The sequence below is a fragment of the Rhodanobacteraceae bacterium genome (assembly GCA_016713135.1).
Classification (GTDB): domain Bacteria; phylum Pseudomonadota; class Gammaproteobacteria; order Xanthomonadales; family SZUA-5; genus JADKFD01.
The window spans coordinates 57672-115342 of the sequence record JADJPR010000007.1 but is presented as its reverse complement, the minus strand read 5'-3'; the positions used below and the strand labels follow the sequence as shown (position 1 = coordinate 115342).

Annotated in this window: 42 protein-coding genes and 2 pseudogenes (2 of these 44 cut by a window edge); 26 read left to right on the top strand and 18 right to left on the bottom strand. The window is 68.4% G+C overall.

Features of this window, described 5'->3' with window-relative positions; all coding sequences use genetic code 11:
- A protein-coding gene (locus tag IPK27_08775) for a hypothetical protein (protein MBK8067712.1) crosses the window boundary here: on the top strand, nt 1-1429 show its 3' portion. It extends 833 nt beyond the left edge of the window; only the last 1429 of its 2262 coding nucleotides appear in the window; its start codon lies off the left edge, out of view; its stop codon occupies nt 1427-1429.
- Between the two features lie 150 nt (nt 1430-1579).
- Here the strand turns inward: IPK27_08775 and rimI are convergent, their stop codons facing one another.
- The 6 genes from rimI to IPK27_08745 all read right to left on the bottom strand — a co-directional run bounded on the left by rimI (nt 1580) and on the right by IPK27_08745 (nt 5941).
- A complete protein-coding gene (gene rimI, locus IPK27_08770) occupies nt 1580-2056 on the bottom strand; it encodes a ribosomal protein S18-alanine N-acetyltransferase (GenBank protein MBK8067711.1) in 477 nt (158 codons plus the stop codon).
- Nucleotides 2053-2313 (bottom strand): hypothetical protein, encoded by a 261-nt coding sequence (locus tag IPK27_08765; protein ID MBK8067710.1) that lies wholly within the window; start codon nt 2311-2313, stop codon nt 2053-2055. The genes rimI and IPK27_08765 overlap by 4 nt, the downstream gene beginning before the upstream one ends.
- Nucleotides 2314-2370: 57 nt before the next feature.
- Entirely contained in the window at nt 2371-2994 is a 624-nt protein-coding gene (locus tag IPK27_08760) for a membrane integrity-associated transporter subunit PqiC (GenBank protein MBK8067709.1), read from the bottom strand.
- Entirely contained in the window at nt 2994-3941 is a 948-nt protein-coding gene (locus tag IPK27_08755) for an MCE family protein (GenBank protein MBK8067708.1), read from the bottom strand. Before IPK27_08755 ends, IPK27_08760 begins: the two co-directional genes overlap by 1 nt.
- 223 nt (nt 3942-4164) lie before the next feature.
- The gene (locus IPK27_08750) at nt 4165-4986 is read right to left on the bottom strand and encodes an ATP-binding cassette domain-containing protein (GenBank protein MBK8067707.1); all 822 of its coding nucleotides are present in this window, start codon (nt 4984-4986) and stop codon (nt 4165-4167) included.
- Nucleotides 4987-5146: 160 nt separating this feature from the next.
- A complete protein-coding gene (locus IPK27_08745; protein MBK8067706.1) occupies nt 5147-5941 on the bottom strand; it encodes a response regulator in 795 nt (264 codons plus the stop codon).
- Between IPK27_08745 and IPK27_08740 the strand changes: the two genes are divergently transcribed.
- The 13 genes and pseudogenes from IPK27_08740 to IPK27_08680 all read left to right on the top strand — a co-directional run bounded on the left by IPK27_08740 (nt 5918) and on the right by IPK27_08680 (nt 22859).
- Nucleotides 5918-6526: a hypothetical protein gene (locus tag IPK27_08740; GenBank protein ID MBK8067705.1), complete on the top strand. Its 609-nt coding sequence runs from the start codon at nt 5918-5920 to the stop codon at nt 6524-6526. The two genes, IPK27_08745 and IPK27_08740, sit on opposite strands and share 24 nt — an antisense overlap.
- Nucleotides 6523-9279, top strand: coding sequence for a response regulator (locus IPK27_08735; GenBank protein ID MBK8067704.1), 2757 nt, complete (start codon nt 6523-6525; stop codon nt 9277-9279). Before IPK27_08740 ends, IPK27_08735 begins: the two co-directional genes overlap by 4 nt.
- Nucleotides 9245-9448 carry a hypothetical protein gene (locus IPK27_08730; GenBank protein ID MBK8067703.1) on the top strand — a complete coding sequence of 68 codons (204 nt, stop codon included), beginning with the start codon at nt 9245-9247 and terminating at the stop codon, nt 9446-9448. Before IPK27_08735 ends, IPK27_08730 begins: the two co-directional genes overlap by 35 nt.
- Nucleotides 9442-10407, top strand: coding sequence for a diguanylate cyclase (locus IPK27_08725; GenBank protein ID MBK8067702.1), 966 nt, complete (start codon nt 9442-9444; stop codon nt 10405-10407). Before IPK27_08730 ends, IPK27_08725 begins: the two co-directional genes overlap by 7 nt.
- Nucleotides 10404-12284, top strand: a complete 1881-nt coding sequence (locus tag IPK27_08720; GenBank protein ID MBK8067701.1) for a TonB-dependent receptor — start codon at nt 10404-10406, stop codon at nt 12282-12284. The genes IPK27_08725 and IPK27_08720 overlap by 4 nt, the downstream gene beginning before the upstream one ends.
- Before the next feature lie 365 nt (nt 12285-12649).
- Nucleotides 12650-13363: an ABC transporter ATP-binding protein gene (locus IPK27_08715; GenBank protein MBK8067700.1), complete on the top strand. Its 714-nt coding sequence runs from the start codon at nt 12650-12652 to the stop codon at nt 13361-13363.
- A 105-nt stretch (nt 13364-13468) separates the two neighbouring features.
- Complete coding sequence (locus IPK27_08710; protein ID MBK8067699.1) at nt 13469-15823, top strand: FtsX-like permease family protein; 2355 nt, start codon at nt 13469-13471, stop codon at nt 15821-15823.
- A 506-nt stretch (nt 15824-16329) separates the two neighbouring features.
- A pseudogene (locus IPK27_08705) lies at nt 16330-17941 on the top strand (FAD-dependent oxidoreductase).
- A gap of 6 nt (nt 17942-17947) precedes the next feature.
- Entirely contained in the window at nt 17948-19099 is a 1152-nt protein-coding gene (locus IPK27_08700; GenBank protein MBK8067698.1) for an L-lactate dehydrogenase, read from the top strand.
- A 183-nt stretch (nt 19100-19282) separates the two neighbouring features.
- Nucleotides 19283-20939, top strand: a pseudogene (locus tag IPK27_08695) (acetolactate synthase large subunit).
- Nucleotides 20940-21052: 113 nt separating this feature from the next.
- Nucleotides 21053-22180 (top strand): polyphosphate kinase 2, encoded by a 1128-nt coding sequence (gene ppk2 / locus IPK27_08690; protein MBK8067697.1) that lies wholly within the window; start codon nt 21053-21055, stop codon nt 22178-22180.
- Nucleotides 22181-22239: 59 nt separating this feature from the next.
- Nucleotides 22240-22464 carry an AbrB/MazE/SpoVT family DNA-binding domain-containing protein gene (locus tag IPK27_08685; protein ID MBK8067696.1) on the top strand — a complete coding sequence of 75 codons (225 nt, stop codon included), beginning with the start codon at nt 22240-22242 and terminating at the stop codon, nt 22462-22464.
- Nucleotides 22461-22859, top strand: coding sequence for a type II toxin-antitoxin system death-on-curing family toxin (locus IPK27_08680; GenBank protein ID MBK8067695.1), 399 nt, complete (start codon nt 22461-22463; stop codon nt 22857-22859). Before IPK27_08685 ends, IPK27_08680 begins: the two co-directional genes overlap by 4 nt.
- A 50-nt stretch (nt 22860-22909) precedes the next feature.
- On the opposite strand, the gene IPK27_08675 is transcribed toward IPK27_08680, so the two are convergent.
- Complete coding sequence (locus IPK27_08675; GenBank protein ID MBK8067694.1) at nt 22910-24655, bottom strand: ATP-binding protein; 1746 nt, start codon at nt 24653-24655, stop codon at nt 22910-22912.
- Nucleotides 24656-24857: 202 nt separating this feature from the next.
- Between IPK27_08675 and IPK27_08670 the strand changes: the two genes are divergently transcribed.
- Complete coding sequence (locus IPK27_08670; GenBank protein MBK8067693.1) at nt 24858-25709, top strand: TonB-dependent receptor plug domain-containing protein; 852 nt, start codon at nt 24858-24860, stop codon at nt 25707-25709.
- On the opposite strand, the gene IPK27_08665 is transcribed toward IPK27_08670, so the two are convergent.
- On the bottom strand, nt 25612-26463 hold the full coding sequence (locus IPK27_08665; GenBank protein MBK8067692.1) for a hypothetical protein: 852 nt from the start codon (nt 26461-26463) through the stop codon (nt 25612-25614). The genes IPK27_08670 and IPK27_08665 overlap by 98 nt on opposite strands.
- A gap of 97 nt (nt 26464-26560) precedes the next feature.
- Here IPK27_08665 and IPK27_08660 point away from each other — a divergent pair, with 97 nt between their 5' ends.
- Nucleotides 26561-27544: a TonB-dependent receptor gene (locus tag IPK27_08660; protein ID MBK8067691.1), complete on the top strand. Its 984-nt coding sequence runs from the start codon at nt 26561-26563 to the stop codon at nt 27542-27544.
- A 146-nt stretch (nt 27545-27690) separates the two neighbouring features.
- Here IPK27_08660 and IPK27_08655 read toward each other — a convergent pair whose 3' ends face one another.
- Complete coding sequence (locus IPK27_08655; GenBank protein ID MBK8067690.1) at nt 27691-29172, bottom strand: endonuclease; 1482 nt, start codon at nt 29170-29172, stop codon at nt 27691-27693.
- A gap of 1056 nt (nt 29173-30228) precedes the next feature.
- Nucleotides 30229-31980 (bottom strand): patatin-like phospholipase family protein, encoded by a 1752-nt coding sequence (locus IPK27_08650; GenBank protein MBK8067689.1) that lies wholly within the window; start codon nt 31978-31980, stop codon nt 30229-30231.
- A 754-nt stretch (nt 31981-32734) separates the two neighbouring features.
- Between IPK27_08650 and IPK27_08645 the strand changes: the two genes are divergently transcribed.
- Complete coding sequence (locus IPK27_08645; protein ID MBK8067688.1) at nt 32735-33175, top strand: hypothetical protein; 441 nt, start codon at nt 32735-32737, stop codon at nt 33173-33175.
- A 376-nt stretch (nt 33176-33551) separates the two neighbouring features.
- Nucleotides 33552-35588: a M3 family metallopeptidase gene (locus tag IPK27_08640; protein ID MBK8067687.1), complete on the top strand. Its 2037-nt coding sequence runs from the start codon at nt 33552-33554 to the stop codon at nt 35586-35588.
- 197 nt (nt 35589-35785) lie between these two features.
- Here the strand turns inward: IPK27_08640 and ubiA are convergent, their stop codons facing one another.
- Nucleotides 35786-36751 (bottom strand): 4-hydroxybenzoate octaprenyltransferase, encoded by a 966-nt coding sequence (ubiA, locus tag IPK27_08635; GenBank protein ID MBK8067686.1) that lies wholly within the window; start codon nt 36749-36751, stop codon nt 35786-35788.
- A 194-nt stretch (nt 36752-36945) separates the two neighbouring features.
- Here ubiA and IPK27_08630 point away from each other — a divergent pair, with 194 nt between their 5' ends.
- Complete coding sequence (locus IPK27_08630; protein ID MBK8067685.1) at nt 36946-37248, top strand: hypothetical protein; 303 nt, start codon at nt 36946-36948, stop codon at nt 37246-37248.
- Nucleotides 37249-37250: 2 nt separating this feature from the next.
- Nucleotides 37251-38090: a hypothetical protein gene (locus IPK27_08625; protein MBK8067684.1), complete on the top strand. Its 840-nt coding sequence runs from the start codon at nt 37251-37253 to the stop codon at nt 38088-38090.
- A gap of 50 nt (nt 38091-38140) precedes the next feature.
- On the opposite strand, the gene IPK27_08620 is transcribed toward IPK27_08625, so the two are convergent.
- A complete protein-coding gene (locus IPK27_08620; GenBank protein ID MBK8067683.1) occupies nt 38141-40483 on the bottom strand; it encodes a serine/threonine protein kinase in 2343 nt (780 codons plus the stop codon).
- A 105-nt stretch (nt 40484-40588) separates the two neighbouring features.
- Nucleotides 40589-41212: a hypothetical protein gene (locus IPK27_08615; GenBank protein ID MBK8067682.1), complete on the bottom strand. Its 624-nt coding sequence runs from the start codon at nt 41210-41212 to the stop codon at nt 40589-40591.
- Between the two features lie 174 nt (nt 41213-41386).
- Here IPK27_08615 and IPK27_08610 point away from each other — a divergent pair, with 174 nt between their 5' ends.
- The 5 genes from IPK27_08610 (at nt 41387) to IPK27_08590 (ending at nt 47228) form a co-directional block, all read left to right on the top strand.
- Complete coding sequence (locus tag IPK27_08610; protein ID MBK8067681.1) at nt 41387-42913, top strand: tryptophan 7-halogenase; 1527 nt, start codon at nt 41387-41389, stop codon at nt 42911-42913.
- 190 nt (nt 42914-43103) lie between these two features.
- Nucleotides 43104-43562 carry a GNAT family N-acetyltransferase gene (locus IPK27_08605; protein MBK8067680.1) on the top strand — a complete coding sequence of 153 codons (459 nt, stop codon included), beginning with the start codon at nt 43104-43106 and terminating at the stop codon, nt 43560-43562.
- Entirely contained in the window at nt 43559-44236 is a 678-nt protein-coding gene (locus IPK27_08600; protein MBK8067679.1) for a glutathione S-transferase, read from the top strand. Before IPK27_08605 ends, IPK27_08600 begins: the two co-directional genes overlap by 4 nt.
- A 116-nt stretch (nt 44237-44352) precedes the next feature.
- Nucleotides 44353-46293: an acetate--CoA ligase gene (gene acs / locus IPK27_08595; protein MBK8067678.1), complete on the top strand. Its 1941-nt coding sequence runs from the start codon at nt 44353-44355 to the stop codon at nt 46291-46293.
- A 269-nt stretch (nt 46294-46562) separates the two neighbouring features.
- Nucleotides 46563-47228 (top strand): response regulator transcription factor, encoded by a 666-nt coding sequence (locus tag IPK27_08590; GenBank protein ID MBK8067677.1) that lies wholly within the window; start codon nt 46563-46565, stop codon nt 47226-47228.
- A gap of 228 nt (nt 47229-47456) precedes the next feature.
- Here IPK27_08590 and ltrA read toward each other — a convergent pair whose 3' ends face one another.
- From ltrA to IPK27_08570, 4 genes are all read right to left on the bottom strand, one after another.
- The gene (ltrA, locus tag IPK27_08585; protein MBK8067676.1) at nt 47457-48788 is read right to left on the bottom strand and encodes a group II intron reverse transcriptase/maturase; all 1332 of its coding nucleotides are present in this window, start codon (nt 48786-48788) and stop codon (nt 47457-47459) included.
- A 672-nt stretch (nt 48789-49460) separates the two neighbouring features.
- Entirely contained in the window at nt 49461-50339 is an 879-nt protein-coding gene (locus tag IPK27_08580) for an anhydro-N-acetylmuramic acid kinase (GenBank protein ID MBK8067675.1), read from the bottom strand.
- Nucleotides 50340-50517: 178 nt separating this feature from the next.
- Nucleotides 50518-50784: a M23 family metallopeptidase gene (locus IPK27_08575; protein MBK8067674.1), complete on the bottom strand. Its 267-nt coding sequence runs from the start codon at nt 50782-50784 to the stop codon at nt 50518-50520.
- Nucleotides 50727-51992, bottom strand: a complete 1266-nt coding sequence (locus tag IPK27_08570; GenBank protein MBK8067673.1) for a hypothetical protein — start codon at nt 51990-51992, stop codon at nt 50727-50729. Before IPK27_08570 ends, IPK27_08575 begins: the two co-directional genes overlap by 58 nt.
- A gap of 306 nt (nt 51993-52298) precedes the next feature.
- On the opposite strand from IPK27_08570, the gene IPK27_08565 reads away from it, so the two are divergent.
- A complete protein-coding gene (locus IPK27_08565; protein ID MBK8067672.1) occupies nt 52299-53567 on the top strand; it encodes an amidohydrolase family protein in 1269 nt (422 codons plus the stop codon).
- A gap of 55 nt (nt 53568-53622) precedes the next feature.
- Here the strand turns inward: IPK27_08565 and IPK27_08560 are convergent, their stop codons facing one another.
- Nucleotides 53623-57671: the 3' portion of a choice-of-anchor D domain-containing protein gene (locus IPK27_08560; GenBank protein MBK8067671.1), read on the bottom strand. It continues 2455 nt past the right edge of the window; 4049 of the gene's 6504 nt are visible here — the last part of the coding sequence; the start codon falls outside the window, past its right edge; its stop codon occupies nt 53623-53625.

Genomic DNA, 57671 nt, shown 5'->3' with positions numbered 1-57671 from the left:
CCGGGCCTGCAGCCTGCGCGGCGGCGACTGCGCCGACTCCACCGACATGACCATCGTCTACAACCGCCGCATCGGCGAGTCATCCGTGCTCGGCGGCGCGCAGTTCTACCTCGGCTACAACGCGGCCCCGGCCGGCACGCTGGATTTCGTCGGCGTTTCGGTGCACGAACTCGGCCATGGCCTCGGCTTCCTCAGCCTGGTGCGCCTGACGGGCACGGTGGGCGCCAAGCCGCTGGGGCGCGATGACATCTACGCGCGCCAGATCATCGACAACCGCAGCTCGCCCTATCCGCAGTTCACCCTGTTGACCGATGCGCAACGCGCCGATGCGCTGGTGTCTTTCAATGGCCTGAGCTGGAACGATTCGCGCGCCGCCAACTCGCCGCTGAACCCGCCGACCGGATTCCCCGGCGTGCTGCTGTTCGCGCCCAACCCGATCCGCCCGGGCTCGACACTCTCGCACCTCGACAGCGTCTACGTCGGCCAGCTGATGACCTCATCGCTGAACTTGTCGCGCGGCACGCGCCAGCTGGGTCTGGCGGTGCCGATGCTGCACGCCGTGGGCTGGGACCCTCAGTCGACCACCTTCCCGACCGCGCCGGCACCTTATGCCGGCCTGTGGTACGACCGCGACCGCGACGCCCATGGCGTCGACTTCCAGCGCGTTTATCGCGACGCGGCCGGCTTCGACATCTATTCGCTGATCTTCTACACCTACGATGGCAACGGTCGACCCGAGTGGTACATCGCGATCGGCCCGCTGGTCGACGGTGTGTTTGCTGCCCAGCTCGACGCCGCGGGCAACAGCCTCGTGCGTTATCGCTACGTTGGCGGCGCAACCCCGCAGCAGGCAGTGCCCACCGAGAGCGGCAGGGTGGTGCTCGATTTCAATCAGGCGACCAATGCACCCGCGTGCAACGACGGCACCACGCGCACCGGCGCAGGCCTGCTCGGCGTATTCCGCTACACCCTCGGTGGAACGACCGACAGCTGGTGCATGGAAGAGCTGATTCCGGCCGCCGCGCGCCCGGACAGTGATCTCACCGGCACCTGGTACGGCGGCGGCAGCGATTCCGGCTGGGGCTCCAGCGTGGCGACTGCGGCCCAGGGTGCGGGGCAGCAACTGCTGTTCTCGACCCTGTACTACCCGGACAGCACCGGCGCCGGGCGCTGGGCCTTCGTCAGCGGCAGCAACTACCAGCCCGGCCAGCCGCTGCCTGTGTTCGAGCGTCGCGGTTACTGCCGCACCTGCGCGGCCAACACGGCGGACACCCAGATCGGCACGCTGACACCGACCCTGACCCAGCCGCTGCAGGGCCAGGCCGGCAGCAATCGCCTGAGCTTCGACGTCACTTACGGCGGCCCCGAAGGCGGCCGTTTCACCCGCAGCAATGTGCCGTATGAGCTGCTGAGCGTGCCGGCGGAGTAGCGGGAAACGGGGCACGGGGCACGAGGGCACGCAATAGCGCCCCCTTGCACCGAACCGGCTCTTGCGTGCCCTCGTGCCCTCGTGGCCTCGTGCCCTCCACCCGTCGGGGCAACCGATACCGCCACGCTCCGGTGCCCCGTGCCCCCGCCTCTACTGCCCCACCAGCAACTCGCGCGCCATCACCACTGCGTCCTCGCGGCCGTTGCGCGCGGGGTAGTAGCGCGGGCGGGTGCCGATTTCGCAGAAACCGGCGCGGTGGTAGAGCGCAACGGCGGCGTGGTTGGACGGGCGCACTTCGAGGAACACCCGCTCCACCTGGTGCCAGCGCGCCAGGTCGATCAGGCGGTTGAGCAAGCGCCGACCATGGCCCTGGCCCTGGTGATGCGGGCAGACGCACAGGTTCAGGATGTGCGCCTCGCCCGCGGCTGCCGAGAGCACGCCGTAGCCCACGATTCCGTCGGCGCCCTCGAGCACCCACAATCCGTAGCCGGCTTTGAAGCAGTCGCGGAAGACGCCGTCGGTCCACGGGAAATCGTAGGCGCGCACCTCGATGGCGAGCACCTCGACAAGATCGTCCAGGCGCATCGGCCGCACATGCGGAACCTGCGGCTTGAGAATCGCGCTCATCGCTGGCGGCGCAGCAATTGCCACAAGGCACGCTTGGCCGCGGGGCGCGCACGCAGTTCGGCCAGGTCGGGCAGCGGCTGGCCGCGCGCCAGCCACTGGCGCGACCACTCGCGGGCGTCGGCCTGTCCGGCCGCGCGCGCGATCGCCTGCGCGAGCGTGTCCTGCAGCCAGCCCTCGGGGGCCGATCCCGCAACGGCGGGGGCCGTCGGCAAGCGGCGTCGCACGTACACCTCCACACCCATCACGGCCAGAGCCATGCGCGGGGCCGCGCCCAGTGGCCGATGGGGGTGGGTTGCCAATATGTCCATCGCCGCTCAGGCGTCAGGCTTGCGCTGTTTCAGCTGCTCGATCAGACGGCGCGCGACCTGATCGACCGCCGCAGACAGCGCCACGGCGGCGTCCTCGACGCGGGTGCCCGTCACGGGCACCCGGATCAGCTCATCGCGCTCAACCAGCGGCATGCTGGCCGCATCGGCCTGCAGTCGCAGGCGCAGCCCGAGCACCGCCTCGGTCGGCTGGCCATCGACCAGCACGCGCTCGAAGCGGTAGATCGCCGCATTCAGCCGGTAGGCCGACACACGCGGCGCCAGGCGGTCGGTCACATAGTCCGAGACGCGCGCCGCGGCGAGCAGTTCCTGCATGCGGCGCTGGACCATCACCGGCGGCGGATCGTTCCACAGCTGGTAATGGTACTGGCTGATCTTCAGGCTGTCGGGATCGTTGGCGTAGAGGATCGGCCGCTCGCCGTGCACGCCGTCGGCGCGGAAGTTCTCGATCACCAGCGGCTGGTCCAGCAGGGGCTTGTGCAAAGGCTCGACGGCGCTGGCGGGCGCCAGCCGGTAGTAACGGAAATCGGGCACCGCCTCGGGCGCGCTGCACGCCGTCAGCACGAGCAGCATGCTCGCGGCCAGCCAACCTCGGATTGCCTGCCTGCGCATCACTTGCCCTCGTCTGGAAGCTGGTCGGCCTGCGGCGCGAAGATCAGGCGCTGCGGCTCCTTGCGGATCTGCCGGCTGAACTCATCGAAATGCCGGCTGGCCGACTCCAGGTTGTAGGTGATCGCGTCGATGCGCTGGGCCATGGCATCCAGCGTGAAGCGCAAGTCGGCCATTGCCTGGCGCACTTCGGGCCGGCTTTCCTTCACCGTGCCATCCAGCTCGGCAAGGACCGAGTTCAGCTGCTCGCGCGTCTGCGCCAGGTCGCCGGTGAGCTGGCGCACATTGGCAGCAGCGGCGCCCGATTCGCTGAGGAGACGGTCGACATGCGCCTGATTGTCCGGGCGCAGGATGTTCTTCAGCGATGCAGCGCTGGCGTTCAACTGATCGACCAGCTCCACCGCCTTCTCGATCAGTTGCGGCGTGCCTTCGTCGATCTTGCCGCTGATCGATTCCAGCCGCTCGCCAAGGCGCTCGACCATCGGCGTCAGCTCGTCCCGCGTCAGGCTGGTGACCTCGCCGGCCAACTCGCCGACGGCGCCGAACAGGTCTGCCGCCTCGCGGCCCTCGATGGTGGAGCCCGGTTCCAGCAGTTCCTTGGCCTCACCCTCACGGATCGAGATGAACACATCCGAGAGCAGGCCCGAGGACATCAGCTGCGCCACCGAATCCTTCGGGATCTGCCAGCCGTCCTGCACCGAGAAGTCGACCCGGAAGCGCGTGGTGTCGCCCTCGCGCTCCGGCGTGATGCGCTCGATCTGGCCGATGCGATAGCCCTGGTAGAACACCGGTGTGCCGAAAGCCAGTCCCGCCACATTGCGGTACTCGACCACGTAGTCGTCGGTGGGCCCACTGCGACCGGTGATCACGAACAGCGTGCCGAGCAGCAGCCCGAGCGCCACCAGCGCAACCACTCCGGTCAGGAAATAGTTGACGTTCTCACGCTTCACGCGTCGGCGTTCCCTGGTTCATTCGGCGATTCTGCCACAGGGGCGGTGATGCGGGCTGGGGCCAGCCGGCCGCATCCGTATGCGGGGCTGGGGGCTGGGGCGAGTGCGCACGCGTCCGAGGCCAACTTCCGCGCGGCACGGCGTGCGCCTGGGATCTGCGCCCGCCGGCGGCCGGGGCCGCGCGCGCCCCCGCCGCGCACTCGCCCCAGCCCCGCTCCTGACCTCACAGATCCTCATCGCTTCCCGTCAGCCGCGCCAGGTACTCATCCACATTGACCTCGACATGCCGCGGGCGGCGGTTGAGCAGGTCCTGGATGCGCTGGTTGTCGCTGCCCTTGACCTCGGGCACGGTGCCGGTCATCAGCACCTTGCCTTGATCCAGCACGGTGATGCGGTCGGCGATCTTGAACGCGCTGTCGAGTTCGTGGGTGACCACCACGATGCTCATGCGCATGGCGTCGCGCAGTTTCAGGATCAGTTCGTCGAGTTCGGCCGAGACCACCGGGTCCAGGCCCGCCGAGGGCTCGTCGAAGAACAGCAGCTGCGGATCCATGACGATCGCGCGCGCCAGCGCGGCGCGCTTGATCATGCCGCCGGAGAGCTGGCTAGGCATCAGGTCCTGGAAGCCGCCGAGGTTGACCACCTCAAGTTTCAGCCGCGACATGATGCGGATGGTGTTCTCGTCCAGCTTGAAGTGCTCGCGCAGCGGCAGCGCCACGTTCTCGCCCACGCTCATCGAGGTGAACAGCGCGCCGCCCTGGAAGCTGACGCCGATCTCGCGCTTGAACGCCAGGCGCTGCAACGGCGACAGCCGATTGATGTCGCGCCCGAGCACGCGGATGGAGCCCTCGGCCGGCGTCAGCAGCCCGAGCAAATGCCGCAGCAGGGTCGACTTGCCCGATCCCGAGCCACCCATGATCACCCGGATCTCGCCCGGCTGGACCACGAAGTCGACCTTGTCGAGGATCCGCCGGCGACCGAAATAGGTCACCAGGCCATTGACCTCGATCACCGGATCCTTGGGGTTGATGTCAGCCTGCGTCATGGGCGGAGTCTAGCGGGGAACGCGTGGCTGTCGCGCGGGTGATCGAGCCGCTCGCGCCAGGGTCAAACGTCAAACGTAAAACGTCAATTGGCCCCACGCACATTGACGTTTCACGTTTCACGTTTGACCTCCGCGCCCGGCAGCACACATACCGCCACAATCATCCCGCAATAAACCGATAGCCGATCCCGTAGACCGCGCCCAGCGGGTCCGCCAGCCCGGCCTCGACCAGCTTGCGGCGGAGGTTCTTGATGTGGCTGTCGACGGTGCGGTCGTTGACCACGTGGTCGGCGCTGTAGATGCAATCGAGCAGTTGCGCGCGGGTGTAGACCCGGCCGGGGTGCTGCGACAGGGTGTGCAGCAGGCGGAATTCGATCGGGGTCAGCGCCACCGGCAGGCCGTGCACGCTGGCCTGCATCGCCTCGGCATCGATGCGCAGCGGCGGCGTGGGTTCCGCCGCGCCCTGCCATTGCTGCGCACGGCGCAGCAGGGCGCGCAGGCGGGCGATCAATTCGCCGGGCTCGAAGGGCTTGCACAGGTAGTCGTCGGCGCCGGTGTCGAGGCCATGCATGCGGTCGGACGAATCCGCGCGCGCGGTGACCATGATCAGCGGCACGGTGGAAAAGGTGCGCAGTTCGCGGCAGACCGCGATGCCGTCGCGCCCGGGCAGGCCGAGGTCCAGCAGCACCGCCTGCGGCGGCTGGCGACGCACATGCGCAGCCACCGCAGCACCATCGTGCAGGACGTCCACCGCGTAGCCCTCGCCCTGCAGCGCGTCGGCGATGATGGCCGCGAGGATCGGGTCGTCCTCGACCACCAGCACGCGCGCATGCGGGGCTGCGGAAGTTGCCAACGCTGCCACGGCTCCCTTGTTTCTCCACGATTGCGGGCGATTATGGCGTGTCCCGCAGCGCCCGGCCCAGACTTGCCCGTGCTCCCCAGCGTACCGGCCCATGCCAGCTCCCCTGCCTCCGCCCGCCGGCGCTTCAGCCTCGCGGCGGCGGCGGCGCTGCTGGTGTGCGCACTGGGTCTGGGACTGGCCGCCGCAAGCGCGCGTGCCGACAGCCAGGACGAGCGCCGTGTGCGCACCGGTGCCCGGGTGTTCCGCACCCTGCTGCTGGCGGACGTCGCCCTGGAAAGCAAGGCGAGCGGCGATGGCCGGATCGACGTCGCGATCTTCGCGGCCACCGAGCCTGTCCTCGACGAAGTGGCGCCGCTGATTGCGCCCGAAGGCGTCGCGAGCCGCGGGCCGCAATTCGCCATCCGCCACGAGCGCGTCCTCGGCGAGGACACCGCGCCGCCGGTGGCGCTGTTCCTGGCCACGCCGGTGGCGGCAAACGACCTCGACCGCCTGGTCGCCTGGAGCGTGCGCCACGGCGTGATCCTGTACTCCCCTTTCGAAGGCGATGTCGAACGCGGCGTGCTCGCCGGGGTGTCGATCGAGGCCAAGGTCCTGCCCTACCTCAACCAGAGCACGCTGCGGGCCAGCGGCATCGAGTTCAAGCCTTTCTTCATGAAGGTGGCGAAGGTGCATCGATGACGCGCCGCTACTCCACCGTCGTTGCGCTGGTTTTCCTCTTGCTGACGCTGATGCTGGAGGCGGCGCTGTTCGGCTACTGGACCCTGGCGCTGCATCCACGACTGGAGCATGAGGCGGCGCAGCAGGCGCAGGTATTGGCGCAGTCGCAGGCGGCGGCGCTCGCGGGTGCGCTGGCGCGCGAGGGCGACGAAGCGCGACGGCGCGAGCTGGGCGCGGTGATCGACCAGTTGCTGCTGCTGCGCAACCCCGAGCGCGACGCGCCCTTCTTCGCCGACATCGGCATCGAGCTGGACTACGACACCGTCGATGCGCCGCCGGGCAGCCTCGACCGCCGCCTGCAGCAGGACGAATCGCGACACCATAGCGTGGACGTCGAAATCTACGACCGCGACAGTGGCGAACTGCTCGGCATCGCGCATTTCCTGGTCGACCGCCAGTTCGCCGCCGGGCTGATCCAGGATGTGCGCGGGCAACTGCTGGCGCAGGGCCTGCTGCTGGCGGCGATGGCGGCGGTGATCGGCCTGCTGCTGGTGGCCTCGCTGGCGGCGCGCGAGCGCAGCAGCGAGCGGCGCCAGGCGGCCGAACGCGCGCTGGCCGCCGAGCGCGAGGCCTTCACCCGCGAACTGGAGACCGCGCGCGACCAGGCCGAGGCCGCCAACCGGGCGAAGAGCCAGTTCCTGGCCAACACGAGCCACGAGATCCGCACGCCGATGAATGCGGTGATCGGCATGGCCACGCTGCTCGGGCGCACCGCGCTCGACGGGCGCCAGCAGGGCCTGCTGCAGCAGCTCACCTCCTCGGCGCGGATGCTGCTGGGCGTGATCAACGACATCCTCGACCTTTCCCGCATCGAGGCAGGCAAGCTGAAGATCGAGAGCCGGCCATTCCGCCTCGACGACGTGCTGACCGATGTCTCGGCGGTGGTGGGCGATCGCGCCCGGGCGAAGGGCCTGGACCTGCTGTTCATGGTCGCGCCGGAGATCCCGCCGCAGCTGGTCGGCGATCCGGTGCGGCTGCAGCAGCTGCTGGTCAACCTGACCACCAACGCGCTCAAATTCACCGAACAGGGCCAAGTGCTGGTCGAGATCGGCCTGTCGCAGCGGCTGGACGGGCGCGCCTGGCTGCGCTTCGACGTCAGCGACAGCGGGATCGGCATCGCGGCGGGCGACCTCGCACGGCTGTTTCAGCCATTCACCCAGGTCGACGAATCGGACACCCGCAAGCATGGCGGCGTGGGCCTGGGGCTGGCCATCTGCAAACGCCTGGTCGAGCTGATGGGCGGCGAGATCGGCGCCGACAGCGAACCCGGCAAGGGCAGCCGCTTCTGGTTCACCGCGAGCTTCGGCATCGGTCCCGAAGCCGCGCCGGCGGCGCGCGCACCAAGCGGTTTGCGCGCGCTGGTGGTGGACGACAACCCGACCACGCGCGAGGTCTTCGGCGGCATGCTGGAAGCCCTGCGCTTCGACGTCATGCTGGCGGAATCGGGCGAACGCGCGATTGAGTCCCTGGCCGCCGCCGACCCGCCCTTCGACCTGCTGGTGCTCGACTGGCGCCTGCCCGGGATCGACGGGATCGCGGCAGTGCGCGAACTCAAGGCGCGCGGCATCCGCGTGCCGGCCACCCTGATGGTCACGGCCTTCGGCGGCGAAGACCTGATGCGCACCGCGCAGGCGGCCGGCATCGACGTGTTCCTGCACAAGCCGGTCAGCCCGTCGACCCTGTTCGACGCCGCGATGCAGGCGCTCGACCGCACCCCGGGCCAGGCGCGCCAGGTCCATGCTCCCGCCCCGGCCCCGGGCGGCTTCGATCCCGCCACGCGCCTGCTGCTGGTCGAGGACAACGAGATCAACCGGATGGTCGCGCGCGAGCTGCTGGCAGGCATCGGCATCCAGGCCACCGTGGCGCCTGGCGGCGTGGAGGCGCTGGAACTGGCGCGCCGCCAGCCCTTCGACCTGGTACTGATGGATATCCAGATGCCGGGCCTGGACGGCATCGAAACCACCCAGCGCCTGCGCCAGCTGCCCGGTTTCGCGCGCATACCGGTGGTCGCGCTGACCGCCCACGCGATGCTCGGCGACCGCCAGCGCTTCCTCGACGCCGGGATGGACGACTACCTCGCCAAGCCGATCGACGAGGCCGAGCTGGTGCGGGTGCTGGGGCGTTGGCTGGGCGGGAGTGGAGAAGGCGGGAGTTGCGAAAGCGGGGCAAGGGGCAGGGGGCAGGGGCCCGACTTCGGCCCGCTGACGAGCCACAACGCCATGACGCGCCCTAAGGTCACGACGGGCCTCAAGCCCATCCCCTCGCCCCCGCCCCCTGCCCCGCTTCTGCTGCTCCCCCACCCTCCCCGGCATCGACGTCCCGGCAGCGCTCGCGCGGGTCAATGGCAAGCAGGCGCTGCTGTGGCGGCTGGTCGCGGATTTCCGCCAGCGCCAGGGCGATGCAGCCGCGCGCCTGGCAGCATTCGCCGCCGCCGGCGAATGGAGCGCGGCGCGCGAGCTGGCGCATGCGCTCAAGGGCACCTCCGCGACGCTCGGGATGAATCGGGTGGCCGCCGCCGCGGGTGCGCTGGAACTCGCGGGGCAGCAGGGACAGGGCAATCCCGCAGCGCTGGCCGAGCTGGACGCGGCGCTGCAGGAGATCGCCAGCGCGCAGATTCCCGAGCCCGTCCCGGCCGCCAGTACGCCAGCGAATGGCGACGCCAGCCGACCAGCGGCAGCATTGCAACGCTTGGCAACCGCGCTCGCCGGCAATAGCCTGTCCGCCAGGCAGGAATACGAGCAGCTGCGTGCTGCGCTGGAGCCGCCACTGCAGGCGGCGCTGCACCCGGTCGGCCAGTCCATCGACGCCCTCGACTACCCCGAGGCAGCGCGCGAACTGGCCCGGCTGGCACCTCGCATCCAAGCGGAGTCACCGTCATGCTGAAGACCGCCCAAGCCGCTGCGCCGCGTGTCCTGATCGTCGACGACGAGCCAGCCAACATCCAGGTGCTGGCCGAGGCCCTGCCCGGCTTCGCGCTGAACTTCGCCACCAGCGCCGCGCGTGCGCTGGAGCTGGCGCTGGAATCATCCCCCGACCTGATCCTGCTGGATGTGGTGATGCCCGGCATGGACGGCTTCGACTGCCTGCGCTGGCTCAAGGCCGAACCGCGCACCCAGCACATCCCGGTGATCTTCGTCACCGCGATGACCGAACTGGAGGACGAGGAGCGCGGCTTCGCGCTTGGCGCCGTCGACTACATCCTCAAGCCGATCAGTCCGGCCATCGTGCGCGCCCGGGTGCGCACCCACATCGAACTCAAGCGCCAGCGCGACCTGCTCGAGGAGCATGCCGCGATGGACGGCCTGACCGGCATCGCCAATCGTCGCCGTTTCGACCAGGAACTGAGCCGCAGCTGGCATGCGGCGCAGCGCAACGGACTGCCGCTGACGCTGATGCTGCTCGATGTGGACCACTTCAAGCGCTACAACGACTACTACGGGCACAGTCCGGGCGATGAATGCCTGCGACGGGTGGCGGGCGCCCTGCATGCCACCTTCAGCCGCGGCGAAGACCTCGCCGCGCGCTACGGCGGCGAGGAGTTTGCGCTGCTGCTGACCGGCAGCGGCGGCGGCGCGCTGCAGGTGCAACGAGCGCTGGACGCAGTGCACGCGCTGCAGATCCCGCATGCACGCTCGGAGAGCAGCCTGTTCGTCAGCATCAGCATCGGCGCGGTCACTACCGTCGCCACCCCCGGCGCCTCGGCGGATGCGGCGCTCACCCTGGCCGACGGGCTGCTGTACGCCGCCAAGCATGGCGGGCGCGACCGCGGCGAAGTGCACGACCTGATCGCGGGCGAGCGATCCAGCGTGCTGCGCTCGGGCGCCGGCGAGGTCGCGTCATGATCCGCCGGCCTTGCGCCCTTGCATGCGCGCTGCTGGCGATCTCGCCGGCACTGGCGGCGCAGGCGGAAGACGATGCCGCCTACGCCGAGCTGATGGCGACGCTGGAGCAGGAGACGGCGATCGCCACCCGCACGCGGATGAACCGCGATTTCGTCCCGGGCATGGTCAGCGTACTCGAGGGCGAGCAGCTCATCGCGACCGGCGTGCGCACGGTGTGGGAGGCGCTGGCGCAGGTGCCCGGCGTGCAGATCGAGCTCGATGGCCGGGGCAACCCCACGCTGACCGCGCGCGGCATCCAGTTCCCTTTCAACTCCGGCAGCATCCAGATCCTGCTGAACGGCTTCCCGATCGGCCGCGAGGACATCGGCAGCAACGGTGCCGCGCTGTTCCTGCCGATCGCGCATGTCGAGCGCATCGAGTTCGTGCGCGGCCCCGGATCGGTGCTGTACGGCGACTACGCCTTCCAGGGTCTGCTCAACATCGTCACCCGCCAGGAGGGGCGCTTCGTCGAGGCCGGCGTGGACGACCACGGCGCACGCGAGGCCCACTGGCTGCACGCGGGCGAGATCGGCGACTGGCGCTACAGCGGCAGCTTCGCCGCGCTCGCCAGCGACGACGTGGTGCTGCCGGGCACGCGCCAGGCGGGCGAGGACCGTCGCAGCGGCGTGCTCCAGCTTGCCCGCGGCGACCTGCGCCTGCTGGCCCAGGGCGAGATGCGCGACATCGGCCGCATCAGCGGCGCCCCCCCGGATCCGGGCTTCGAAGACTCCTCCTGGACCATTGCCGGCGAGTACGCCCACGACTTCGGCAACGGGCTGGAACTGCGCGGCCATGCACAGCACCTCGACAACCGCTACTACACCGGCGAACTGCGCACGCAGCAGGGCAGCGTCGACCTGGTGTTCGAGGGCACGGAACTGCGCGGCGGGGGCGAACTGGCATGGAGCGGCTGGTCCAACCAGCAGTGGCTGGCCGGCATTTCCTACATGCACGGGGACATCGATCTCGCGACCTTCCGCGGCGCCGGTCCGCCGGGCCTGCCGCCGATCCTGCTCCGCGTCACCGGTGAGCGGCGCGAAGTCCTCAGCGCCTATCTGCAGGACCAGATCGCGCTGCAGGAAGACCTGCAGCTGACCCTGGGGGCCCGCTGGGACGACAACCGCGACGTCGGCACCCGGCTCACCCCGCGCGCCTCGCTGGTCTGGCAGCCCGCCGAAGGCCACGTACTGAAGGCGCAATATGCGCAGGGACACCGCGCGCCGACTTTCTTCGAGTTGTACACCATTCCCGGCACCGACCTCGATTTCGAAGTCAACGCCACCACCGAGGTCAGCTACATCCATCGCAAGCCAGGGCGCACGCTGCGCGCCACGCTGTACCAGTCGCGGCTGTCCGACATGATCTTCCTCGATCCACGGATCCGTGGCTTCGGCAATGTCGCCAGCGCGCGATCCGATGGTCTGGAACTGGAATGGAGCCAGCACATCGGCGAGCGCCTGCGCGTCGATGCGACGCTCAGCCATGTCGACGCCGAGGCCAACCGCAATGCGCAGCTGCGCAGCGAACCGTCGGGCGCCACGCCGCGCCTGACCGGCAACCTGGCGGTGGTCTGGCGCATGCTCGACCATGCCTCGCTGGGCGTGGCCTGGAACCATGTCGGCGCGCGCGACGCGGTGATCGCCGGCAGCGGCGAATACGACCGGGTGGACCTCAACCTCGTGGTCAAGGGCTGGCTGCACCCGGACCTCGACCTGCGCCTGGGCGTAGACAACGTCCTCGACGAGCGCACCACGCACCTGATCATCGGTCCCACCGGCGTCACCAACCTGGACTACCAGGACCGTATCAGCTGGCTGCAACTGCGCTGGCGGTATTGAGGCAATGCCGGGGCCGGTTAAACGCGGAGACGCAGAGAGCGCGGAGAGAAGCAGAGTCGATCGGCTGGCAGCAAGTTCGCGTAGCCCGGTGTGCAGCGCCAGCTGCTCACCGGGTGCTTGCGGCAAGTACCCGGTGAACACGCTGCGCGCGTACACCGGGCTACGCTGATACGGACAACCTCGTGGCCATCCAAACGCGGAGCCGCAAAGGGCGCGGAGAGAGCCCAGCCCGTTCTTTCGCCGCACCACAAGTCATTTTCTCGCCCCGCGCCTGCTCATGCTTTTCTCTGCGTCCTCTGCGTCTCCGCGTTTCACTGGCTGCGTCTCCGCGTTTAACCGGCCACGGATCGCCGTAAACTGCGGCCATGAGCGAGCCCGAAACCGTCTTTTCCGCCCGCGGGCTGACCAAGGTCTACCGCACCGGCGAGGTGGAGATCCATGCGCTGCGCGGGGTCGACCTGGATCTCTACGCCGGCGAGTTCGTGGTGCTGCTGGGGCCTTCGGGCAGCGGCAAGTCGACCCTGCTGAACATCCTTGGCGGCCTCGATGTGCCGAGCGCGGGGAACGTGCGCTACCGCGACCACGACCTGTCGGCGGCCGATGAGGAGGCACTGACGCGCTTCCGGCGCGAGCACGTGGGCTTCGTGTTCCAGTTCTACAACCTGATCCCCTCGCTGACCGCGCGCGAGAACGTGGAGGTGGTCACCGAGATCGCGAGCCACCCGATGAACGCCGCCGAAGCGCTCGCGCTGGTCGGCCTCGGCGACCGCGTCGACGCCTTCCCGGCGCAGCTTTCCGGTGGCCAGCAGCAGCGCGTCGCCATCGCCCGCGCGATCGCCAAGCAGCCCGAGGTGCTGTTGTGCGACGAACCCACCGGCGCGCTCGATTCGGAAACCGGCGTGCGCGTCCTGGAAGCCCTGTCCGAGGTCAACCAGCGCCTCGGCACCACCACCGTGGTGATCACTCACAACGCCGGCATCGCCGCCATGGCCCATCGCGTGATCCACCTGTCGGACGGTCGGATCGTCAGCGTGGAGCGGAATACGGCAAGGCGCAAGGCGGGGGAGATTTCGTGGTGAGGCAGTCAAACGTGAAACGTGAAACGTCAACCCGGAGCGCTGTGCCCATTGACGTTTTACCTTTGACGTTTCACCCGCACACCGGCTGACCTGGATCAGCCCGCAATGCGCGCCTTGAACCGCAAACTCCTCCGCGACCTCTGGCACGTCCGCAGCCAGGTGCTGGCGATCGTGCTGGTGATGGCGAGTGGGATCGCGACGTATCTGATGTCGATCTCGAACCTGGAGTCGCTGACGGCGACGCGGGCGCGGTTCTACCTGGAGTACGGTTTCGCCGACGTGTTCGCGGGCCTCAAGCGCGCGCCGCTGTCGGTGGGCGAGGAGATCGCGGCGATCGATGGCGTCGGCAGTGTCGACCTCGGCATCCAGGCGCCGATGCGCATCCGCCTGGAAGGCTTCGACGATCCGGTCCGTGGACTCCTGCTGTCGCTGCCGGATGTGGGGCCGAAGCCGCTGAACCGGCTGTACCTGCGCGCCGGGCGACTGCCCGAGCCCTATGCGCAGCAGGAAATCGTGCTCGGCGAGGCCTTCGCCACCGCGCACGGGATCGAACCCGGAGGCGAACTGAGCGCGGTGGTCGCCGGGCGGATGGAGCGCTACCGCGTGGTCGGTATCGCGATCAGCCCGGAATACGTCTACCAGATCCAGGCCGGCGCGGCCTTCCCGGACTTCGAGCGCTTCGCGATCGCCTGGATCGGGCGGCGCGCGCTGGAGGCGGCCTACGGCATGGACGGTGCGTTCAACAGCGTGGCGCTGAGCCTGGCGCCGGGCGCACAAACGGAACGGGTGATCGAGCGGCTGGATCCGATCCTGGAACCCTGGGGCGGCCTCGGCGCAATCGGGCGCGTCGACCAGTTGAGCCACAAGTTCCTGTCAGCCGAGTTCGACCAGCTGAAGACCATGGCGACGGTGTTCCCGGCGGTGTTCATGTCGGTCGCGGCCTTCCTGCTCAACGTGGTGTTCAGCCGTCTGATCGCCACCCAGCGCGACCAGATCGCGATCCTGAAGGCCTTCGGCTACGACAACGCGGCGATCGGCCGGCACTACGGCGCGATGGTCGGCGTGGTGGTGGCGCTCGGCTCGCTCACGGGCATCGCCGGGGGTATCTGGCTCGGGCGGCTGCTCGGCAATCTGTACATGAGCTTCTACCGTTTCCCCTACCTCGATTTCGTGCTCGAGCCCGTCTCGGTGGCCAGCGCGGTGGGCATCTCGCTCGCGGCAGCGCTGTCCGGCGCGGCCTTCGCGCTGGTGCGCGCCGCGCGCCTGCCGCCGGCCGAGGCAATGCGCCCCGAGGCGCCGCCGCGCTATCGCGCCACCTCGCTGGAACGGGTGCTGCCGCGGCGCTGGCTGGACCAGCCCACGCGAATGATCCTGCGCTCGCTGTCGCGCCGGCCGGTCAAGGCGCTGGCCACGGTGTTCGGCATCGCACTTGCGAGCGGCGTGCTGACCATCGGCATGTTCCAGCAGGACGCGCTGAACTTCATGGTCGACCAGCAGTTCGCGCTGGCGCAGCGCAACGACCTGGCGGTGGGCTTCGTCGAGCCCGAAGGCTATGACGCGCTGGCCGAGATCGCCACCCTGCCCGGGGTGCTCTCGGTCGAGGGCGTGCGCAGCGTCGGCGTACGCCTGCGCGTGGGCGTGCTGACCGGCCTGGAAGGCCTGCCGGAAGGCGCGCGGCAGAAGCGTGTGCTCGACGTCCACGGCAAGCCGCAGAGCATGCCGCGCGGTGGCCTGCTGCTGACCGAGTACCTCGCCACCATGCTCGGCGTGCGCCGCGGCGACCTGGTCGAGGTGGAACAGTTGCAGGGCGCGCGCCGGCACTTCCGCGTGCCGGTGGCGGGCACCGTGCGCGAATTCATCGGCATCAACGCCTACATGGAACTGGACGCGCTGAACCGCCTGCTCGGCGAGGGCGAGCGCGTGTCGAGCGCGCTGCTGCTGATCGACCCGCGCTTTGAAGACGAGCTTTACCGCCTGCTGGAAGATCGCCCCGGCGTCTCGGCGGTCGGCTCGCGCAAGGCGGCGATCCAGAACTTCTACTCGACGATGGCCGAGTCGCTGCTGATCTTCACCTTCATCGCCACCCTGCTCGCCGGCCTGATCGCCTTCGGCGTGCTCTACAACACCGCGCGCATCGCGCTTGGCGAGCGCGGCCGCGAGCTCGCCAGCTTGCGCGTGCTCGGCTTCACCCGCGGCGAGGTGGCCTACATCCTGGTCGGCGAACTCGCGCTGCTGACCTTCGCCGCGATCCCCGCCGGCTGGCTGGTCGGCGCAGGGCTCGCCCAGGTGATCGTCGCCGGCCTGCAGAGCGAGCTCTACCGCGTCCCCGCGCACCTCTCCACCGAGACCTTCGCCAGCGCCACCCTCGTCGTGCTCGTCGCCGCGCTCGCCTCCGCGCTGATCGTCATCTGGCGCGTGCGCCACCTGGACCTGGTCGAGGTGTTGAAGACGCGGGAGTGAGGGGGGGCAGGTTGCGGGTTGTGGGTTGTGGGTTGTGGGTTGTGGGCAGCAAGTGCCGGCGTACCGGTAGCCCAGTGGGACTCCCTGTCGCCCCTGCCGGTCCACTTATTCGCGCATCGAACTGTCGCGTACCCTTGCCTGCCTTTTTTCCGCAAAGGACGCAAAGACGGCGTCTTGGTTTGCGCAGCATCCCCACGCCCCCGCATGTCCGGCAATGGATTTGGCTCTGCTTTGCGTCCTTTGCGTCCTTTGCGGACAAATGCCCTTTATTTGAATCATGCTCTGCCAGAGCGGCTTGAGCCGCTATCGCTTGCTGGCGTCTGCTGGAAAGTTCGCCGACAGAGTCGACTCCCACAGGTCCCGCGGCGAGCGAGCCTTGCTGCTGCCCACAACCCAGAACCCACAACCGGCCCCGCCGCCAGGAGCAACCGGCCCCGCCCCCTGCCCCCGCTCCCCCCACTCCCTTCCTATACTCGACCGCACCCGCCGCAGCGAGCAGCCGCCCGATGAACTCGAACGCCAGCGATGTCCTCGTGATCGGCGGCGGTCTCGCCGGCATCGTGACCGCGCTCGGTGCGCTGCGCGCCGGGATGCGCGTGACCATCGTCGACCGCGACTCGCCGGAGCGCTTCGGCGGCCTGGCGCGCTGGGCCTTCGGCGGCATGGCGCTGGTCGGCACGCCGCTGCAGCAGCGCATGCGCATCCCCGACACGCCGGAGGTGGCGCTGCGCGACTGGCTGCGCTTCGGCGAAGTGGATCCGGCCGACCGCTGGTCGCTGGCCTGGGCGAAGCATTACGTCGAACGCTCGCGGCCGGAGGTGCACGACTGGCTGCTCGGCGCACGGCATCAGCTTCATGCCGGCGGTGAACTGGGTGGAACGCGGGCGCCTGGGCGATGGCAACTCGCTGCCGCGCTACCACATCGTCTGGGGCACCTCGCGCCAGCTGGTGCTGCAGCTGACCAAGGCGCTCCGGCGCGCGGACAGCGGCGGCAAACTCCGGCTGCTGCATGGCCATCGGGTGACCGCGCTGGAACACGCCAACGGCCGCGTCTGCGGCGCCCGGGCCGTCGACGAGACCAGCGGCGCCGAGATCGTCCTCAGCGCACCGAACGTGGTGCTGGCGATGGGCGGCATCAACGGCGGGCACGCGGAGTGCCGTGCCAACTGGCCGGAAGGACGGCCGATGCCGGCAACCATGCTCAATGGCGCGCACCCATTCGCGGATGGGAGGCTGCACCACGAGGTCGCCGACCGTTTCGGCGGCCAGATCGTCGCCGCCGGCGAGATGTGGAACTACGCCGCCGGCTTCCCGCACCCGTTTCCGCATTTCGAAGGCCACGGGCTGTCGACCATCCCGTGCAAGTCGGCGTTGTGGCTGGATCATCGCGGCGAGCGCATCGGCCCCGAACCGCTGGTCACCGGCTTCGACACCCACTGGCTGTGCCAGCGCGTTGCCGAGCTGGAAAAGCCTTGGACGTGGCAGCTGCTCAACTGGCGCATCGCGGCGAAGGAGTTCGCGATCTCCGGCGCCGAGCACAACCAGCGCATCCGCGACCGCCAGTTCGGCCGCTTCCTGATCGAGACCTTCCTGGGCAATCACCGCCTGGTGCGCCAGATGCGGCGCGAGAGTGCGGATTTCCTGGTCGACGACACGCTCGCCGGGCTGGCCGCAAAGATGAACGCGCTCACCTGCTCGCACGATGTCGACCCCGCGCGGCTGCAGGCCACGGTGGACGCCTTCGACGCCAACTTCGCCGCCGGCGCACGCCTGACCAACGACGACCAGATCCGGCGCATCCTGCACGCCCGCCAGTGGCCGTCCGACCGCCTGCGCACCTGCGCGCCGAAGCCGCTGCAGCTGCGCGGCGCCGGCCCGTTCATCGCCATCCGCACCCAGCTGACCACGCGCAAGAGCCTCGGCGGACTGCGCACGGACCTCGCCAGCCGCGTGCTCGATGCACACGACGCGCCGGTCCCGGGGCTGTACTGTGTCGGCGAGGCGGCCGGCTTCGGCGGCGGCAATTCGAACGGCAAGCGCTCGCTGGAAGGCACTTTCCTGCCGGGCTGCATCCTGACCGCGCACGCCGCGGTGCGCGCGCTGCGCGGCGGGGGCTGAGGACGCATGTTCGCGCAGACCCCCGTCACCCCCGACGACTACCAGCGCCTGGCGCGCCGGCGCCTGCCGGGCTTCCTGGCCGATTACGTCGACGGCGGCGCCGGCGCCGAGCAGACGCTTGGCGCAAACACCGCCGACTGGGCGCGCCTGAAGCTGCGCCAGCGGGTGCTGGTGGATGTCTCGGGCATCGACACCGGGGCGACGCTGCTCGGCGAGCGCTGCGCGCTGCCGCTGGCGCTGGCGCCGATCGGCCTGGCCGGGATGATGGCGCGCCGCGGCGAGGCGCAGGCGGCGACCGTCGCGCGCGCGGCCGGCGTGCCCTACACGCTGTCGACCGTCGGCATCTGCAGCTACGACGAGGTGATCGCCGCGGCCGGCGCGCCCTGCTGGTTCCAGCTCTACATGCTGCGCGACCGCGCGCTGGTGCAGACGCTGCTGGAGCGGGTCTGGGCCAGCGGCTGCCGCACGCTGCTGTTCACCGTCGATTTGCCGCTCGCCGGCATGCGCCACCGCGATACGCGCCATGGCCTCGGGTTTCCGGGCCTGCGCCCGAAGCTCGCGCGGATCTCGCAACTGCTCGCGCGCCCGGGATGGATCCTCGATGTCGGCCTGCGCGGCAAGCCGCACGCCTTCGGCAACCTCGGCGAGCACGTTCCGGCGGCGCGCGACCTCGACACCTTCCGCGCCTGGATCGACTCGCAGTTCGATCCCGGCGTCACCTGGCGCGACATCGAATGGCTGCGCGGCCTGTGGCGCGGCAAGCTGGTGCTCAAGGGCCTGCTCGACGTGGCCGACGCGCAGGCGGCGGTCGGCGTGGGTGTGGATGGCCTGATCGTGTCCAACCACGGCGGCCGCCAGCTGGATGGCGCGCCATCGACCGCGTCGATGCTGCCGGCGATCGCGCAAGCGGTTGGCGCACGTACCGAGGTGCTGGTCGACGGCGGATTGCGCAGCGGCATGGACCTTTACCGCGCGCTGGCGCTCGGTGCGCGCGGCGCGCTGATCGGGCGGCCGTGGGTGTGGGCGCTGGCCGGCGGCGGGTGCGCCGGGCTGGCATCGATGCTCGACATCTGGCGCCGCGAACTCGCCAACACCATGGCGCTGACCGGCGTCATCCGCCTTGCCGACATCGGCGCCGACCAGATGGACGGCGGCTGAAATCGCAACGATCATGGCCCGCTGCCACCCGCAAGGACGAATGTCGCGGGGGCCATGATCGCCGCTTGTGCGGCGTTTTTGCCTAACCCCTCCCCAACCCTCCCCGACATCGGGGAGGGAGCCATCGCGGCACCGGTCGCCCTCGCGCTGAACGATAATCTCAGCAACCAAAGGAGAATCCCGATGCCCAACGGCGCCCAAGCCCTGATGCAGACCCTCGCCGATGCCGGCGTCACGGTGTGCTTCAGCAACCCCGGCACCAGCGAGATGCACTTCGTCGCCGCGCTCGACGACGAGCCGCGGATGCGCGCCGTGCTGGCCTTGTTCGAAGGCGTCGCCACCGGCGCCGCGGACGGCTACGCGCGGATGGCGGACAAGCCCGCGGCGACCCTGCTGCACCTCGGCTGCGGCCTCGGCAACGGCCTCGCGAACCTGCACAACGCGCGCAAGGGCAAGGTGCCCATCGTCAACATCGTCGGCGACCACGCGACCTACCACGTGCCACTCGACGCGCAGCTGCAGTCGGATATCGAGACCGTGGCGCGCAATGTCTCGCCGGGCTTCGTGCGCACCTCGAAATCGACCGCCGAACTGTGCCGCGACGCCGTCGATGCGGTGGCCGCAGCGCGCGGCCTGCCGGGCCAGGTGGCCACCCTGATCCTGCCGGCCGACGTGTCCTGGGGCGAGGGCGGCGTGCCGGCGCCGCCGCCGCCCGCGCCGGCGCCCGCGGTGGCCGACGAGGCGACGGTCGCGGCGGTCGCCGCGGCCTTGCGCTCCGGCGAGCCGGCGGCGCTGCTGCTCGGCGGCCGCGCGCTGCGTGAACCGGCGCTGCGCGCGGCGGCGCAGATCGCCGCGCAGAGCGGCGCGAAGCTCTATTCGGAGGTGTTCCCGACGCGGCTGGAGCGCGGCGCCGGACTGCCGCCGATCGAGCGCATCGCCTACCTCGCGGAGCTCGCCAGCGTGCAGCTGGCCGGCTACCGGCACCTGATCCTGGTCGATGCCAAGCCGCCGGTGTCCTTCTTCGCCTATCCCGGCAAGGCCAGCGAGCTCACGCCCGCCGGCTGCCAGGTGCAGACGCTGTCCACGCCGGCGCAGGACGCCGCCGGCAGCCTGGCGGCGCTCGCGCGCGCTCGGCGCCGACAGCGTGCAGCCGCCCTTGCAGCCCGCCGGGCGCCCCGGCCGGCCGCGCGGCAGGCTCAGCGCCGAGAAAGTGTGCAAGGCCATCGGCCACCTGATGCCGGAGCGCGCCATCGTGGTCGACGAGGCGATCACCTCGGGCCTGATGCTGCCGCTGATGACCGCCGGCTGCCCGCGCCACGATCTGATCACGCTGACCGGCGGCGCCATCGGCCAGGGCCTGCCGGCGTCGATCGGCGCGGCGATCGCCTGCCCGGACCGCCCGGTGCTGGCGCTGATCGGCGATGGCACTGCGATGTACACCATCCAGGCGCTATGGACGATGGCGCGCGAGAACCTGGACATCACCGCGGTGATCTTCAACAACGCGTCCTACTCGGTGCTCAATGTCGAACTCGAACGCGTCGGTGCCGAGCGCATCGGCGCCAAGGCGCGCTCGCAGCTGGACCTCAAGGGCCCCACCCTCGATTTCTGCCGCCTCGCCCAGGGCATGGGCGTGCACGCCGCGCGCGCCGCCACCGCCGAGGACTTCTGCCGCGCCTTCGAGTACGCGCTGGCGCATCCGGGCCCGCACCTGATCGAGGCCGTGGTCCCCGAATCCCTGAGCCCGGCCAAGCGCCAGGTCCTGCCGTGGGTGCTGCGTTCGCTGCCGAAACTGCCGGCGCCACTGGCGCGGGCGCTGAAGCGCAAGCTGGCGCCGTAGGTCGCCCTGGGGCAACCACGCCCAGCGCGAGCGCAGTCGCGGGCACTGATCCGGATCAAATCGAGCAGCCCTCGCGAGGGCTATTCTGGGCTTTTTGCACGAGGAGACCGCCCATGCCGCAGAGCCCCCGCAAGCCTGGCCGTAACCGTGGCAAATTCCGACTGGTCGACAGCGGCGACGTCATCGCAGCGCGCCAGGAGCCCGGGATCGAAGCCGCCGTGGCCGGGCGCGCCCTGTTGGGCGCCCAGACCGCCCAGGTCGGCGCCGCGCTGGAGATGATCGAGCGCGACCCGCGCCCGGTGAACGAACGCGCCCGGGCGCTGCGCGCACTGGTCGAAGGCGCCGACAGCGATGATCGCGAGGCATTGCGCCTGGCGCTTCTGGCCAAGCCACAACGACCGGAGGGCGAGGAGAATCCCGACGAAGTGCTCGCGGGTGACTGGCGCGACGGCGGCTATCCCTACAAATACCTGCTTCGCCGCTCGACCTACGAGCGGCAGAAATTCCGGCTGCAGGTGGAACTGCTGAAGCTGCAGGCGTGGGTCAAGGAGACCGGCCAGCGCGTGGTGATCCTGTTCGAAGGCCGCGACGCGGCCGGCAAGGGCGGCGCGATCAAGCGCTTCATGGAACACCTGAACCCCCGCGGCGCGCGCGTGGTGGCGCTGGAGAAGCCCACCGAGTCCGAGCGCGGCCAGTGGTACTTCCAGCGCTTCGTGTCCAACCTGCCGACTGCCGGCGAGATCGTGCTGTTCGACCGCTCCTGGTACAACCGTGCCGGCGTCGAGCGGGTGATGGGCTTCTGCAGCGAGCACGAGTACCACGAGTTCATGCGCCAGGCCCCGGAGTTCGAGCGCAACCTGGTGCGAAGCGGCATCCACCTGATCAAGTTCTGGTTCAGTGTCAGCCGCAAGGAGCAGCGCCGCCGCTTCCGCGAGCGCAAGCTCCATCCGCTCAAGCAGTGGAAGCTGAGCCCGATCGACTTGGCCTCGCTCGACAAATGGGACGACTACACCCGCGCCAAGGAGGCGATGTTCTTCGACACCGACACCGCGGACTCACCGTGGACGGTGGTCAAGAGCGACTGCAAGAAGCGCGCGCGGCTCAATGCGATGCGCTATGTCCTGCACAAGCTGCCCTATGCCAACAAGGACCTGGAGCACATCGGCAAGCTGGACCGGCTGATCGTCGGCCGCGCCCACGTGGTCTACGAGCGCGGCGAGCGCGCCGGCTCGATCCTGTAGGGGCGCGGTGGCGCTGGCTGCGATATTATTACTCCCGTAATTACAGACTGGAGAGCGCCATGGTGACCCTTAAGCTGACCCAGATCGGCAACTCGCTTGGTGTCGTGCTGCCAAAGGAGGTGCTCGCGCGTCTCAAGGTCGGCAAGGGCGACAGCCTGTTCCTGACCGAGGGGCCGGATGGCTGGCGGGTCAGTCCCTACGATCCAGAGATCGCGGAGCAGTTCGACGAGGCCGCCGAAATCATGCACCGGCGCCGCTCGGTGCTGCACGAGCTGGCAAAGTGAGAATCTGGCGGTTCATAGACCCGCGCGTCATCACTGGTATCCACGAGGAACAACTGGCCGAGCATGGCGGCGCCGCTGGCGTGCGCGACCAGGGCTTGCTGGACTCGGCGCTCGGCAGGCCGCTGAACCAGGCCCACTATGGCCAACCCGACGCGGCCGACTTGGCTGCGGCCTACGCCTATGGCATCGCAAGAAACCACCCTTTCATCGATGGCAACAAGCGGACCGCGTTTGTGGCGGCCGAACTGTTCCTGGCTTTGAACGGCTACGCCCTTCTGGCCAGCGATCCAGCCTGTGTCCAGAGCATGCTCGCCCTCGCCGCGGGCGAACTCGACGAGCCCAGCTACGCGGTTTGGCTGCGCGCGCACATCCGCCCACGCGCTCCGCGCGACTGACCGGGCACCCGGGCAAACGGTTTGGGCGCTGACGTCGTCACCGGCCTTACTCAGGCCTTGCCCAGCAGCCGCATGATTTCCTTGAAGCGCATCTGCAGGCCTTCGCGGTTGCCGTGCTCTTGCAGCATCTTCAGCGCGCTGGGGACGAGGAAGTCGCGGTCGGTGCACTCGATGATCGCGGCGATCTCCTGCATCTCGCGCTCCAGCGACTGGGTCGAGGGCAGGAAGCCGTCGAAGGTGGCCTTGAGGCGTTCCTTGCCGAGTTTCTCCTCGCCGGCGAGCAGCGCCTCGCGCCAGGCGCGGCCGACCAGCGCCTCGATGTCGGCGCCGGAGATGTCGCCGACATAGGGCACGTCGGGCACGTCCTGCGCTTCCAGCTTCGCGCCGAACTTCTTCGCGATCACCGTGAAGTAGCTGCGGATCTCGTCCTGGGTCTGCGGGTAGAACAGCGGGATGTGGATCTCCGCGCGGCCCTGGCGCTTGATGTCGATGGGCAGCAGGTCCGGGCGCGCGGTCAGCAGCATCCACAGGATCTTGCCGCGGTAATCGGTGTCGCCCATCGCGTTGGCGATCAAGCCGAACACGCGGCTGCCCACGCCCGAATCCCCACCCTGCTCGCGCTGGCCGAGCATCGCGTCGGCCTCGTCGATGATCACCATCACCGGGCCCATGCCGCGCAGCACGCCGAGCACGCGCTCGAGGTTGGCCTCGGTCTCGCCGACATACTTGCTGCGGAAGTTCTTCATCTTCACGCAGGGGATGCCGATCGAACCGGCGAGGCAGGTGGCGAGGAAGGTCTTGCCGGTGCCGACCGGGCCGTTGAACAGATAGCCCATCGGGGCGACGTCCATGCGGCCGCGCTTGATGATCTCGGCATCGTCCAGCAGGCGCTTCTTCGCCGCGTCGTGGCCGACCACGCGCTCCAGGCCGTACTTGGGCTCGATGAACTCCAGCAGATCCTGCGCCTGGCGCTCGATCAGCGCCTTCTTGCGCGCCTTGAAGCGCTTGTCGTCCAGGCGCTCGCCGGTGCGCCGGCTGCTTTCGATCAGCACCGCGAGGTCGGCCAGCGTGACCGCGGCAGTCTGCTGCGCCAGCGCCGCCACGGCGAAATCCGAGAAGCTGGCGATGTCCACGCCCTCGGTGAGGGTCTGCAGGAAGCGCAGGCGTTCGGATTCGTCCGGCAGCGGAATCTCGATCGCGTTGACGTGCGGGCTGCCGGCCAGGCGATCGTGGAAATCGGCCAGGCGTTCGTCGATCAGCACGAAGGCGAGGTTACTGCGCTTGACGTAGGGATTCGCCGCCCACTTCAGCAGGGTGACCAGATTGGCCGCGGAATTGCCGCCGCCGCGTTCGGCGTCGGGCACGATGAACGAGGCGAAGTCGAACAGGATCGCGATGCGGATGCGCTCGGAATCCTTGGCCGTGAGGTTGGCCAGCACCAGCCGGTCCAGCAGGTACAGCGCCTGGGTCGGATCGCGCGGCAGCTTCTCCGGATCGCCCAGGCGCCGCGAGATCAGGCCGACCATCTGCCGCTGGCGCTCGACATCGCCGCCGCCGAAGGGCTTGATCCCGTGCGCCAGGTCGAAGCCGAGCACCAGGTCGAAGCGCCCGAACAGCTGGGTCGCGAGGAACTCGTTGAGCGAGCCATAGCGCGGCCGCTCGCCGGGCGTCAGCGGCACCAGGTCGTTGGTGTTGCCGTGCAGCAGGAACATCGCCGAGGTGCCGGCGTAGTACAGGTCCGCCAGGCGCTTGGCCCAGCCGGGCAGGTGGTTGGGCAACGGGGCGGGCGTGGACATTGAGGCGCTTCCGGGTCCGGGATGGCGCAATGATGCCCGCTTCGCCGGCGTCGGGATGAGCCGATTGCGCCCGCACCTGCGCGTTGCGCATGCGCCTTTGCCCGGCCCGTGGATCGGATTAAGCCGGGTTCATCTACGCGACGCCGTACACGGGCGTGGCATATTTTTGACGAAGACCTTCGTAAGTCCATGCCAACCCGGGATGACCGATGAAACCCATGCGCTTCTGCTCGCTCACACCGGTTTGCACCCATCCAACAGGAGTGACCCACCGATGACGCCATGCCGACCACTGGCGCACGCACTGCTCCTGGCCCTCGGCCTTGGACTCGCCCTGCCAGCCACGCAGGCCAGCGCAGCGCCCGCAAGTGCGCGGGTCTACGACCGCGCGGCGATCGAGCGCAGCGGCGCCGCCACCCTGGCCGAATTCCTGCGCGGGTTGCCGCAGCTACCCTTCGGGGTCGGCCGGTCCGGCATCGAAAGCGAGCCTTTCGCGCAAGCAGAATACCCGGGCCTCGGCGCGAACCGTACCCAACTGCTGATCGACGGCCGTCCGATGCCGCAGATGGCCACAGGATTCGGCGGCGCCAATCTCGCGACGATTCCGCTCGCGCTGGTCGAGCGGGTCGAGATCATTCCGACCGCGAGCCTGGTCGCGCAGGGTTCGGGGGCTGCGGGCGGGGCGATCAACCTCGTCCTGCGGCGAGTCGCCGACGGCGGCGCCCTTGCGATCGGCGCCAGCGAGCCGCAGGGTGCGGCCGGGGCGCAACAGCAGGCGGCGGCCTTCCTGGGGTGGCGCGGCGAGCGCGGCGGGATCCAGGTCGGCTTGGCCGGCGAGCGCAGCGAGGCACTGCCGGCCAGGGAGCGCCCCGGTGGGCTCGCCTTCGGATCGACCTTCGCGAACAACTTCATGGCGGCCGCCGGATCAGCGTCTTACTACTACTACCCGAGGATTGCTACGCCATCCGGTGAACGGCGCGGCCGTTCCTGGCGGCTGCATTGGCCCCGGTTTCAGCCTCGTCGGCAGCGGTTCCAGCACCTACTGCCGCGTTGACCTCTCCCTGCTGGCCACTGCCGACCCCGAACTGCGCAGCGACGGGCTCAGCGTGTCCGGCGATTTCGAGTTCCGCGCGGGCCTCACCGGATTCGTCGATGCCTGGCTGGGGCGCGCACGCAGCGAGGGCCGTGACCAGCCGCGGGTCCCCTTCGACCTGGAACTCGTGCCGGGCGCGCTCAGCCTGATCCCGATTCCGGTCGATTCGCCGAACCACCCCGCCAACCGCTTTCCGGGGCTGGGCTACGATGCCTCGCGCCCGGTCTTCCTGAGGCATCGCTTCGTCGCCTCCGGCGCGTTGCGGGAGGGGGGCGAAGAGCGCACCCACAGCCTGCGCGCGGGCCTGCGTGGCGAGCTGGACGGAATCGAATGGACGTTCGCGCTGGCGCACGCGCAAAGCCGGCTGGAGGATCACAGCGACGGCTTGCTCTCGGGCGCGCGCGCCGCCGCCGCGATCGCCAGCGGCCAGTACGACATCTACGCGCCCTACGCCAATTCCGCGCAGCTCGTCGACAGCTTCTTCGTCGATGCCGGCCGCGACGCGCGGACCCGCGAGCAGGGCATCGAGCTCGCCGCAACGTCCCGCTTCGGCGATTTCGCCGGCGGCCCCGCGACCTGGCGCGCTGTCGCGGAGTACCGCCGCGAGTCGCTGCGGGTCGACGACACGCGCCCGGACGCCGGTTTTCCGACCGTCGTCCGCGACGGCGACCGCGAGCACGCCGGGCTCGGCGGCGAACTGCGCATTCCATTCCACGAACGCGCCAGTGTGGGGTTGGCTGCCCGCCACGACCGCTACGACAGCGTCGGCGGCGCGACCTCCGGCAGCCTGGACCTGCGCTGGGAACCCGGCGGTGGCTGGTGGCTGCAGGCCGACGCCATGCGCGGATTCGTCGCACCGCGCCTGGCTGAGGATCTGGTGCGCACCGGGCCGGCCAACCACTCCATCGTCTACTCCTACTACCTCGCGCCGGGATGCACGCCGCAGCCCAATCTGGCGGTGGAGCCTTGCGGGCTGTTCGTGCGCGAGCACTTCATCGACAACCCGGATCTTCAGTCCGAACGTCACCGTCGCTGGCGCGTCGAGCTCGGCTGGGCGCACGCGGGAGTCCTTCACCGCCTCGCTCGCATGGTTCGACCACGCCATCGACGACCGCATCCAGCAGATCGGCGCCACCGCCCTGGTCCAGTGCGCGGTCGGCTTGCGAACAGACTGCCCGGATGGCATCGGCATCCTGCCGCTCACGCTCGGGGCGCCGGACCCGCGGCTGGGCCTCGGCGTCCAGTTCGACCCGAATGCGCCCATCGAAGAAGCGCTTCTGCAGCGGGGCTACGCCAACTTCGGCCACGTCGACCTGCGCGGTGCGGAGTTGCGCCTGTCCGCTCGCCGCGAACTCCGCGACCTTGGCAGCCTGGAAGCCCGCTTCGATGCGGTCTATCTGGACAGCCGGCGGACCGACGGGCCGTGCGCCGTCTTCGACGAGTGCCTGGGGAATCCCAGTCTGCCGCGCGTGCGCGCCCTGCTGGAGCTCGCGTGGACGCGTGGCGATTTCACACTCGGCTGGCAGCTGCGGCACACCGGCGGGACCTCATCCACCGCGGGAGTGGATCCACTGGATGGCTACGACGGCCCGGCGCGGCTGCCATCGTGGACCGTGCACGACGCGCAGTTGCGCTGGCGGGCGCCGTGGCAGGCCGAGTTCGCGTTCGGCGTGCGCAATCTGTTCGACCGCGCGCCGGTCGTGGACCCGGTCGACCCGACTGGCGAGGGCTACGACCTCGCGCTCTACGAGGGTGCGGGCCGCACGCCCTATCTGCAGTATCGGCAGACCTGGTGAGCGCGCTGCGCCGACACGCTCGGCAACGGGTGCGGCCCGTTGCTGACGGTGAGAAGCCTGCCTTCGGGTAGCGCAGCACACCGGTCGCGCAAACACGAAGGGCGCCGCGGTTGCCCGCGACGCCCTTCGCTCAAGCCGTCAGCCGCTTACTGGCAGACGTTCTGGAACAGGCAGGCGACCCACTCCGGATGATCGACGAAGGGGTTGCGGTTGCCCTGGTAGTTGAACACCGTCTCGTTGCGCAGGCGCTCGCGGTCGTCGACCGGATCGGCCGCGTGCCACTGCAGCAGCACCGACAGCAGGCCCATGTAGGCCACCGAGGCATTGCCGCTGGACTGCGTGATCAGGCTGGCGTTGTCGGTCAGGATCAGGTCCGGCTCGGCCACGCCGGTGACGCCGTGGGTGCCGCCTTCGTAGCGGATGTCCATGTAGAACAGCGCGCGCGCCACATTGCCCTTGAGCTTGTCCCACACCTGCCAGTAGTTGCCGCAACGGTAGTTCGGCTGGCCGGCGCCGCCCTGGCCGTAGTAGACGTTGGTGGCGAAGGTTTCCGAGCCGGCCGGGCAGTTGTTGAACGGCAGGTTGCCGCGCGCCGAGTTGTGGTTGATGTCCGACGCCATCAGCATGTGGGTGTCGGTGTACGGGTAGTTGGTCGGGCCGTCGTTCGGGAAGCCGAGCGACTTCGGCCAGGTGTGCTCGCGGTTGTAGTTGGTGTTGCCCGCGCCCGCCTTCGGGTAGGTGGCATTCTTGTAGATGTCGAGGATGTTGTTCGCGTTCAGCGGGTCCTGGTCGGCGCGGTCGAGCACATACCAGGTGTCGACGCTGCCACTGGCCGAGTACGGCAGCTTGGTGTGGTCGTCGATCACCGGGTGCAGCGTGGCGCGCAGGGTGGCGCTGCTGGTGGCATTGACGCTGGCGTAATAGCCGCTGCCGGTACCCGCCACGCCAAAGGTCATCGTGTGATTGCTGGCCATCGGCGTCGGCGTACCGTCGATGTCGGTCACCTGGCTCGCGATCACGGTCAGCGTGCAGCTCTCGTTGGCGGTGAAGTCCGCGCTCGGGTCGATCGTGTAGCTGGCGCCACTGCCGGTCACGGTGGTCGTCTTGCTGCCGCTCGCGGTGCACACCAGCGTGTGCCAGCCGGCGGCCAGGGTCACCGATTCGCTGAAGGTCACACCGACGTTGCCGTTGGTCGCGTGGTTGCTGGCGCCATTCGCCGGACTGGTCGCAGTCACCGTCGGCGCGGCATCCGCCGGTGCGCCGGTGGTGTAGCTGCCCAGCAGCGAGACGCCGGAGACCGTGTTGTACATGCGCACCATCACGTGCCAGGTACCGGCGCTCGGCGTCGGGAACGGGCAGGACTCGCTGTTGCCGGTCGCGTACGGGCGGCAGTCGTAGCTGGTGGTGGTCGGCGCGGTGCCGAACTTGACGTACAGATCGGCGTCGCCGGTGCCGCCGGACATTGCGAAATTCAGATTCGTCGCGCCGCTCGGCACGCTCATCGTGTAGCGCACCTCGACATTGGCCGCGCCGCCGATGCCGCCGACGGCCACGCCGTTCTGCAGCACATTGGTCGGCGGCGGCGTGCTGCCAGCCACGGTGAAACTGAAGTTGTGGTTGGCCGCCATGACCGTCGGGTGCCGTCGGTGTCGGTGACCTTCGACGCGATCACGGACACGCTGCAGACCTCGCCGGCGGCGAAATCGGTGGCCGGGTTCAGGGTGTAGCTGGCACCGGAGCCGGTCTGCGTGGCGGTGCGCGCGCCGCTCGGGCAGCTGATCGTGTACCAGCCAGTCGCGAGCGTCACCGCCTCGGAGAAATTGACCGTGATGTTGCTGCTCGCGGCGACGCCGGTGGCGGCGTTGGCCGGCGAGGTGCTGGAGACCGTCGGCGCTGCATCCGTAGTGCCGCCGGTCAGCGTCTGGCCGGCATTGCAAGCGCCCCAGGAGGAGGTCGACGGTGCATTCCAGGTGAACTGCGCGGCGGTGCTGCCCGTGCCCTTGCGCTGCAGCGACTGGGTCGACAGGGTCGACGAGCTCTCGCTGACGCCCATGTTGACACCGACCCGGCCAGCGGCCAGGCCATCGAGCGCCGTGAAGCTGCCGCCATAGCTGATGAACTCGATCACCGCGTTCGAGGCGTTGATCAACGCCACGCCATCCGGGTTGCCGTTCTGGATCCCGGTGACTGCAAACCATGCGGTGCCGTGGCCGCCGCACTGGCTGGCCAGCGTACCCGAGAGATTGATCGTGCTGTAGGCCTTGCGATCACCACCGTTGTACAGGACGACCTTCCAGCCGGTCAGGCTGGTGCCCGCCGTGCCGATGATTTCGACGCGTTCATTCGCGTCGGTCCCGCTGTTGTCGTAGTGGAGTTCGTTGATCCACACGTCGGCCAGCGCGGCCGAGCTCAGACCCATCAGAAGCGCGCACACCGGCGCGCGCCGCATCGCAGCACGTACGTTCATCGAACAGGCTCCCCAGCCGTCCCCGAAGGGCGCGCACTTTGAGCGCTCGTTCAGCGCGTGTCAATGTGTATTCGTTGACGGATTTGTTGCGGGAGTGTGACGGGCGGGCTCTAAGTCAACGCCGGATACATGGCGCAAGCAGGGGTCAAACGTGAAACGTAAGACGTCAATCACGGCGCGCTCCGATTGACGTTTCACGTTTTACGTTTCACTTGTTTTACGTTTGACCTTGCTCGCCGAAGGGCAGCCCCTGGCCGAGCAACTCCCGCGTATACGAGTAACCCGCATCGATCGCGTCCTCGAAACGGTCCCATGCGAGCAGGTCAATGCTGTCGACCGGCGGGGTCAGCATCAGGTCCGACAGCGCTGCGTTCTGGTCGGCGGTGGACGCGGAGTTGACCATGCCGGCGCGCAGCAGGATGCGCAGGATGCCGGGGCGCCGCGGGCTGCCGCGCCAGCGCTGACGCAGCAGCTGCCAGATCGACGGCAGATCGGTCTCGTCAAGGTCGGCCGCCAGCGCATGTTCGCCGGCGATGTCGATGCCGATCACCGGGCCCGGGTTGAGCGCGCGCATGCTCGCGACCGGCAGGTTGTCGATCACGCCACCGTCCACCAGCACCTGGCCGCGCTGGCACACCGGCGGCAGTACACCCGGGATGGCGATGGACGCGCGCAGCGCCTGCCACAGCGGACCCTCGGCATGGCGGACCGGGCGCCCCTGCGCGAGATCGGCCGACACACAGTAGAAGGGCAGCGCAAGATCCTCGATATCGCCCTCGCCGAACTCGCGTCGCAGCAGCTTCGAGGCCTTGCGTCCCGCCACCAGTGACACCAGCGGCAGGGTGTAGTCGCTCAAGGGATTGCTGCTGACGAAGGCACGGTGGAAGGTCTGGTGCAAGGTCTCGTCCTCCCATTCCAGCGCCACCGCGGCGGCCATCAGCGCACCGATCGAGGTGCCACCGACCGCATCGATGGCCAGGCCCGCTTCGCGCAGCGCGCGGATTGCGCCGATGTGCGCGAAGCCACGCGCGCCACCGCCGGAAAACACCACGCCGACCGAGCGCCGCGCCAGGCGCCGGGCGAGGCGTTCGATGTCGCCGCCGTCGCGCAGGTGGTGGTGCTGGTCTACTCCCAGTCGCTCGCGCCAGGCGCGCGCCGCGCCGGCGACGATCCGCCCGGGGTGCAGCAGCGCGAGCGCGGACGACTGGTGCGACTCGGTCTCCGGCGGCGGCCCGATGAGCGAACTCGGCGCGCGCGTGGCCTCCGCGAGCAGCAGCACGCAATCGGCCTGGCGCCGGCAGCGTTCGTTCCACGCCGGTTGGTCGCTGCCGCCGACATAGATCACGAACTTGTGTCCGGCCTCGACCGCATGCAGCGCGGCAATTGGCGCCTCCAGGAAATGCTGCGCATCGACCGCCGCCACCTGCCCGAAGCGCGCCAGCGCAGAGCAGAGGCGCTGCACCAGCGCGTCCACATCAATGCCCTCGTGCGCCGGCAGCAGGGCCAGCGTCCGCGGCGGCGGCGTCTGCTGGCGCCCCTCCAGGGTGCGCTCCAGGCGTTCCACGGCGATTCGCGCCACCGCCAGCATCGCCTCCGGATGCACCTGGGCAAGTCGCTGGAAGGCGTCAAGGCTGAACCTCACCACTTCCGAATCGCGCAGCGCGCGCACCGTGGCTGTGCGCCGATGCCCGCTGAGCAGGGCCATCTCACCCACGGTCTCGCCCGGATGCACGCGACCGATCAACTGCAACTGGGTCTCCTCGCCGCGAAATGCGCCGAGGCAACCGGCGATCAGCACGTACACCGCATCCGGCGCATCCATCTCGCGGAACAGCTCGGCGCCGCCAGGAAGCGCGATCCACTCGAGTTCATCCGCCACCCGCGTCAACGACCGCCGGTCCAGACCCGCGAACAGCGGCAAGTGAGCCACCCGGGCAAGCAGTTCGGCACGGCGCGAGGTGTGTTCCATGGGCTCAGTCTGGTCAATGCGCCGCCCCGCGGCAAGGGTTGGTCTCGGTGGCGAGGCGCTGGGTGTGACCTCGGGGTGGGCTGGGCTTGGCGCTTGGCGCTTGGCGCTTGGCGCTTCGAGCTTGGTGCTTCGAGCTTCGAGCTTTGAGCTTCGAGCTCTGAGCTTCGAGCTCTGAGCTTCGAGCTCTGAGCTTCGAGCTCTGAGCTTCGAGCTCTGAGCTTCGAGCTTCGAGCTTTGAGCTTTGAGCTTGAGCTTTGAGCTTTGAGCTTCGAGCTTCGAGCTTCGAGCTTCGAGCCTCGAGCTTCGAGCTTCGAGCTTCGAGCTTCGAGCTTCGAGCTCCGAGCTCGGTGCTTCGAGCTTCGCGATTCGGGCTTCGCGATTCGGGCATCGAGACCAAGAGCAGAGGCGTTTCGGCCTGACGGCCGAGTTACTTCTCTTTGAGTGGCCAAAGAGAAGTAACCAAGAGAAAGGCCACCCCGCGTCCGCGCTTGCTGCGCGTCGTGCGCGGCAAGTCCCCTGCGGTGCTCACGAAGCGCAGGCCGCTGCGCAACTCGCACATCCATGTGCTCGAACATGCTCGCTTTCCCCTGCGCTTCGCTCCGCTCCTCGGCGCTCCCGAGGGGACCCCATTCTCCTTCGACCCGGCTTCCTGCCTGGTCTTCGAGGCGAGCTTCCAGATCGATTTGCTCGACGGGAGTCGAGAGCGAAGCGTGAGCAGCCAAGCAGAGCTGTTGGCTCTGGCCTTGCCTTGCTGTTGGTGGCTCTGGCCTTGCTGTTGGCTCTGGCCTTGCTGTTGGCTCTGCTGTTGGCTCTGGCCTTGCTGTTGGCTCTGGCCTTGCTGTTGGCTCTGGCCTTGCTGTTGGCTCTGGCCTTGCTGTTGGCTCTGGCCTTGCTGTTGGCTCTGGCCTTGCTGTTGGCTCTGGCCTTGCTGTTGGCTCTGGCCTTGCTGTTGGCTCTGGCCTTGCTGTTGGCTCTGGCCTTGCTGTTGGCTTTGGCATCGCTGTTGGCTCTTGCTTCCTTCCGCTCGGGACCCGCAAGCCAACTGAGCGGCCACACCTCAAGAACCAGGCAGGAAGCCGGGTCGAAGGAACCCGGGGCCCCTCGGGAGCGCCGAGGAGCGGAGCGAAGCGCAGGGGAAAGCGAGCATGTCCGAGCACAGGGATGTGCGAGTTGCGCAGCGGCCTGCGCTTCGTGAGCACCGCAGGGGACCCCGTGTGCACGACGCACACGGGGCGCGGACGCGGGGTGGCCTTTCTTTTGGTGACTTTTCTTTGGCCACTCAAAGAAAAGTTACTCGGCCGTCAGGCCGAAACGCTGTTGCCCTTGACCTTGAAGCGACAAGCAAAGAGAGACAGCGACAGCGAAAAGATCGCGGGCAGAGCCCGCTCCCACAAACAGCGACGGCGACGGCGACGGCGACGGCGATGCGACAGCGACAAGCGACAAGCGACAAGCGACAAGCGACAAGCGACAAGCGACAAGCGACAAGCAACCGCGCCCCCGAGACCATTGCACACCCCTCCCCCCGCCCCCATCTATCCTCGGTCCATCGCAACCACCCCCGTCCCAGAATGAATCCCTTGCTCGAATCCTCCGCCCTGCCCGCCTTCGACCGCATTGCCCCCGAGCATGTGCTGCCGGCGATCGACGCCTGTCTTTCGCGTTACAAGGAGAGAGTCGAGGAAGTCCTCGCGCACGCCGGCAAGACGCCCACCTGGGATAGCCTGATGGCGCCGCTGGAGGCCGAGGAAGCCGCCCTGGAGCAGGCCTGGGGTCCGGTGACCCATTTGCATTCAGTGGCGGATTCGGAGGCGCTGCGCAAGGTCTACCAGCCGGCGCTGGACCAGATCACCGATTTCAGCAGCGAACTGGGACAGCATCGGGGCCTGTTCGAGGCGATGAAGCGGCTGCGACAGTCGCCGGATTTCGCCAGGCTCAGGCGCGACCAGCAGGCGGTGATCGAGCATGAATTGCGCGACTTCGAACTATCGGGCGTGGGTCTGGAGGAGCCGGCGCGCACGCGCTTCCGCGAGATTTCGCGCGAATCGGCGCAACTGGAGACCGCCTTCGAACAGGCGGTGATGGACGCCACGGACGCCTATGTGCGCCCGCTGTCCGAGGCCGAGCTGGCCGGCATCCCCGAATCCGAGCGCGCCGTGCTGGCGCAGGCGGCGGCCGACCACGAACTGGAGGGCCACGCGCTGTCGCTGCAGTTCCCGGCCTACAACGCGGTGATCACCTACGCCGACGACCGCGCCTTGCGCCAGGAGGCGTACACCGCCTACGGCACGCGCGCCTCCGACCAGGGGCCACAGGCCGGGCAGTTCGACAACAGTCCGCGGATCGAGCAGATCATGGCGCTGCGCCACGAGGCGGCGCGCCTGCTCGGCTACGCCAACCCGGCGACGCTGTCGCTGGCGACCAAGATGGCGCCCACGCCCGAGCGGGTGCTCGGATTCCTGCGCGACATCGTCGGCCGCGCGCGGCCGGCGGCGCAGCGCGAGCTGGCCGACCTCGCCGCGTTCGCGCGCAGCGAATGCGGTATCGAGGACCTGCAGCCCTGGGACGTCCCGTATGTGTCCGAAAAGCTGCGCCAGGCGCGCTATCAGTTGTCGGACGAGGAACTGAAACCGTATTTCCCGCTGCCGCGCGTGCTCGAAGGGCTGTTCGGCCTGACCGAGTCGCTGTTCGGGGTGCGCGTGCTGGAACGCGCCGGGGTGCCGGTTTGGCATGCCGATGTGCGCTACTACGAACTGGTCGACCGCGACGAACGGGTGGTCGCCGCCTTCTACCTCGACGCCTACGCCCGCGCGAAGAAGCGCGGCGGTGCGTGGATGGACGTCTGCCGCACCCGCTTCCGGCGCGCCGATGGCATCGAGCGCCCGGTGGCCTACCTGACCTGCAATTTCGCGCCGCCGGTCGGCGGCAAACCGTCGCTGCTGACACACGACGACGTGACCACGCTGTTCCACGAGTTCGGCCACGGCCTGCACCACATGCTGACCCAGGTCGAGGCGCGCGGCGTCTCCGGCATCAGCGGCGTGGAATGGGATGCGGTGGAGCTGCCGAGCCAGTTCATGGAGAACTTCTGCTGGACCCGCGAGGGCCTGGACCGCTTTGCGGCGCACGTCGACACCGGCGCGCCGATGCCCGAGGACCTGTTCCGCCGGCTGCTGGCCACCCGCCATTTCCACGCCGGGCTGTTCCTGGTACGCCAGCTCGAGTTCGGCCTGTTCGACTTCCGCCTGCACCTGGAGTTCGAGCCCGGCCAAGGCGCGCGCGTGCTGGAACTGCTGGCCGAGGTGCGCGAGGAGGTGTCGGTGCTCAAGCCGCCGGCCTGGCACCGTTTTCCGATGAGCTTTGGGCATGTCTTCGCCGGCGGATATGCGGCGGGCTACTACAGTTATCTCTGGGCGGAAGTACTGAGCGCCGATGCCTACGCCGCCTTCGAGGCAGCCGGGGTGCTGGATGCGGACACCGGCGCGAAGTTCCGCCGCGAGGTGCTCGCGGTCGGCGGCTCGCGTCCGGCGCTGGCCTCGTTCACCGCCTTCCGCGGCCGCGAACCGCAGGTGGATGCGCTGCTGGAGAGCTACGGGCTGGCCGCTTGAGGCAGCGGAGCAAGCTCCGCTCTACGGGCAAACCGCCTCGATGTCGCGCAGGTCCCGCCTTCTGTAGCGCCGAGCTTGCTCGGCGTCGGCCGACCTCCCGTAACGCCGAACTCGCGCGGCGTCGGCCGCCTTCTTACTCGGCGCTGTCCGCCTTCTGTAGCGCCGAGCTTGCTCGGCGCGGGGGCGAGCAATCGATATCAGACCAACTCGAGCCAATAGCTCCCGGCAATCCCCGCGAACACCGCTGCACCGACCCAGTTGTTGTTGAGGAAGGCGCGGAAACAGGCGTCGCGCTCGCGCTCGCGCGCGCTCCACAGCTGCCAGGCGACCAGCAGCGCGGCGACGCCCAGGCCGGCGAAAAACGGCCAGCCGAGCTCCGCGCGATGGCCAACCAGCGCGAGCGTCGCCAGCGCCGAGCCGTGCAGGATGCCGGTGGCGACCAGGTCAAGCTCACCAAACAGGATCGCGGTAGAACGCGCGCCCGCCTCGATGTCGTCGTCGCGGTCGACCATCGCGTAGAGCGTGTCGTAGGCGGTGGTCCACAGCAGGTTGGCGCAGAACAGCAGCACCGCGATCGGCTCGATGGTGCCCTGGATCGCGGTCCAGGCCATCGGGATCGACATGCTGAAGGCGGCGCCGAGGACCAACTGCGGGAACCAGATGAGCCGCTTCATGTAGGGGTAGCTGACCGCCAGCGCCGCCGCGGCCAGCGACAGGTAAACCGTCAGCCTGTTGGTCAGCAGCACCAGCGCGAAGGCCACCAACATCAGCACGACGAAAAGCGCCAAGGCCTCGGTACCACCCACTTCACCGCTCGCCAGCGGCCGCTGCTTCGTGCGCGCGACATTCGGGTCCAGCCAGCGGTCCGCGTAGTCGTTGATCACGCAGCCCGCCGAGCGCGTCAGCACCACCCCGGCGACGAAGATCGCCAACGTGCCGTAGGCCGGAATGCCCTTCGTCGCGAGCCACAGCGCCCACAGCGTGGGCCACAGCAGCAGCAGGATGCCGATCGGCTTGTCCAGCCGCATCAGGCGCGCATAAGCGGACCAGCGCGAGGGGCGCGCGGGTTCGACGGCGGCCGCTGCGACCACGCGGCGTCCGCCCTGGGTTTCCACCAGACGATAGTGCGGGCGGCTCGGCGCCGTGGGCTTGGGGGCAGGCATGCGGGGATTCTGCCATCTGCGGCGGGCGAAAGACGGGCTTCTCCGGGCCCTCGCCCCGTGCATCGTCGCCAGCGCCCCAGGCAGTCCCCCGCATCGAAATAGCGACATTGTTTTGCAATTGACGTGGCGAACCCTCTGCTGGTCCCGCGCTTCCGAAGGTGTAACGCACAACGCGTCTGACCAGGGAGTTGGCGATGAACAAGGGCGGCATGCTCGAACGGAGAGAACCGCGGTTGGGCTGGGCCTTGCTGCTCGGCATGGCCCTCATCGGGCAGGCCCAGGCTGCCGGGCGATTCGAGTTGAAAGCGATGACGGTCGACGCGGGCGGCCAGCACAGCCAGGGCACACGATTCGCGATCGAAGGCACCGCCGGCCAGCATGACGCCGCCCCCCGGCTGCAAGGTCCCCGCTTCAGCGTCAGCGGCGGCTTCTGGCCGGCCGCCACGGCACCCACATCCGCAAACAGCGGCATTTTCAGCAACGGTTTCGAGGGCTAATCATGAACAAGTCGATCTGCTTTGCGGCCATCGGGGCGCTCACCCTGTACGGCAGCTTCGTGGAGGCAGCGCCGGCCGGCGATGCGTTCACTTACCAGGGGCGTCTGACCGACAACAACGCACCCGCCAATGGACTCTATGACCTCTCGTTCACGCTGCACGATGTGGCGACGGGGCTGGGGACCTTGTCGGTGGATCCCGTGCAGTTCGACGATGTCCCGGTGGAGAACGGCGTGTTCACCGTGCAGCTTGATTTCGGCGGTGGCTACTTCACCGGCGAGCAGCGCTGGCTGGCAATCGCCGTGCGCGACGGCGCCTCCAGCGGCACCTATGAGCTGCTGGCCGGGCGTCAGGAACTGACCGCCGCGCCCTATGCGCAGTATGCGCTCAACGTGCCCCCCACCAATCCGCGCACAATCATCCCGTCGATCACCAGTCTGAGTGGGAGCGTCGCCTCCTCGATCCCGGCTGGCGGCCCCAGCGCTCCATGGACTTTTGCCGGCCCGCAAGCCACGGTTTCAGTCGCCACCGGGCAGCGCATCACCGCGAGCGTCTTCGGATCTTTCCGGACGGTAGTGGGTGGGGGCCTTCGCGCATATTCCGCGATCTGCATGCAGCCGACGGCCGGCGGAACCCTCACGCCGATCAATGGCGGCACCGGCTTGGAGACAAATTTCCCCGATGGTTCCCAGGGGCAATACCGGCAACTGGGTGGCTCGCAAACCCTGCTGGTGGCCACTGCAGGCAGTTTCCGAGTCGGCCTGTGCGCTCGCAACACCAGTACAGACGGACTTTCGCTGGCTTTCGAACGTGTGGACGGCTGGGTCATGGTGAGCAACTGACCGGCCACCTGCAACCGGTCCGCGGCACGCGGCCGCGGTGGCTGCCAGGCTCAGGGAACTGTGAGCGCGGCCGGGATCATGGCTTCGATCTCGTCGCGCTCCTGCCGCAGCCAGGCTGCGTACTTGCCGGCCGGCGCCACGCTGGCATCTGCGGTTTCAAGCTGCGCTCGCGCGGACTCCACCTCGCCCGAACGGGCCGCCAGCAGCGCGCGCGTGAGGTGAAGAGCGGTCAGGATGTTGGGATTGGTTACTTGCGTGCGCGCCACCGCGGCGTCGGCTTCATCCAGGTATCGGCGGGCCTCGGCCAGGTCATTGCGCCTGGCCGAAACGGCGGCCAGCATGCGCAGGGAATTGATCCCGCCCATCGGTACGCCGTTGCGCGCGTAGGCCAGAGATTTCTGTGCGTAGTCGAAAGCGCGATCGAGATCCTTGCTCTGGTAAGCGCACGTCGCCACGCGCCATGCCGGATTGAATCCTTGCGAGCTGTTTGCGGCGGTCATGCGCTGGTAGATCTCCAGCGACAACAACGCCTGGTCGATACATTCCGCAAGCCGGTTCTGGTTCCAGAGGATCGCGGAATAGTTTTCCCGCAGTTGCGCAACGACCATCTCGGCGCCCGCATCCCGGTGTCGGATCGTCTCTGATGCGCGCAGTGCGGCCAGAATCGTCGCTTCCGCCTCTTTCCAGCGCCCGAGTTTGGCTTGCACCATCCCCAGGCCACCGGCCGTGGTGAGTGTGTTGCGATGGGTAGGCCCGAGCGCAGAAGACGCGAGCTGCAAGGCCTTTTCGAGCATGACCACCGCGCGCTCGTTGTCGTTCGCCGCCTGGAAGTTGTTGCCGAGGAAGCGATTCGCCCGGTATTGCTGCTCCAGGGAGCCGGAACGCTCGGCCAGCGCAAGCCCGCGCTCCAGCATCCGGTTGGACTCGTCCCAACGGGCATCCAGGGCGAGCAACTCCCCCTGCTCGACCAAGATGAAAGCGCGCAGTTGGTCTGCCCTGACGCTGCCGTCGCCCTCCAGCACGCTGCTTGCGGAGTCCAGCCAGCGCGTCGCCTCGGCACGCTCATCCAGCGCCGTATGGCAGCCGGCGCGCAGGATCATGCTGCGCGCCCTGTCGGTGGCGGCGGCAGCCTGCAGATCGGCGCTGGCCTGGTCGCTACCCAGCAGTTCCAGGCAGCGCCGGGCCTCATCGAGGTCCATGTAGACCGTGCCGATGGTCTGGCGCAGTTCGCGCCGCAGGTCGGGCGAGGTCGCGAGGTTGTCGTTCAGTGTCTGCGCAGCGCGATCCATCGCGTCGAGGATGGTTGCGGCGCCTTTGCTGGCGGCATACGGGTTGGCCTGGGTCAGCGTGCCGACCAGGAAGTCGGCGATCGAGTTGGCGCGCTGCTCGTTGGCGAGCGCCTGGTTGCGCTCGTCGCGCAGGCGCAAGGCGCCGACCGACAGGCTGACGGCGAGCACCAGCAACGCAGCCAGGGCGACGCCGAAGGCGATCCGGTGGCGCTCCAGCATGCGCGCGGCGCGCGTGCTCCGCGAACCCCGATCGCTGGCGATCGGGCGCCGTTCCAGCAGGCAGGTGACGTCCTCTCGCAGGGCAGTGGCGCTGGCATGGCGCGCCGCAGGATCAGCGGCTGTCGCGCGGGCGATCAGCCTTGCCGCATCCGCGCGCGCCGCCCGCGGCATGGCGAGTTTCCCAGGCGGAGCCAACAGGGCTTGCAGCACCAGGCCCATCTGGTAGAGATCGGAGCGCGTGGTGATGGTCTCGCCGGCCAGTTGCTCCGGACTCGCAAAGCCCGGTGTCAGCACATGATCCTGCGCGCCGTCGCCCGGGCCGTCGTCCAGGGCAATCCCGAAGTCCAGCAGCCGCGGCAAGCCATGCGCGTCAACCAGGATATTGGCGGGCTTGATATCCCGGTGAATCAAGCCGCATCCATGCGCGTATTCGAGCGCTCCGCAAACGGCATCGAACAACTGCAGGCGCGCCTTCCAGTCCAGCTGTTTCTGCTGAACGTACTGGTCGATCTCGACACCATCGACCAGCGCCATGGCAAACCAGAGATCGCCATCGGCCGTTTCGCCGCCATCGACCAGACTGACGATATGCGGATGGCGCAAGGACGCGACGATCCTGCGCTCATGGCGCAAGCGGTCGATCAGGGCAAAGTTCCGGCGGACCAGCTTGAGCGCAACCTGCTGTCCGAACTGGCGATCCGCGCGCTCGGCGAGGTAGACGTGGGCCATGCCACCGGTTCCCAACAGTTCGACAATCCGCCAGGGGCCCACCAGCGCCCCCGCCGGCAATGCCGCACCAACGCCGGATTGGGCTTCGAGCTCTGCTCCGAGGCGGCCGTTCAGTGCCTGGCCTGTGCGGAAGCGGTCCCAAGTCAAGCGGCTCATGCGAATCCTCTGCAAGCCCCGGAATATCGCCCAGGGGCCAGAAACCAGTGTCGGTCGGGAAGGATAGCCGCCGCGAACCGCCCGGCGCAGCGGATGAACCTGCGCCTAAGACGGGCCCCGCGAATCCGCAGAAGCGCCCGTGAGCTGTTCGCGCAACCAGGTCCGCGCATGGTTCCATTCGCGCTGGACGGTGCGCAGGCTCAGATCCAAGGCGTTGGCTGTCGCTTGATCATCCATGCCAAAGAAATACTTGCATTCGAATACGCGCGCCGCCCTTTCCTGGTTGGATTCCAGCTGGCGCAGCAAATCATCGATCTCGACCAGATCGCCCGCTTCGCCGGCGATATCGTTGTCCAGCGCGTCGATATCCAGACTCACGCCGTCCATCTTGTTCTTTTGCGCCAGTCGATGCCGCGAATAATCACACATGACGTGCCGCATCACGCGCGCCGAGAGTGCCAGCAAGTGGTCGCGGTCGCTGATGCCCTGCAGATGCATGTGAATTCTCAGGTAACACTCATTGACCAGTGAAGTGGTATTCAGCGTGCGGTCGGCCGGCCGGCCAATACTGATTCGTCGCGCGATCTTCTTCAGATCCTGATAAAGCAAGCCGAAAATGGAAGGCCATGCGTCCGGGTGGTCAGTCTTGGCATCCTGCAGCAGGGACAAGACCACATCCTGAGCACCCGGGTCAGGCACTTCGGATGTTGCCGTCGAATCGAATGACATGAGGCCTCCGGCAGCGGACCGATCTCCGCCGCTCCGATTCGGGAAGACAGTCGGGATGCGCCGGGAGCCTAAGGTGCGGGTTGCGCCCGGTCAATCGCTGCCCGGGCTCCGGCCCCGACCCCGGCGATCTCCGCAGCGTTATTCTTGCCAGCTGCCGCAACCGAGACCCCGGACATGACCGATTCCCCCGCCCGCCCGCTGCGCATCGTCGTCCTCGGCGGCGGCACCGCCGGTTGGATGGCGGCCAGCCTGATGCAGCGGCGCTGGGGCGAGCGCGGGTTCGAGATCACGGTGCTGGAATCGCCGGACATTGGGATCATCGGCGTGGGCGAGGGCTCCACGCCGCAGCTCAAGGCTTTCTTCGATTCGCTCGGCATCGCCGAGTCCAACTGGATGCCGCGCTGCAATGCCACCTACAAAGCGGGGATCGAGTTCCGTGGCTGGTCCGACCGGCCGGGCGCGGCGAGCTACTTCCACCCGTTTCCGAACGAGATCGACGAGCGCACCGCACCGGCCTTCTTCTTCAACGCCACGGTGCGCCGCCGCGGCGCCGACGTGCCGGCGCACCCGGACCGGTTCTTCCTCGCCAGCATCCTGGCCAGGCGCAAGCTGGCGCCGCTGCCCGCGCACAGCTTTCCCTTCCGCAGCTGGTACGGCTACCACTTCGACTCGGCGCTGATCGGCCGTTTCCTGCGCGAGCACCAGGTGGCGCGTGGTGTGCGCCACATCGAGGGCACGGTGGCGCAGGTCGAGCAGGCGGAGAACGGCGACATCGCCGCGCTGCACATCAGCGACGGGCGCCGGATCGAGGGCGATTTCTTCGTCGACAGCACCGGTTTCCGTTCGCTGCTGCTGCAGGACACCCTGGGCGTGCGCTTCAACTCCTTTGCCGAGAACCTGTTCAACGACTCGGCGGTGGTGGTGCAGACGCCCGCCGACACCGACGGCATCGTGCCGCAGACCACGTCCACCGCGCTTTCCTGCGGCTGGGCCTGGCGCATCCCGCTGCAGAACCGGGTCGGCAACGGCTACGTCTACAGCTCGCGCTATATCGACAAGGACGCGGCCGAGGCGGAGTTGCGCGCACACCTGGGCATTCCGCCCGAGCACCCGCCGCTGCGCCATCTGTCGATGAAGGTCGGCCGGGTCGAGCAACACTGGGCGCGCAACTGCCTGGGCGTGGGGCTGTCGCAGGGCTTCATCGAGCCGCTCGAAGCCACCGCGCTGCACCTGGTGCAGGCCACGGTTGAAGGCTTCATCGAGGCCTTCGAAGCCGGCGGCTTCGGCGACGCGCACCGCGACGCCTGCAATGCCGCGATCAACCGCCGCTTCGACGGCGTGCGCGACTACATCGTCTGCCATTTCAAGCTCGCCTCGCGCAGCGACAGTGCCTACTGGCGCGACTGCGCGAACAACGAGATCCTGCCGCCGAACCTGCGCGCGCTGATGCGCACCTGGTACAGCGGCGAAGACCTCAACGCCGAGGTCCAGCGCCTCGGCATCGACGGCTACTACGCGCCGTTCTCGTGGCAGTGCATCTTCGCCGGATACGGCATGTTCCCGCCGCCGGAGAAGCTGATCCCGGCCAGCGCCAAGGCCAACCGCTACGACCTCGCGTTGATCGACGATTTCCTTTCCCGCTGCGCCCTCAACTACCGGCCGCACGATGAGGTGCTGCGGGAGCCGACAGGCAGCGCGTGAGCCGTCGCATCGCTTCAGCGGCAGGCGCTACCGAACGGCTTCCAGGCACCCGGGCCCAGCAACTGCCCGCGATCCGCCGCAGCCTGCCGCGGCATAGTCGCGCCTGCCGCACCCGATGCGCGCCATCATCGCCTGCACAGGTCGTATTCCGCCGCACCGGCGCCCATCCACCGCCCAGGGAAGTCCAGGCATGATCGAAGTCCGACCCGGCGCCGCTGCAGACCTGGACGCCCTGGCCGGGCTGTTCGACGGCTACCGCCAGTTCTATGGCCAGGCGACGGATGTGGCCGCGGCGCGGGCCTTCCTGGTTGCCCGCATGCAGCGGCAGGAGTCGGTCATCCTGCTCGCATCCCGGGCTGGCCAGGCCATCGGCTTCTGCCAGCTGTACCCGATCTTCTCGTCGGTTTCGATGCGGCGCGCCTGGCTGCTCAACGACCTGTACGTGCATCCGCAAGCGCGTGGCGCGGGCGCCGGGGAAGCGCTGCTTGATGCCGCAGCCGCGCATGCGCGTGCCGCAGGCGCCGCCTGGCTGATGCTGCAGACGGCGCACGACAATCTGCCCGCACAACGCCTGTACGCGCGCACCGGTTGGCAGCGCGATGCGCATTTCCACACCTACCTCCTCGACCTCTGCGGCAATCCACTATGAAACCGGTACTTTTCGTTGGCAATCTCAATTACTCCAGCTGGTCCCTGCGGCCGTTTCTGGCGCTGCGCTGGGCTGGCATCGACTTCGACCTCCAGGTGATCGACCTCGATCAGCCAGGCTACGGTGGCGACGGCATCGCCGAAGTGCTCGCGCTGACGCCCACCGGCAAGGTTCCGGTGCTCAAGGTCGGCGACGCCTGCATCGCCGACTCGCTGGCGATCTCCGAATGGGCGCATGAGACCGGCACGCAGCCGCTGTATCCGGCGGACCCGCTGGCGCGCGCCCGGGTGCGCTCGGTGGTTGCCGAGATGCACTCGGGCTTTGCCGGGGTGCGGCGCGATCTGTCGATGAACATCCGGCGCCGCTGCACCGCCTTCGGCCTGCCGCCGGAAACGCAGCGTGAGATTCGCCGGCTCGACCAGCTGTTCGCCGGCTTGTGCCGGGAACACGCCAGCGCCGGGATCCATCTGTTTGGCGCGCGCACGCTCGCCGACGCTTTCTTCACCCCGGTCGCCACGCGCTTGCGGACCTACGGAATCCCGCTATCGCCGGAAGCGCAGGCCTATTGCGACACCCTGCTGGCGGACGCTGCCTTCGTCTCCTGGGAAGCGCGCATCCTGGCTGAACCTGCCCGCGGCTTCAGCCGCTCAGGCACCGACCAGCTGTACACTTGAGACCCCCACTTTGGTCTAGCGCGCCCTGCTGTTGCGACCAAAGTCGGACCGTATGCGATGGTGACTGGTCTAGGCTGTAGCCTTGTTCATCCACGCCATCGTCACGGGAGGGCACCATGGCCAATCTGTATCCGGTACCGGCGGAATTCGCCGCCAGGGCGCGCTACAACGCGGAATCCTATGCACGCGACTATGCCGAGTCGATCAACGATCCGGAGGGTTTCTGGCAGCGCGTCGCCAGCCGCATCGACTGGTTCAAGTTCCCCACCGAAATCCGCGACGTCAGCTACAACGTGGATGACTTCCGTATCCGCTGGTACGCCGACGGCGAGTTGAACGTCTCGGTCAACTGCCTCGACCGCCACCTCGCCACACGCGCCGACAAGACCGCGATCCTGTGGGAGGGCGACAACCCGGCCGAGAGCGAGCACATCACCTACCGCGATCTGCACGCGCGGGTGTGCAAGTTCGCCAACGCGCTGCGCAAGCTCGGCGTGAAGAAGGGCGACCGCGTCACCATCTACCTGCCGATGATCCCCGAGGCCGCGGTGGCGATGCTCGCCTGCACCCGCATCGGCGCGATCCACTCGATTGTGTTCGGCGGCTTCTCGCCGGATTCGCTGGTCAGCCGCATCGACGACTGCCAGTCGACCCTCGTGATCACCTCGGACGAGAGCCTGCGCGGCGGCCGCATCGTGCCGCTGAAGGCGAATGTCGACGAGGCGCTGAAGAACCCGGCCACGGCGACCGTGCAGAAAGTGGTGGTGGTGCGTCGCACCGGCCGGCCGGTCGAGTGGGTCGAAGGCCGCGACCTGTGGTACGACCAGCTGGTCGGCACCGAGCGCGCCGAGTGCGAGCCCGAGCGCATGAACGCCGAGGACCCGCTGTTCATCCTCTACACCTCCGGTTCCACCGGCAAGCCCAAGGGCGTGCTGCACACCACCGGCGGATACCTGACCTACGCCAGCTACACCCACGAGGCGGTGTTCGACCTGCGCGAGGACGACGTCTACTGGTGCACCGCGGATGTGGGCTGGGTCACCGGCCACAGCTATGTGGTTTACGGCCCGCTGGCCAATGGCGCTACCTCGCTGATGTTCGAAGGCATCCCGAATTACCCGAATGTCTCGCGCTTCTGGCAGGTGGTCGACAAGCACCAGGTGACCATCATCTATACCGCGCCAACTGCGATCCGCGCGCTGATGCGCGAGGGTGAGGCACCGGTGAAGGCCTGTTCGCGCGCCTCCTTGCGGCTGCTCGGCACGGTCGGCGAGCCGATCAACCCCGAGGCCTGGGAGTGGTACCACCGGGTGGTGGGCGATGGGCGCTGCCCGATCGTCGACACCTGGTGGCAGACCGAGACCGGCGGCATGCTGATCAGCCCGCTGCCCGGGGCCACCGACCTCAAGCCCGGGTCGGCGACCAAGCCCTTCTTCGGCGTGCGCCCGGCGATCGTCGATGGCGAGGGCAAGATCCTCGAAGGCGCCACCGAGGGCAACCTGGTGCTGCTGGATTCCTGGCCCGGCCAGATGCGCACGGTCTATGGCGACCACAAGCGCTTCATCGAGACCTACTTCACCACTTTCAAGGGCACCTACTTCACCGGCGACGGTGCCAAGCGCGACGAGGATGGCTACTACTGGATCACCGGCCGGGTGGACGACGTGCTCAACGTCGCCGGGCATCGCCTGGGCACCGCCGAAATCGAATCCGCGCTGGTCTCGCACCCAGCCGTCGCCGAAGCTGCCGTGGTCGGCTGCGCCCATGACATCAAGGGCCAGGGCATCTACGTCTACGTCACGCTGAAGAGCGGCGTGGAAGCCACCGAGGCGCTGCGCAAGGAACTGCGCGACCACGTGCGCAAGGAGATCAGCCCGATCGCCACGCCGGACTACATCCAGTGGGCGCCCGGCCTGCCGAAGACCCGCTCCGGCAAGATCATGCGCCGCATCCTGCGCAAGATCGCCGCCAACGAGCACGAGCAACTCGGCGACATCTCGACCCTCGCAGACCCTTCGGTGGTGGCGAACCTGATCGAGGAGCGGCTGGTGCGCTGAAGAGCTCATTTCGTCCGCAAAGGACGCAAAGGACGCAAAGAACAGCGTTCGAATTGCGTACCTTTGCGGGCGATCGAATGAGGTCGAAGGGGCGATTGTTCCGCACCCACGGCGGGCAACGCGGCCCCGCATTGACCGACTGGCTCTGCTTCCTTTGCGTCCTTCGCGTCCTTTGCGGACAAATGGGCTCTTTCCGGCGTCCCCGCCACATGAGCAATCCGATCCAAAACATGGTGGAATCCACGCGGCACCTAAGGGCACCGCTCACCATGTCCACGATCCTGATTGCCGATGACCATCCGCTGTTCCGCGAGGCGATGCGCCGCGCGGTGGAAAGGGCGCAGCCGGGTGCTGCGATCGCCGAGGCCGAGAACGTCGCCCAGATGCTCGCGCTGGTCGACGCGCATCCGGAGGCGGACCTGCTGCTGCTCGACCTGACCATGCCGGGCGCGCATGGCTTTTCGGCGCTCGCGCACATCCGCGCGAGCAAGCCGGCGCTGCCGGTGATCGTGGTGTCGGCGCGCGAGGAACCGATGGTGATTCGCCGCGCGCTGGCGCACGGCGCCTCGGGCTTCATCCCCAAGTCGGCCGATTCCGACGTGATCCAGCGCGCACTGCGCACGGTGCTGGAAGGCGAGACCTTCGATCCCTTCGCCCACGGTGCGGTGCGCCTGGACGAGGCCGAGCGCGACCTCGCCAAGCGCCTTGCCGAACTCACCCCGCAGCAGTTTCGCGTGCTGACGATGCTCTGCGAAGGCAAGCTCAACAAGCAGATCGCCTACGACCTCGACGTCACCGAGGCCACCATCAAGGCCCACGTCACCGCGATCCTGCGCAAACTCGGCGCGCACAACCGCACCATGGCTGTCACCCTCGCCAGCCGCCTCGCGCTGGATCCGGATGCGGCGCGCTCGGTGCGCGTGGTGGAGGAGTAGGTTCGAGCTGGGTGTCGTTGTTGGTCCCTGTTGTTGGTTGTTGGTTGTTGGTTGTTGGTTGTTGGTTGTTGGTTGTTGGTTGTTGGTTGTTGGTTGTTGGTTGTTGGTTGTTGGCAGCGAAGCTCGCACGCCGCTGCTCCTGATAGGGGTCGGGAAGGCTCGCGCCTCCCCGCCCTCCGAACCGTACGTGCGGTTCTCCCGCATACGGCTCTCCAGTTGGTGGTTTCCTCATCGGGATTGGCTCGCCGCGTGTCGGGCTTCGGTCATGGTGAAAAGTCCGACAGCAGCGAAGAAGGCATTTGGCCAGCGGTGGTGGTCGGCCATGCAGTGGCCGGCCCCCGGTCGCTTGTCTTGTTTGCGCAGAAGTGCCCGCAACCGACGACGGAGGAAGCCGTCGAGGATGCGGAAGATTCCACGCTGAGCGTGTTTGAAGTAGTTGAACCAGCCGCGCAACATTGGATTCAGCCCGCTGACGATTTGCTTGAGGCTGTTGCCCTCGGTCCGCCGCGTCTTGCTGCGGATCTTCGCCTTCAGCGCCTTCAGGCTCTTGTCGCGTACCCAGCGCCGACCCGTCTCGAAGCGGTAGCCCAGGAACTCGAAGCCTTGGCCCGCAATCCGGCAGTCGCCCACATGCGTCTTGTCCGGATGCAGCTGCAGGCCTTCCGCCGCCACCCATGCGCGCACCACCTCCAGCGCTTGGGTCGCTTCCGCTGCGGTCTGACACAGAATCACGAAATCGTCGGCATAGCGCACCAGCGACAGGCCGAGCCCAGCCAGCTTCACGTCCAGATCGTGCAGGTACAGATTCGCCAGCAGCGGACTGATCACCGCACCCTGCGGCGTGCCGCTCGTCGGCTTCCAGCGCTTCAGCTCCTGCACCACGTCCTGTTCGATCCAGCCGTCCAGCAAAGCCAACAAGCGACTATCGCTGATGTGCGCTGCCAACCTCTGCTTCAACCGGTCGTGCGGAATGCTGTCGAAGTACCCTTTCAGGTCGGCATCCACCACATGCGTGTGGCCCGCCTGCAGCAGCCCATCGACCACTCGCAGCGCATCCTTGCAGCCGCGTCCGGGGCGGAACCCGAAACTCGTCGGCGCAAACATCTGCTCGAAAATCGGTTCGATCACCCGCTTCACCGCCGCTTGCGCCACGCGGTCGCGGACCGTCGGGATACCCAGCGGACGCAACTTGCCGTCCGCCTTCTCGATCTCCACCCGACGTACCGGCAGCGGCCGATAACGCCCCGATTCCAGCTCCTGCCCCAACTCACCCAAGTACCGATCCAGATGCCCCGCAAACCGCTCCACACTCACTCGATCGACTCCCGCCGCGCCGCGATTCACCAACACCTGTTGCCAGGCCGATCGCAGCGTCGCCGGTCGATATACCTTGTCGATCAAACTGAACCACTTGCCTCCTCGGACGCCGTTGCCCAGCGCCGCCAACATGCGCTCCGTCCAGATCGTGCGGTCTACCCAGGCCCAATCCTCCGGCCGGTTCGACGCCACTTGCTTAGATCCTGCGATCACTGCCGCAGCTTCGCTTGCGCTCTCGCTCATCCCAAACTTCCCGCCTCCACCTTCCTGTCCCGCTTCCCTAACCGCGGCTTATGTTGACCGCGGCTCTCGCGCACACCTCAGTTGGACTTAGGCGGGGTGTGCACCCCAGCGCGATGTCGCTGCCTTCCGACAGCGAAGCCATTTCCCCCACGATGCCGACACGGTACTACCAGGACTCTGACTCCTGCGACCGTCACCACGGCCACAGGTCTCCCCGCTTCACCCACCCACACGTCCTCGACGTTCCGCCTCCAACCACGCGGACGGCCCGGCCATCGCTTTAGCAGCCAAATCAGCGTGACCAGTCACTTCCAGACTTCGCCTTCTCCCAGCCAGCTCGTCGCCGTTCCACGCCGAATCGAGTTCGTCAACCTACGGACCGCCAGTTCGCTTCCGGTTGCTCTCCACCCCGCATCGCTGCGACGCAGTTACCTTCAGCTACGGGGACTTGGCTTACCCCGACACGGACTTCCACCGTGCTGTGTGAGTGCGCTCACGGGCGCACTGGGAGCCGACTCTGTCGGCGATCTTTCCGGCGGGTCACCGCAGACAGATCGCGGCTGAAGCCGCTCCCACTGGCTCGCGGCCTGCCGGCTCTTGCCGCCAACAACCAACAACTGACAACCGGCGAAAATCCACAGCACGCACAAAACGCGCCCCGCAGCCAACCGGTCACCCCGGATACACACCGCCCAGCACGCGCGGGCCCGCCGCCCCGGTGACGTCGACGCAATTCCCGGGCAAGCCTGCGAGGGTCTGCCGTGCCAGCCAGGCGAAGGCGGCGGCTTCGACGAAGTCCGGGTCCAGCCCATGCTGCGCGGTGGTTTCCAGCGCACAGTCATGTCCGAGGACGCGCGGCAGTTCGGCGCCGAGCGCCGCCATCAGCGCGGCGTTGTGCACGCCGCCACCGCAGGCGATCACGCGCGCGGTCGCTGGCGCATGCGTGCGCAAGGCATCCGCGATGCTGCGCGCGGACAGCGCCAGCAGCGTGGCCTGGACGTCCGCCGGCCCCAGGCCCGGATGCGGTGCGAGATGCGCGTCCAGCCATTCGAGGTGAAAGTGTTCGCGCCCCGTGCTCTTGGGTAGCGGGCGGGCGAAGTAGGTATCCGCCAGCATCGATTGCAGCAGGGCTTCGATTACGCGGCCGCTCGCGGCGAACGCGCCCCCTTCGTCACGCGGCTGGCCGAGGTGGCGCAGCGCCCAGCCGTCGAGCAGGCAGTTGGCCGGGCCGGTGTCGAAGCCGCGCACCGGCTGCCCCGGCGCCAGCAGGGTGTAGTTGGCGATGCCGCCGAGGTTGAGGATGGCGCGCGCCTCGGATGCATCGGCGAACAGCGCCGCGTGCAGCGCGCACACCAACGGCGCGCCCTGCCCGCCGGCGGCGATGTCGCGCCGGCGGAAATCGGCGACGGTGCAGATGCCGGTGCGCTCGGCGATACGGTTCGGGTCGCCGATCTGCAGCGTGAATGGATGGGTCAGCCAAGGGCGATGGCGGACGGTCTGGCCGTGCGAGCCAATCGCGCGGACCTCGCTGCGATCGATCCTCGATGCCATCCGCGCTGGTGCCGGAGATCAGGCCTAGGTAGAGCACGTGGTTCGGTGAGTCGTGAGTATGAGCCGCCCGGGCGAGTGCTGCATGACGTAGCCCGGTGTGCGGCGTCGGCCGCTCACCGGGTACTTGCCGCAGGCACCCGGGGAACGCGCTGACGTGCGTACCGCCGGGCCACGCGCCTCAGCGCGCAGCGATGCCCTGCGATTCCACCGTCGCCAGCGCCAGCGCATAGCTTTCATGCGACTTGCGGAAGGCGGCAAGTTCGCTGTCGGTCAGCGGCTCGGCCTTGGGCAGTTCGACGCTCAGCGGATCGCGGTGCACGCCGTTGACGCGGAATTCGTAGTGCAGGTGCGGGCCGGTGGCCAGACCGCTCATGCCGACGTAGCCGATCACCTCGCCCTGCTGCACCTTCTGCCCGCGCGCGATGCCCTTGGCGAAGCGCGACATGTGGCCGTACAGCGTGGTGGTGTCTTTGCCGTGCTGCAGCTCGATGGTGCGCCCCCAGCCGGCGCGCATGCCGACCGAGATGACGGTGCCGTTGCCAGCGGCGCGGATCGGCGTTCCCGTGGGCGCGGCGTAATCGACGCCCTTGTGCGCGCGCACGCGGCCGAGGATCGGGTGCTTGCGCGCGGTGGAAAAGCGGCTGGAGATGCGCGAAAACTCCACCGGCGTGCGGATGAAAGCCTTGCGCAGGCTGCGTCCGTCGGCGCTGTAGAAATCGCTGCGGCCCTCGCATCGGTGTAGCGGTAGGCCTCGTAGCGCTTGCCCTGGTTGACGAACACCGCCGCCAGGATGTCGCCGTCGCGCAAGCGAACGCCGTCGCGGTAGATCGATTCGTAAACCACCGCGAAGCTGTCGCCTTCGCGCAGGTCCTGCGCGAAGTCGATGTCGTAGTTGAACACTTCGGCCAGGCGCATGACCTGCAGGTCGCTGATGCCGGCGGCGTCGCCGGCGCCGAACAGCGAGGAAGTGATCACTGCGCTGCCGTACTGGGTGCGGCGTTCGAGTTCGCGTTCGATGATCCGTTCGCTGACCTGGTCGCCGTCGAGTTCGACGACGATGCGCTGGCTCTCGCTCCTGTCGAACTGCAGCGCGGTCAGCTGGCCGTCCTGCGGGATGCGGAAAGCGATCTGATCGCCGGGGTGGATCTGGGTCAGAGCGCGCACGCTCTCGCTCTCGTCGAGCAGGCGGTGCATCGTCGTGGCCGACAGCCCGAGGCGGCCGAAGATGTTGCCCAGCGTCTCGTTGCGGCGCACCGTGACCACTTGCCAGCCGGCTTCGGCATCGCTGGCGAGGTACAGATCGGACTCCAGCGCGCTCACCGGCTGCGGCAGCGCGGCCCGGCTCTGCTCGTCTGGCGGCGGCAGTTCCAGCGGAATGGTCAGCTGGGTGGCGACTGGGTCCGGGCGCGTGACGCTGGCGAACACCGGCAGCACGACCATGCCGACCAGCGCGACCAGCCCGGCGCTGCTCGCGGCGAGCGTCAGGCGACGCTTGCCGGGGCTGCCGGTCAGCAGGGACTCGAAGGTGCGCATGAGCGTCTGGCGCAGGCGCGCCAGCGGCTTCAGGTGGACGGGACGTTGTTGGTAGTGACGGCGTACAGCCTGGCCGCGGGCGCTGCTGCGACGATGTTGCCAGTCAGACTGATAGATCACGCAGGCCGTTCCGTTCGCGAAAACGCCGCGAACATAACCAACTGTGTGGCGTCGGTCAAAGCTTAAATTGGTGTTAACGCCACAACTGTGGTGTGGGCGCAACACTACGGCCTGGTGGAAGCAAGAACGGGGCTGGGGTCAGGGGGCAAGGGGGAAGGCTTCGAGGCACCTGTTCACGATGTCGCGGAGCGGGTTCTGCGAAGCGCGTCGAACTGCCAGACGCACCGAAGTGATCCCCCTGCCCCCTCACACCTGCCCCGCTCTTGAACACCCGCAGTCCGCGGCCCGCCCCGCATACTCCCCACCATGTCAGCCTCCCTCATTCCTCCTTTTCAATTGCGCGGCGTGCGCGTGCCGCGCGCGGCGCTGGGCGATGCCAGTGGGTTCCGTTTCGACGCGGATGCGTTTGCGCCGGCCGATATCAGCATTGACGACAACGGAATCCTGTCGCACCTGGTGCCATCGTGGCCGGATGCCAGCAGCGATTGGATCGCGTTCCCGCCGCTGGTCGAACCGCACACGCATATCGACAAGGCATTCCTGCGCGCACGGGCGCCGAACCTGACGCACGATTTCCAGGGCGCGCGGGCGGCGATCGAGCGCGACCGGGCGGGCGGCTGGACGCACGGCGACGCGCAGAGGCGCATGCACCGCGCGCTGGAACTGGCCCACTCCCATGGCGTGGTCGCCCTGCGCACGCATATCGACAGCCAGCCGGACCGGCTGGAGCCCTGCTGGGCGGTCTGGCGCGAGTTGCGCGCGCGATGGGAAGGCCGGATGCAGTTGCAGGCGGTGGTGAGCCTGGGCAGCGGCAAGCTCCAGGGCGCACACGGCGAGGTGCTGGGACGCCTGGCGGCGGACCACGGCGCCCGGCTCGGGCCGGTGTTCTATGTCGACGCCGATCTCGCCGCGAACGTGGCGCGGACTTTCAGACTGGCGGAGCGCTTCGGGCTGGATGTGGACGCGCACATCGACGAGAACAGCCACGGGCACGCCGAGGGTCTGCGCGCGGTGCTGGATGAGCTGGACCGCAGGCCCTTCCGCGGCCGCGTGACCTTGAGCCATCTGTGCAGCCTGGCGCGCTGCGAGCCGGGCGAGATCGCGGCGCTGGCCCGGCGCATGGCGGCACACGGGATCGGCGTGATCGCGCTGCCGGTGGCCAACTTGCACCTGCAGGACCGCGACCGCGGCGGCACCCCGTACTGGCGCGGCGTCACCGCGATCAATGCACTGGCGCGCGCGGACGTCGACGTCGCCATCGGCGGCGACAACAGCCAGGACATGTTCGTGCCCTGGGGCGCGCTCGATCCGCTGGCGGTGCTGCGCGACGCGATGCTCGCGGCGCAACTGGACGAACCCCTGGGCGATGCCGTGGCACGGATCTCATCCCAGGCGGCGTGTGTGATCGGAGTTGGCGGCCGCCTGCTGCAAACGGGCGCGCCGGCAGACCTGACCCTGTTTCACGCCGACGATCCAGTCGGCGCTCTCAGCGGGGACTTCGTGCAGCGGCTGACGCTGCGACGCGGGCGCGTGGTGGCGCGCAGGCGCACCGAGGTCCCGGAAAGCCCACCCTGATCCGCCCGCTGCGGCGAGGCCGGCGGCGGGCATGCACCCGCCGCCGGTTCGCGAATCAACGCAGTGTGGCACCCTGCAGACGATAGCCACCGTCCGCGGCGACCACGGTCCAGCTCAGCAAGGGCTCGCCATCGAGCGTCTGCCAGACGCCGAGTTGCAGCGCGCCCTCCGGTCCGTGCAGCGCCAGCGCGTACTGCATCCGTCCATCGAACTGCCGGGCGTAGAGCCGCAGCGCCTCGCCGCGCACGTCGTTGAGCCGGTAAACCACCACGGCCACTTCACCGATCGCGCCGCGCAGCGCCGGGCCGGGTACGCGGAAGGAGCCCGCCGAGGTGACGACCTGCGCGTCTTCCAGGCCGTCGGCGAAGATGAACTCGTTGCTGTCCTGGTCGCTCGCGCTGTTGTTGCCGGGCACCAGGTCTTCCACCGTGGTGTCCACGGGCAGTTCCACCAGCGCCTGGTTCAGGATCTGCTGCACGTTTTGCGCGGTGCCGTAGAAGGTGAAGGTCAGCAGACCGCCCACCGGGAACCCCGCCGTGGTGGTGTCCAGGTTACCGCTGCCGCCGGTCACCGGGCAGGCCACGCCGCCCGAGGCATCGCAGCTCCACACGGTGTTCGCCAGGCCCGTCGGGATGTCATCGCGCACGCGGATGCCCTGCGCCGCATCCGGACCGAGGTTGCGCACCTGCACCGTGTAAACGATCAACTCGCCGGGGCGGAAGATGCCGACCGCATTGCTCTTGCTTACCTCGATGTCGCTGCGGGCGTAGACCAAGGTCTGCGCGTTGCCCGCACCGCTGCTCGACGAACCGTCGAAGTTGGCATCGCCGGCGTAGCTGGCGCTGATCTCGCGGCTGCCAAGGGCGCTGAAGGTCAGGTTGCAGCTGGTCGCCGGCAGGATCGCCGTGCAGCTCGCCGCGCCGCTGCTCAGGGTCACCGTGCCGGTCGGCGTGCCCGCACCAGGCGAAGTCACTGCCAGCGCGAAGCTGAAGGCGATCGGCTGGTTGATCCGGCTGCGCGTTGGTCCGGACACGCTGATCGTGGTCGCTGCCGGGTTCACCTGGTGGGTGGTGGTCCCGCTACTGGCCGCGAAGGCGCTCGAAGCCGGCGTGTAGCTCGCCGTCAGGGTTTTCGCCCCGGCGCTGGTGCTGGTCAGGCTGCAGGAAGCGCTGCTGTTCGGCGCGGTGCCGGCCACCAGCGTCACCGGACCGCAACTTGCCGTGCCATCGCTGATGGTCAGTGTGCCCGCTGGCGACGTGGTCACTGCTGCCACGTTGACGCTCACCGTGTACGACTCGCCGGTGACCGTCGGATCAGGCGTGTCGCCGGTGATCGTGGTCACCGTCGGCTGCTGGTCGTCGTCAAGGATGGTGCCGGTGCCGCTCAGGCTCGCCGGCGTGGCATTGACCACGCCACTGAGGTTCATACTGAAGGTCTCGTCGCCCTCATACGGCGTGTCGCCGACGATCGTCACCGGAATGCTGACGCTCATCTGGCCAGCGGGGATCGTGAATCCCGTGGACGCCAGCGCGTGGTAGTCGTTGTCGGCCGTGGTCGCGCTGCCATTCGCGGTGGCTGCGTTGAAGCTGGTCGTCAGGCCCGACACGGCAGACTGGGTCACCACGAAATTCATCGTCGACGTCCCCGAGTTGCCTTCCGACTGGCTCGGGCTGCTGATGCTCAACGTCGGCGCGGCGTCGTCGTTGCTGATCGTGCCGGTTGCCGTGGCCGGGCTCGAACTGACATTCGCCACGCTCGGGGTGCCCAGGCTCACCGTAAAGTCCTCGTTGGCCTCGAACAGGGTCTCGCCGGTCACTGCAACAGAAACCGACTGGGTCTCACCCTGCGTGCCCGCGAAACTGAGCTGCGCACCGCCGGCGATCGCCGTGTAGTCCGTACCCGCCAGCGCCGTGCCGTTCGCGCTGGCCACCGGCACCGTGAAGCCGCCCTGCACACCGGCCGACAGCGTCGCGGTGAACACGAAGTTGGTGGTCCCGCTGTTGCCCTCGCTCTGGGTCAAGCCGACGAGAGCCACCGTCGCGCTGTCGTCGTTGTTGATCGTGCCGGTACCGGTGCCGGTGGTCACGGTCACGCCCGCGTTGTCCGGCGTGCCCAGGCTCACCGTGAAGGTCTCGTTGGCCTCGACCACCGTCTCGCCGGTGACTGCCACGGTCACCGTCCGGGTCTCGCCGGCGGTACCGGTGAAGGTCAGGACGGTGCCACCTGCGATTGCCGCGTAATCGCTGCCCGCGGCGGCCGTACCGTTGGCGCTGGTCACCGGCACCGTGAAGCCACCCTGCACCGCCGCGCCCAGCGTCGCCGTGAACACGAAGTTGCTGCTGCCGCTGTTGCCTTCGACCAAGGTCACGCTGTTGATCGACAGGTTGGAGCTGTCGTCATTGCTGATCGTGCCGGTGCCGGCACCACCGCTCACGGTCACGCCGGCGTTGCTCGGCGTGCCCAGGCTCACCGTGAAGGTCTCGTTCGACTCGACCGCCGTATCGCCACTCACCGCGACGGTCACCGTCTGGGTCTCACCGGCCGTCCCGGCAAAGGTCAGTTGCGCGCCCCCGGGGATCGCGGTGTAGTCGCTGCCTGCTGCAGCCGTGCCATATGCGCTCGCCACCGGCACCGTGAGGCCGCCCTGCACCGCACTTGCCAGGGTCGCCGTGAACCCGAAGTTGGTCGTGCCCGAGTTGCCCTCGGCCAGGGCCACGCTGTTGATCGACAGCGTGGTCGCATCGTCGTTGTTGATGGTGCCGGTTCCCGTCGCGGGGCTCGCGCTGACTCCGGTCACGCTCGGCGCTCCCAGCGTCACTGTGAAGGTCTCGTTCGCCTCCACCGTGGTGTCGCCGCCGACCTGCACCGTCACAGTCTGGGCCTCGCCGTTGGTCCCGGCAAAGCTGAGCAGCGTGCCACCGGCGATGGCCGTGTAGTCGCTGCCGGCGCTCGCCGTCCCGTCCGCGCTCGACACCGGCACCGTGAACCCGCCCTGCACCGACCCGGTCAACGTCGCCGTGAACACGAAGTTCGTCGGCCCGGCATTGCCCTCGGTCTGGGTCACGCTGCTGATCGACACCGTCGCGCTGTCGTCGTTGTTGATCGTGCCCGTCCCGGTTCCCGTGCCCAGGCTCACGCTCGGGTTGCTGGGTGTCCCAAGGTTCACCGTGAAGGTCTCGTTCGCCTCGACGATGGTGTCGCCGGTCACGGTCACCGTGAAAGTCACCGTCTCGCCGGCGGTGCCGGCGAAGGACAGCGGCGAGACCCCGGAGAGCGTGATGTAGTCGCTCCCCGCCGTCGCCGTGCCATCCGCGGAACTGACCGGCACTGTCACCCCGCCCTGCACCGCGGCGCTCAGGGTCGCGGTGAATCCGGCGAGCGTGTTCCCGGCATTGCCCTCGGTCACGCTCGTGCTGCTGATCGACACCGTCGCGCTGTCGTCGTTGTTGATCGTGCCCGTCCCGGTGCCCGTCCCCACGGTTACGCCCGCGTTGCTCGGCGTGCCCAGGCTCACCGTGAAGCTCTCGTTGGGCTCGACGATGGTGTCGCCGGCGACCGCCACCGTCACCGTCTGGGTCTCGCCGGCAGTACCCGCAAAGGTCAGCTGGGCGCCGCCCGGGATCGCCGTGTAGTCGCTGCCGGAAACGGCCGTGCCGTCCGCGCTGCTGACCGGCACCGTGAAGCCGCCCTGTACCGCCCCGGCCAGGGTCGCCGTGAACACGAAGTTGGTGGTGCCCGAACTGCCCTCGGCAAGGGTCACGTTGCTGATCGAGACGCTAGCCGTGTCGTCGTTGTTGATGGTGCCAAGGCCGCTGCCGTCGGCGATGGTCGAATTGGTGGCGCCGCTCAGGTTCACGAAGAAGGTCTCGTTGGCCTCCAGCACCGTTTCGCCGATCACCGGAACGTCGAAGGTCTTGGTGGTATCGCCGGCGTTGAAGTTCAGGACTTGCGATGTGGTGGTGTAATCGCTGCCCGAGGTCGCGGTCCCGTTGCTGGTCGAGGCCGTGACTTGCAGGAACTTCCCGCTGGCGGGCGTCAAGGTCACGGTGAAGGTGCGTGGACTACTGCCCGAATTGCCTTCGGCCTGGGTGACATCGTTGATGC

Bases quoted from the DNA above. Each gene is read 5' to 3' on its own strand.
- IPK27_08580 (MBK8067675.1), bottom strand. From the start codon at position 50,339: ATGGCATCGAGGATCGATCGCAGCGAGGTCCGCGCGATTGGCTCGCAC.
- ltrA (MBK8067676.1), bottom strand. From the start codon at position 48,788: ATGAGCGAGAGCGCAAGCGAAGCTGCGGCAGTGATCGCAGGATCTAAG.
- IPK27_08605 (MBK8067680.1), top strand. From the start codon at position 43,104: ATGATCGAAGTCCGACCCGGCGCCGCTGCAGACCTGGACGCCCTGGCC.
- IPK27_08720 (MBK8067701.1), top strand. From the start codon at position 10,404: ATGATCCGCCGGCCTTGCGCCCTTGCATGCGCGCTGCTGGCGATCTCG.
- rimI (MBK8067711.1), bottom strand. From the start codon at position 2,056: ATGAGCGCGATTCTCAAGCCGCAGGTTCCGCATGTGCGGCCGATGCGC.
- IPK27_08710 (MBK8067699.1), top strand. From the start codon at position 13,469: ATGCGCGCCTTGAACCGCAAACTCCTCCGCGACCTCTGGCACGTCCGC.
- IPK27_08700 (MBK8067698.1), top strand. From the start codon at position 17,948: ATGTTCGCGCAGACCCCCGTCACCCCCGACGACTACCAGCGCCTGGCG.
- IPK27_08715 (MBK8067700.1), top strand. From the start codon at position 12,650: ATGAGCGAGCCCGAAACCGTCTTTTCCGCCCGCGGGCTGACCAAGGTC.
- IPK27_08685 (MBK8067696.1), top strand. From the start codon at position 22,240: ATGGTGACCCTTAAGCTGACCCAGATCGGCAACTCGCTTGGTGTCGTG.
- IPK27_08610 (MBK8067681.1), top strand. From the start codon at position 41,387: ATGACCGATTCCCCCGCCCGCCCGCTGCGCATCGTCGTCCTCGGCGGC.
- IPK27_08675 (MBK8067694.1), bottom strand. From the start codon at position 24,655: ATGTCCACGCCCGCCCCGTTGCCCAACCACCTGCCCGGCTGGGCCAAG.
- IPK27_08750 (MBK8067707.1), bottom strand. From the start codon at position 4,986: ATGACGCAGGCTGACATCAACCCCAAGGATCCGGTGATCGAGGTCAAT.
- IPK27_08620 (MBK8067683.1), bottom strand. From the start codon at position 40,483: ATGAGCCGCTTGACTTGGGACCGCTTCCGCACAGGCCAGGCACTGAAC.
- IPK27_08565 (MBK8067672.1), top strand. From the start codon at position 52,299: ATGTCAGCCTCCCTCATTCCTCCTTTTCAATTGCGCGGCGTGCGCGTG.
- IPK27_08625 (MBK8067684.1), top strand. From the start codon at position 37,251: ATGAACAAGTCGATCTGCTTTGCGGCCATCGGGGCGCTCACCCTGTAC.
- IPK27_08655 (MBK8067690.1), bottom strand. From the start codon at position 29,172: ATGGCGGCCAACCACAACTTCAGTTTCACCGTGGCTGGCAGCACGCCG.
- IPK27_08600 (MBK8067679.1), top strand. From the start codon at position 43,559: ATGAAACCGGTACTTTTCGTTGGCAATCTCAATTACTCCAGCTGGTCC.
- acs (MBK8067678.1), top strand. From the start codon at position 44,353: ATGGCCAATCTGTATCCGGTACCGGCGGAATTCGCCGCCAGGGCGCGC.
- IPK27_08640 (MBK8067687.1), top strand. From the start codon at position 33,552: ATGAATCCCTTGCTCGAATCCTCCGCCCTGCCCGCCTTCGACCGCATT.
- IPK27_08575 (MBK8067674.1), bottom strand. From the start codon at position 50,784: ATGTCGCGCTTCGCCAAGGGCATCGCGCGCGGGCAGAAGGTGCAGCAG.
- IPK27_08760 (MBK8067709.1), bottom strand. From the start codon at position 2,994: ATGCGCAGGCAGGCAATCCGAGGTTGGCTGGCCGCGAGCATGCTGCTC.
- IPK27_08615 (MBK8067682.1), bottom strand. From the start codon at position 41,212: ATGTCATTCGATTCGACGGCAACATCCGAAGTGCCTGACCCGGGTGCT.
- ppk2 (MBK8067697.1), top strand. From the start codon at position 21,053: ATGCCGCAGAGCCCCCGCAAGCCTGGCCGTAACCGTGGCAAATTCCGA.
- IPK27_08650 (MBK8067689.1), bottom strand. From the start codon at position 31,980: ATGGAACACACCTCGCGCCGTGCCGAACTGCTTGCCCGGGTGGCTCAC.
- IPK27_08725 (MBK8067702.1), top strand. From the start codon at position 9,442: ATGCTGAAGACCGCCCAAGCCGCTGCGCCGCGTGTCCTGATCGTCGAC.
- IPK27_08670 (MBK8067693.1), top strand. From the start codon at position 24,858: ATGACCGATGAAACCCATGCGCTTCTGCTCGCTCACACCGGTTTGCAC.
- IPK27_08630 (MBK8067685.1), top strand. From the start codon at position 36,946: ATGAACAAGGGCGGCATGCTCGAACGGAGAGAACCGCGGTTGGGCTGG.
- IPK27_08735 (MBK8067704.1), top strand. From the start codon at position 6,523: ATGACGCGCCGCTACTCCACCGTCGTTGCGCTGGTTTTCCTCTTGCTG.
- IPK27_08765 (MBK8067710.1), bottom strand. From the start codon at position 2,313: ATGGCTCTGGCCGTGATGGGTGTGGAGGTGTACGTGCGACGCCGCTTG.
- IPK27_08745 (MBK8067706.1), bottom strand. From the start codon at position 5,941: ATGGGCCGGTACGCTGGGGAGCACGGGCAAGTCTGGGCCGGGCGCTGC.
- ubiA (MBK8067686.1), bottom strand. From the start codon at position 36,751: ATGCCTGCCCCCAAGCCCACGGCGCCGAGCCGCCCGCACTATCGTCTG.
- IPK27_08590 (MBK8067677.1), top strand. From the start codon at position 46,563: ATGTCCACGATCCTGATTGCCGATGACCATCCGCTGTTCCGCGAGGCG.